Annotated in this window: 56 protein-coding genes, 1 tRNA gene and 1 pseudogene (2 of these 58 only partly in view); 32 read left to right on the top strand and 26 right to left on the bottom strand. The window is 68.1% G+C overall.

All coding sequences use genetic code 11. The annotated features are described in order from the left end of the window. The 6 genes from QFZ47_RS16635 to QFZ47_RS16610 all read right to left on the bottom strand — a co-directional run. Window positions 1-4,697 carry the 5' portion of a hybrid sensor histidine kinase/response regulator gene (locus QFZ47_RS16635; protein ID WP_307656668.1) on the bottom strand. 1,315 nt of this gene lie to the left of the window's left edge, so 4,697 of the gene's 6,012 nt are visible here — the first part of the coding sequence; the start codon lies at window positions 4,695-4,697; its stop codon lies beyond the left edge, outside the window. A 75-nt stretch (window positions 4,698-4,772) separates the two neighbouring features. Further along, a complete protein-coding gene (locus tag QFZ47_RS16630; RefSeq protein WP_307656667.1) occupies window positions 4,773-7,085 on the bottom strand; it encodes a methyl-accepting chemotaxis protein in 2,313 nt (770 codons plus the stop codon). Window positions 7,086-7,127: 42 nt separating this feature from the next. Further along, a complete protein-coding gene (locus QFZ47_RS16625; RefSeq protein ID WP_307656666.1) occupies window positions 7,128-7,661 on the bottom strand; it encodes a chemotaxis protein CheW in 534 nt (177 codons plus the stop codon). 19 nt (window positions 7,662-7,680) lie between these two features. Next, complete coding sequence (locus tag QFZ47_RS16620) at window positions 7,681-8,046, bottom strand: response regulator (RefSeq protein ID WP_307656665.1); 366 nt, start codon at window positions 8,044-8,046, stop codon at window positions 7,681-7,683. Beyond that, window positions 8,047-8,445: a response regulator gene (locus QFZ47_RS16615; RefSeq protein ID WP_021012487.1), complete on the bottom strand. Its 399-nt coding sequence runs from the start codon at window positions 8,443-8,445 to the stop codon at window positions 8,047-8,049. Window positions 8,446-8,525: 80 nt separating this feature from the next. After that, a complete protein-coding gene (locus QFZ47_RS16610; RefSeq protein WP_007838397.1) occupies window positions 8,526-8,696 on the bottom strand; it encodes a rubredoxin in 171 nt (56 codons plus the stop codon). 111 nt (window positions 8,697-8,807) lie between these two features. Between QFZ47_RS16610 and thiD the strand changes: the two genes are divergently transcribed. Continuing rightward, on the top strand, window positions 8,808-9,773 hold the full coding sequence (gene thiD / locus QFZ47_RS16605) for a bifunctional hydroxymethylpyrimidine kinase/phosphomethylpyrimidine kinase (RefSeq protein ID WP_307656664.1): 966 nt from the start codon (window positions 8,808-8,810) through the stop codon (window positions 9,771-9,773). Further along, window positions 9,773-11,068: a glutamate-1-semialdehyde 2,1-aminomutase gene (gene hemL / locus QFZ47_RS16600; protein ID WP_307656663.1), complete on the top strand. Its 1,296-nt coding sequence runs from the start codon at window positions 9,773-9,775 to the stop codon at window positions 11,066-11,068. The genes thiD and hemL overlap by 1 nt, the downstream gene beginning before the upstream one ends. A 34-nt stretch (window positions 11,069-11,102) precedes the next feature. Here the strand turns inward: hemL and QFZ47_RS16595 are convergent, their stop codons facing one another. Then, a complete protein-coding gene (locus QFZ47_RS16595) occupies window positions 11,103-11,546 on the bottom strand; it encodes a hypothetical protein (RefSeq protein ID WP_307656662.1) in 444 nt (147 codons plus the stop codon). Window positions 11,547-11,683: 137 nt separating this feature from the next. On the opposite strand from QFZ47_RS16595, the gene QFZ47_RS16590 reads away from it, so the two are divergent. Further along, the gene (locus QFZ47_RS16590; RefSeq protein ID WP_307656661.1) at window positions 11,684-12,400 is read left to right on the top strand and encodes a TetR/AcrR family transcriptional regulator; all 717 of its coding nucleotides are present in this window, start codon (window positions 11,684-11,686) and stop codon (window positions 12,398-12,400) included. Window positions 12,401-12,437: 37 nt separating this feature from the next. Here QFZ47_RS16590 and purH read toward each other — a convergent pair whose 3' ends face one another. From purH to dusB, 3 genes are read right to left on the bottom strand one after another with little or no spacing between them, the layout of a single operon-like run. Next, window positions 12,438-14,045, bottom strand: a complete 1,608-nt coding sequence (gene purH / locus QFZ47_RS16585) for a bifunctional phosphoribosylaminoimidazolecarboxamide formyltransferase/IMP cyclohydrolase (RefSeq protein ID WP_307656660.1) — start codon at window positions 14,043-14,045, stop codon at window positions 12,438-12,440. Between the two features lie 16 nt (window positions 14,046-14,061). Beyond that, complete coding sequence (locus QFZ47_RS16580) at window positions 14,062-14,298, bottom strand: Fis family transcriptional regulator (RefSeq protein WP_007838304.1); 237 nt, start codon at window positions 14,296-14,298, stop codon at window positions 14,062-14,064. A 19-nt stretch (window positions 14,299-14,317) separates the two neighbouring features. Then, window positions 14,318-15,376, bottom strand: coding sequence for a tRNA dihydrouridine synthase DusB (gene dusB / locus QFZ47_RS16575; RefSeq protein ID WP_307656659.1), 1,059 nt, complete (start codon window positions 15,374-15,376; stop codon window positions 14,318-14,320). 183 nt (window positions 15,377-15,559) lie between these two features. Between dusB and QFZ47_RS16570 the strand changes: the two genes are divergently transcribed. Then, entirely contained in the window at window positions 15,560-16,030 is a 471-nt protein-coding gene (locus tag QFZ47_RS16570) for a YqaA family protein (protein WP_307656658.1), read from the top strand. A gap of 10 nt (window positions 16,031-16,040) precedes the next feature. On the opposite strand, the gene QFZ47_RS16565 is transcribed toward QFZ47_RS16570, so the two are convergent. Together QFZ47_RS16565 and ychF are read right to left on the bottom strand one after the other, a co-directional pair. Then, window positions 16,041-16,715: a glutathione S-transferase gene (locus QFZ47_RS16565; RefSeq protein ID WP_307656657.1), complete on the bottom strand. Its 675-nt coding sequence runs from the start codon at window positions 16,713-16,715 to the stop codon at window positions 16,041-16,043. Window positions 16,716-16,724: 9 nt separating this feature from the next. Continuing rightward, a complete protein-coding gene (gene ychF, locus QFZ47_RS16560) occupies window positions 16,725-17,816 on the bottom strand; it encodes a redox-regulated ATPase YchF (RefSeq protein WP_307656656.1) in 1,092 nt (363 codons plus the stop codon). Between the two features lie 206 nt (window positions 17,817-18,022). Here ychF and QFZ47_RS16555 point away from each other — a divergent pair, with 206 nt between their 5' ends. The 6 genes from QFZ47_RS16555 to rbsD are packed head-to-tail and all read left to right on the top strand — an operon-like array spanning window position 18,023 to window position 24,099. Next, window positions 18,023-18,979, top strand: a complete 957-nt coding sequence (locus QFZ47_RS16555; RefSeq protein ID WP_307656655.1) for a sugar ABC transporter substrate-binding protein — start codon at window positions 18,023-18,025, stop codon at window positions 18,977-18,979. A gap of 36 nt (window positions 18,980-19,015) precedes the next feature. Next, complete coding sequence (locus tag QFZ47_RS16550; protein ID WP_307658953.1) at window positions 19,016-20,626, top strand: sugar ABC transporter ATP-binding protein; 1,611 nt, start codon at window positions 19,016-19,018, stop codon at window positions 20,624-20,626. Beyond that, complete coding sequence (locus QFZ47_RS16545; RefSeq protein ID WP_307656654.1) at window positions 20,623-21,606, top strand: ABC transporter permease; 984 nt, start codon at window positions 20,623-20,625, stop codon at window positions 21,604-21,606. The genes QFZ47_RS16550 and QFZ47_RS16545 overlap by 4 nt, the downstream gene beginning before the upstream one ends. A 26-nt stretch (window positions 21,607-21,632) precedes the next feature. Then, entirely contained in the window at window positions 21,633-22,742 is a 1,110-nt protein-coding gene (locus QFZ47_RS16540; RefSeq protein WP_307656653.1) for a LacI family DNA-binding transcriptional regulator, read from the top strand. Further along, a complete protein-coding gene (gene rbsK / locus QFZ47_RS16535; protein ID WP_307656652.1) occupies window positions 22,739-23,704 on the top strand; it encodes a ribokinase in 966 nt (321 codons plus the stop codon). The genes QFZ47_RS16540 and rbsK overlap by 4 nt, the downstream gene beginning before the upstream one ends. Then, the gene (gene rbsD / locus QFZ47_RS16530; protein WP_307656651.1) at window positions 23,701-24,099 is read left to right on the top strand and encodes a D-ribose pyranase; all 399 of its coding nucleotides are present in this window, start codon (window positions 23,701-23,703) and stop codon (window positions 24,097-24,099) included. Before rbsK ends, rbsD begins: the two co-directional genes overlap by 4 nt. Here the strand turns inward: rbsD and QFZ47_RS16525 are convergent, their stop codons facing one another. Continuing rightward, the gene (locus QFZ47_RS16525) at window positions 24,100-24,981 is read right to left on the bottom strand and encodes an MOSC domain-containing protein (protein WP_307656650.1); all 882 of its coding nucleotides are present in this window, start codon (window positions 24,979-24,981) and stop codon (window positions 24,100-24,102) included. It abuts the gene before it with no gap. 99 nt (window positions 24,982-25,080) lie between these two features. Between QFZ47_RS16525 and QFZ47_RS16520 the strand changes: the two genes are divergently transcribed. From QFZ47_RS16520 to QFZ47_RS16510, 3 genes are read left to right on the top strand one after another with little or no spacing between them, the layout of a single operon-like run. Further along, complete coding sequence (locus QFZ47_RS16520; RefSeq protein WP_307656649.1) at window positions 25,081-26,217, top strand: FAD-dependent monooxygenase; 1,137 nt, start codon at window positions 25,081-25,083, stop codon at window positions 26,215-26,217. A 20-nt stretch (window positions 26,218-26,237) separates the two neighbouring features. Then, the gene (locus tag QFZ47_RS16515) at window positions 26,238-26,960 is read left to right on the top strand and encodes a DsbC family protein (protein ID WP_307656648.1); all 723 of its coding nucleotides are present in this window, start codon (window positions 26,238-26,240) and stop codon (window positions 26,958-26,960) included. Beyond that, window positions 26,960-28,810, top strand: a complete 1,851-nt coding sequence (locus QFZ47_RS16510; protein WP_307656647.1) for a M61 family metallopeptidase — start codon at window positions 26,960-26,962, stop codon at window positions 28,808-28,810. The genes QFZ47_RS16515 and QFZ47_RS16510 overlap by 1 nt, the downstream gene beginning before the upstream one ends. Before the next feature lie 10 nt (window positions 28,811-28,820). Here QFZ47_RS16510 and QFZ47_RS16505 read toward each other — a convergent pair whose 3' ends face one another. Beyond that, the gene (locus QFZ47_RS16505; RefSeq protein WP_307656646.1) at window positions 28,821-29,426 is read right to left on the bottom strand and encodes a DUF2325 domain-containing protein; all 606 of its coding nucleotides are present in this window, start codon (window positions 29,424-29,426) and stop codon (window positions 28,821-28,823) included. 134 nt (window positions 29,427-29,560) lie between these two features. Between QFZ47_RS16505 and QFZ47_RS16500 the strand changes: the two genes are divergently transcribed. Next, the gene (locus QFZ47_RS16500) at window positions 29,561-30,340 is read left to right on the top strand and encodes an enoyl-CoA hydratase (RefSeq protein ID WP_307656645.1); all 780 of its coding nucleotides are present in this window, start codon (window positions 29,561-29,563) and stop codon (window positions 30,338-30,340) included. A gap of 53 nt (window positions 30,341-30,393) precedes the next feature. Here QFZ47_RS16500 and QFZ47_RS16495 read toward each other — a convergent pair whose 3' ends face one another. Beyond that, window positions 30,394-31,587, bottom strand: a complete 1,194-nt coding sequence (locus QFZ47_RS16495; RefSeq protein WP_307656644.1) for a hypothetical protein — start codon at window positions 31,585-31,587, stop codon at window positions 30,394-30,396. Continuing rightward, window positions 31,584-32,249 (bottom strand): sigma-70 family RNA polymerase sigma factor, encoded by a 666-nt coding sequence (locus QFZ47_RS16490; RefSeq protein ID WP_307656643.1) that lies wholly within the window; start codon window positions 32,247-32,249, stop codon window positions 31,584-31,586. The genes QFZ47_RS16495 and QFZ47_RS16490 overlap by 4 nt, the downstream gene beginning before the upstream one ends. 148 nt (window positions 32,250-32,397) lie before the next feature. On the opposite strand from QFZ47_RS16490, the gene QFZ47_RS16485 reads away from it, so the two are divergent. The 3 genes from QFZ47_RS16485 (at window position 32,398) to QFZ47_RS16475 (ending at window position 33,458) form a co-directional block, all read left to right on the top strand. Then, window positions 32,398-32,474, top strand: a tRNA-Met gene (locus QFZ47_RS16485). Window positions 32,475-32,817: 343 nt separating this feature from the next. Then, entirely contained in the window at window positions 32,818-33,195 is a 378-nt protein-coding gene (locus QFZ47_RS16480) for a hypothetical protein (RefSeq protein ID WP_307656642.1), read from the top strand. 56 nt (window positions 33,196-33,251) lie between these two features. Next, window positions 33,252-33,458, top strand: coding sequence for a hypothetical protein (locus QFZ47_RS16475; RefSeq protein WP_307656641.1), 207 nt, complete (start codon window positions 33,252-33,254; stop codon window positions 33,456-33,458). A 12-nt stretch (window positions 33,459-33,470) separates the two neighbouring features. On the opposite strand, the gene QFZ47_RS16470 is transcribed toward QFZ47_RS16475, so the two are convergent. Then, on the bottom strand, window positions 33,471-34,199 hold the full coding sequence (locus QFZ47_RS16470) for a TetR/AcrR family transcriptional regulator (RefSeq protein WP_307656640.1): 729 nt from the start codon (window positions 34,197-34,199) through the stop codon (window positions 33,471-33,473). Between the two features lie 154 nt (window positions 34,200-34,353). On the opposite strand from QFZ47_RS16470, the gene QFZ47_RS16465 reads away from it, so the two are divergent. Then, window positions 34,354-35,265 carry a c-type cytochrome gene (locus QFZ47_RS16465; RefSeq protein ID WP_307656639.1) on the top strand — a complete coding sequence of 304 codons (912 nt, stop codon included), beginning with the start codon at window positions 34,354-34,356 and terminating at the stop codon, window positions 35,263-35,265. Between the two features lie 25 nt (window positions 35,266-35,290). Here QFZ47_RS16465 and alkB read toward each other — a convergent pair whose 3' ends face one another. Both alkB and QFZ47_RS16455 read right to left on the bottom strand, forming a co-directional pair. Further along, window positions 35,291-35,953: a DNA oxidative demethylase AlkB gene (gene alkB, locus QFZ47_RS16460; protein ID WP_307656638.1), complete on the bottom strand. Its 663-nt coding sequence runs from the start codon at window positions 35,951-35,953 to the stop codon at window positions 35,291-35,293. Then, window positions 35,950-37,401, bottom strand: a complete 1,452-nt coding sequence (locus tag QFZ47_RS16455; protein WP_307656637.1) for an aminotransferase-like domain-containing protein — start codon at window positions 37,399-37,401, stop codon at window positions 35,950-35,952. Before QFZ47_RS16455 ends, alkB begins: the two co-directional genes overlap by 4 nt. A 100-nt stretch (window positions 37,402-37,501) precedes the next feature. Between QFZ47_RS16455 and QFZ47_RS16450 the strand changes: the two genes are divergently transcribed. From QFZ47_RS16450 to QFZ47_RS16440, 3 genes are read left to right on the top strand one after another with little or no spacing between them, the layout of a single operon-like run. Beyond that, a complete protein-coding gene (locus QFZ47_RS16450) occupies window positions 37,502-37,690 on the top strand; it encodes a DUF2970 domain-containing protein (protein ID WP_018906214.1) in 189 nt (62 codons plus the stop codon). Further along, window positions 37,687-38,418 (top strand): c-type cytochrome, encoded by a 732-nt coding sequence (locus tag QFZ47_RS16445; protein WP_307656636.1) that lies wholly within the window; start codon window positions 37,687-37,689, stop codon window positions 38,416-38,418. The genes QFZ47_RS16450 and QFZ47_RS16445 overlap by 4 nt, the downstream gene beginning before the upstream one ends. A 7-nt stretch (window positions 38,419-38,425) precedes the next feature. Beyond that, window positions 38,426-39,715 carry a c-type cytochrome gene (locus QFZ47_RS16440; protein ID WP_307656635.1) on the top strand — a complete coding sequence of 430 codons (1,290 nt, stop codon included), beginning with the start codon at window positions 38,426-38,428 and terminating at the stop codon, window positions 39,713-39,715. A 31-nt stretch (window positions 39,716-39,746) separates the two neighbouring features. Here QFZ47_RS16440 and QFZ47_RS16435 read toward each other — a convergent pair whose 3' ends face one another. From QFZ47_RS16435 to ruvB, 3 genes are all read right to left on the bottom strand, one after another. Then, complete coding sequence (locus QFZ47_RS16435) at window positions 39,747-40,616, bottom strand: UDP-2,3-diacylglucosamine diphosphatase (protein WP_307656634.1); 870 nt, start codon at window positions 40,614-40,616, stop codon at window positions 39,747-39,749. A 90-nt stretch (window positions 40,617-40,706) separates the two neighbouring features. Continuing rightward, complete coding sequence (dmeF, locus tag QFZ47_RS16430) at window positions 40,707-41,663, bottom strand: CDF family Co(II)/Ni(II) efflux transporter DmeF (RefSeq protein WP_307656633.1); 957 nt, start codon at window positions 41,661-41,663, stop codon at window positions 40,707-40,709. 6 nt (window positions 41,664-41,669) lie between these two features. Further along, complete coding sequence (ruvB, locus tag QFZ47_RS16425) at window positions 41,670-42,734, bottom strand: Holliday junction branch migration DNA helicase RuvB (protein WP_307656632.1); 1,065 nt, start codon at window positions 42,732-42,734, stop codon at window positions 41,670-41,672. A gap of 169 nt (window positions 42,735-42,903) precedes the next feature. Between ruvB and QFZ47_RS16420 the strand changes: the two genes are divergently transcribed. The 7 genes and pseudogenes from QFZ47_RS16420 (at window position 42,904) to QFZ47_RS16390 (ending at window position 49,410) form a co-directional block, all read left to right on the top strand. Further along, window positions 42,904-43,506, top strand: a complete 603-nt coding sequence (locus QFZ47_RS16420) for a CDP-alcohol phosphatidyltransferase family protein (RefSeq protein ID WP_307656631.1) — start codon at window positions 42,904-42,906, stop codon at window positions 43,504-43,506. A gap of 42 nt (window positions 43,507-43,548) precedes the next feature. Then, window positions 43,549-45,322, top strand: a pseudogene (locus QFZ47_RS16415) (bifunctional alpha/beta hydrolase/class I SAM-dependent methyltransferase). 19 nt (window positions 45,323-45,341) lie between these two features. Continuing rightward, window positions 45,342-46,691, top strand: coding sequence for a phosphatase PAP2/dual specificity phosphatase family protein (locus tag QFZ47_RS16410; protein ID WP_307656630.1), 1,350 nt, complete (start codon window positions 45,342-45,344; stop codon window positions 46,689-46,691). After that, window positions 46,684-47,124 carry a hypothetical protein gene (locus QFZ47_RS16405; RefSeq protein ID WP_307656629.1) on the top strand — a complete coding sequence of 147 codons (441 nt, stop codon included), beginning with the start codon at window positions 46,684-46,686 and terminating at the stop codon, window positions 47,122-47,124. The genes QFZ47_RS16410 and QFZ47_RS16405 overlap by 8 nt, the downstream gene beginning before the upstream one ends. Next, window positions 47,121-47,837, top strand: a complete 717-nt coding sequence (locus QFZ47_RS16400) for a lysophospholipid acyltransferase family protein (RefSeq protein ID WP_307656628.1) — start codon at window positions 47,121-47,123, stop codon at window positions 47,835-47,837. Before QFZ47_RS16405 ends, QFZ47_RS16400 begins: the two co-directional genes overlap by 4 nt. Continuing rightward, entirely contained in the window at window positions 47,834-48,787 is a 954-nt protein-coding gene (locus tag QFZ47_RS16395; protein ID WP_307656627.1) for a phosphatidate cytidylyltransferase, read from the top strand. Before QFZ47_RS16400 ends, QFZ47_RS16395 begins: the two co-directional genes overlap by 4 nt. Continuing rightward, the gene (locus QFZ47_RS16390; RefSeq protein ID WP_307656626.1) at window positions 48,784-49,410 is read left to right on the top strand and encodes a YdeI/OmpD-associated family protein; all 627 of its coding nucleotides are present in this window, start codon (window positions 48,784-48,786) and stop codon (window positions 49,408-49,410) included. Before QFZ47_RS16395 ends, QFZ47_RS16390 begins: the two co-directional genes overlap by 4 nt. Window positions 49,411-49,425: 15 nt before the next feature. Here QFZ47_RS16390 and ruvA read toward each other — a convergent pair whose 3' ends face one another. Continuing rightward, window positions 49,426-49,998 (bottom strand): Holliday junction branch migration protein RuvA, encoded by a 573-nt coding sequence (gene ruvA, locus QFZ47_RS16385; protein ID WP_307656625.1) that lies wholly within the window; start codon window positions 49,996-49,998, stop codon window positions 49,426-49,428. A 20-nt stretch (window positions 49,999-50,018) separates the two neighbouring features. Between ruvA and QFZ47_RS16380 the strand changes: the two genes are divergently transcribed. Further along, window positions 50,019-50,969: a PhoH family protein gene (locus QFZ47_RS16380; protein ID WP_307656624.1), complete on the top strand. Its 951-nt coding sequence runs from the start codon at window positions 50,019-50,021 to the stop codon at window positions 50,967-50,969. A 1-nt stretch (window position 50,970) separates the two neighbouring features. Then, complete coding sequence (gene ybeY, locus QFZ47_RS16375) at window positions 50,971-51,429, top strand: rRNA maturation RNase YbeY (RefSeq protein ID WP_307656623.1); 459 nt, start codon at window positions 50,971-50,973, stop codon at window positions 51,427-51,429. Window positions 51,430-51,444: 15 nt separating this feature from the next. Here ybeY and dtd read toward each other — a convergent pair whose 3' ends face one another. Continuing rightward, window positions 51,445-51,885, bottom strand: coding sequence for a D-aminoacyl-tRNA deacylase (gene dtd / locus QFZ47_RS16370; protein ID WP_307656622.1), 441 nt, complete (start codon window positions 51,883-51,885; stop codon window positions 51,445-51,447). Next, window positions 51,882-52,796: a cation diffusion facilitator family transporter gene (locus QFZ47_RS16365; protein WP_307656621.1), complete on the bottom strand. Its 915-nt coding sequence runs from the start codon at window positions 52,794-52,796 to the stop codon at window positions 51,882-51,884. Before QFZ47_RS16365 ends, dtd begins: the two co-directional genes overlap by 4 nt. A 266-nt stretch (window positions 52,797-53,062) precedes the next feature. On the opposite strand from QFZ47_RS16365, the gene QFZ47_RS16360 reads away from it, so the two are divergent. Both QFZ47_RS16360 and QFZ47_RS16355 read left to right on the top strand, forming a co-directional pair. Beyond that, complete coding sequence (locus QFZ47_RS16360; protein ID WP_307656620.1) at window positions 53,063-53,431, top strand: FecR family protein; 369 nt, start codon at window positions 53,063-53,065, stop codon at window positions 53,429-53,431. 5 nt (window positions 53,432-53,436) lie between these two features. After that, window positions 53,437-54,045, top strand: a complete 609-nt coding sequence (locus tag QFZ47_RS16355) for an OmpA family protein (protein ID WP_370880583.1) — start codon at window positions 53,437-53,439, stop codon at window positions 54,043-54,045. A 21-nt stretch (window positions 54,046-54,066) separates the two neighbouring features. On the opposite strand, the gene tyrS is transcribed toward QFZ47_RS16355, so the two are convergent. Beyond that, window positions 54,067-54,724: the 3' portion of a tyrosine--tRNA ligase gene (gene tyrS, locus QFZ47_RS16350; protein ID WP_307656618.1), read on the bottom strand. It continues 575 nt past the right edge of the window; 658 of the gene's 1,233 nt are visible here — the last part of the coding sequence; its start codon lies off the right edge, out of view; its stop codon occupies window positions 54,067-54,069.

Genomic DNA, 54,724 nt, shown 5'->3' with positions numbered 1-54,724 from the left:
TGCTCGAAGGCGGGCGTCATGCGGTCGAGCACGCCGCGGTCCATTTCGATGGAGCCGCCGATGATGTCCAGGCGCACCTGCTTGCCGGTGTCTTTCGATGCCTGGCGCACCACGCGGTAGAGGCGGTCGGAAATGCCCTCGAACTCCACCATGCGCGTGCGCAGCAGGCCGCGCTGCAGTTCGCGCGTCTGGCGCGCCTGCACGCTGAGATCGTCTTCCGTGGCCTGCACCGTCTTTTGCAGCGTGCGTTGCACGGTGGCCACGTCGTTCACCGACTCGGCCATCATGCGCGTGAGTTCCTGCACGCGGGTGAAGCGGTCGAATTCGAGCGGGTCGAAGCTCTGCTGCGAATCCTTGGCTTGCGCCAGGCGCGATTGCATCTGGCTTTCGGCCTGCACCTCGATGTCGCGCAACTGCTGGCGCAGGCGGTCGAGATTGCCCGTGAGGTCGGAGAGCGAGCCGCGCAGCTGGCCTAGCTCGGCCTCGAGGCGCGAGCGCGTGATGATGACCTCGCCGGTCTGCGCCACCAGGCGGTCGAGCAGTTGGGTGCGGATGCGCACGGCCTGGCTCGACACCGCACGCAGCGGCACCAGCAGCGCGGGGGCGGGCCGCGGCAGCAGCGATGGCGCGGCGGCGGCTTCCGCTGCCGGGCTGGCGTCCTCCTCGCCGGCGGCCAGTGTCTCGTCGTTGGCGGACACGCCCGACTCGGCAGGAACCTGCACCAGCTGGACGCCAGGCGAGGTCACCGATGCCGTCGCCACCAGCTGGGCCACTTCGGCCTGCGTGGCATCGTCGGCGGCGCGCAGGGCGTCGAAGGTGGCCTGCAACGCATCGAGGCGCGTGAGCAGCTTTTCGATTTCGACCCGGTCGGCGCCGCCCTGGGTGCCCAGCACTTCGATCTCGGACTCCATGCGGTGCGCGCGCTCGCCAAGGCGCATGGCGCCGGCCAGCCGGGCGCTGCCCTTGAGCGTGTGCAGCGTGCGCAGCACCGAGGCGCGGGGCGCGCTGTCGTCGGGGTGGTGCGCCCACTGGCGCAGCGCCTCGCCCAGCTGGGGCAGCAGCTCCGCCGCCTCTTCCTCGAAGATCGGGAACAGGTCGACGTCGACCGCATCGACCATGTCGATTGCGTCTTCGGAATCGTCCAGCGCCACGTCGGCCACGCTGCCCTGCGCCACCAGGTGCTGGAGCGGCCGGGTTTCAATGCGCGCGGCGGCTTCGGCCGGCATGGGCGCGGCGGCGATGTCGCGCAGCGCCTGCAGCGTGCCTTCGGACGGCTCGCGCAGGAAACCGACCGCAAACTGGTGCAGCAGGCGGCGCAACTCGTCGGCTGCGGCCACCAGCACCACGCCCTGCTCGCGCGAGCCGCTGCCCTGCATCTGCAGATGCTGCAGCGCGGCTTCGAGCAGGCGGGCCATGCCCGACAGGCTGTGGAAGCCCACGGTGGCGGAACTGCCGGCCAGCGAATGCGCCAGGGCAATGGCCGAGTCGGACAGCCGCTCGTGCGATTCGAGCGCCCACTCGCCCACTTCGGTGGCGAGCTGCCTGGACCACTCGTCGGCCTCGTTCAGGTAGACGTTGTAGAGCGCAATGCCGATGCGCAGCGGCCCGATGACCTTGACCTGGTCTTCGGCACCGGAGGCAGCGGCTGCTTCGGTGGTTTCTTCGGCGGCGAGGGGCGCGGGCGCGGGCTCCACAGCCGCGGGCGGTGCTTCGTCAGCCGCGGATTCTTCAGCCTCCAGCAGCAAGGCCGGGGCGGCCACGGGTTCTTCTGCCGGCACCGCAGCGGGCTCTTCCGCGGGCACTGGTGCCGGTTCCTCGGCAAGCGTCACGGGCTCGTCCGCGCTCGCCGGCACGACTTCGGTCGTCCAGTCGAGGTCGGGCAGCCCGTCCAGGGTCGGCGATTCGGGCGTGGCGATTTCGGGCGTGGACTCGCCGGCGGGTTCTGCCGTGAATCGAGCGATGGATTGGACCGGCGGCTGGGCCTTTGCGGGCGCCAGGAAATCGAAATCAGCGCTGTCGGCCAGGGTCTCCAGCGGTTCGGCGGCCGGCGTCGGCCTGGATTCGAAGTCGAGGAAATCGGTCGATGCGAAGTCGTCGTCGGCTTCGGGCTTTGCAGCTTCCGCCGGCAGCTGGGACGGCAGTTCCAGCTCTGCGGCGGGAGCTGCCGCCACCGGCGCCGCGGGCGCGAACGACAGGTCTGGCAACTCCGGCAGTGCGGGGAGTTCCGGCATCGGCGCGGGAGCGGCCGGCGGCGGCTCCGCGGCAATGTGGCGCGCGGCCACGGCCAGGGCGTCGGCATCGGCCACCCACGCCACAGCGGTGGGCACGGGTTCGCCCGCCAGCAGGGCATTGGCCACGCGGCTGAAATGCGCCGACTGCCAGCCGTGCCGGGCGCCGGAGGCAATGGCCTCGACCCACTGGCTGAACTCCTCGAGCGCCTTGCCGGTGCCGGTGAGCAGGTCGGGCGTGGCGGCGCGCTGGTCGGCCAGCCAGGTGTTGAGCACCTGCTCGAAGGACCAGGCGGCGTCGCCGAAGTCGGTCAGGCCGACCATGCGCGAGCTGCCCTTGAGGGTGTGGAACGCGCGCCGCAGGATGGTGAGTTCCTCGGTGTCGCCGGGGTGGCTGCCGAGTTCGTCGATGGCGGCCAGGCCGTTCTGCACCACTTCGCGGGCTTCGTCCAGGAAGATGTTCTGCAGGTCGTCTTCTTCGAGCTCGGTCACCTCGGTATCGGGCAGGGCCGCGGGACCGGCGATCTTGTGGGTCCAGCTGTCGGCCTTGCGGCTGAATTCCTCGATGGGCGAGACCTTCGCCTTGCGGTTGGGCGTGGCGAGCGCGGCGAGCTTGGAGGCGATCTGGGCGTCGACCTCCTCGATGCTGAGCACTGCTTCGGCGGCTGCGGGCGCGGCGCCCGGGGCCGCGGCATCCGCAGCGGCGCCATCGGCGGCCTGGCGGCCCATCAGCGGCTTGAGTTCGCCGGCATCGGCATCGAACACGAACAGGCGCTTGGCCAGCGCCGGCTGGTAGCCCAGCATGTCGATCAGGAAGCCGAGCGCGCCCAGGTTGTTGCCGAGCGCGTCGAAGCTGTGCATCTCCTCGACCGGCGATGCGTTGCCCACCAGCATCTGTTCGACGTCGTCGCGCATGCGCTGCACGGTGCTGGCGGCCTGGTCGAGCCCCAGCACGGAGAACACGCCGCGCATCTGCAGCAGCTGGCTCGGCACGGTGCGCAGCAGGCCCTTCTCGGCGGGCCGGCGGAAATACTGGTCGAGCGATTTCTCGAGCTCGCTCAGGTGGCTGCGCAGCTCGTCGACCACGGTGCCCATGGTCTGGCGATCGCTCACGCGGCGGTACAGGTCCTCCATCCAGGGCTCGAGCGGCTCCGAATGCCCGCCCGCGCGCACGCGCTCGATGCGGCCGGCCAGCTGCAGGGTGCGGGAGGTGAGCTGCGGATCGCTCGGGTCCAGGTCTTCGAGCGCGGCTTCCAGGTAGAGCACCGAGGTGGCGACTTCCATCGCCAGCTCGGTATCGGGCGCCTGGCCGGAGCGCACGGAAGCATCGACCGCATGCGTGAGCGCCTCCACCATCGGCAGGATGGGCGGATGCAGCTTCTGCAGCGACTCGCCCAGCTGCGCGAAGGTGTCGGCCACCTGGCGCGTGCGGGTGATGTCGCCGCCCGAAAGGGCCGACCACATTTCCTTGGCGGTTTCGATGCGCTTGCGCGCCTGCGCCAGCACCAGCGGGTCGTAGCGGCCGAACTGCTCGACCGTGTAGTCGACCTGCCGCTCGCCGGCCACGGCCCAGGCGGCGCGCACGGTGCGCAGGGTGGCGGCTTCGTCCTGCGCGCCGGGCGCGGCCTGGGCGCAGAAGAACAGCAGGTCCTGGCCCAGGCGGTCGGACACCGCGCTGTCGCCGCGCGCCAAGGTGGCGTACTGCAGCAGCACGCGCGAAGCGGCGCGCTTCACGTAGGAATCGGCGGGAATCAGCGACAGCGCCAGGGCCTCGAAGAAGCCCGCGGCCAGGGTCCAGAAGCTGGCGACGCGGGGCAGCAGCGCACCGCGCCCGAGCCCCAGGCACAGCGCCTGCAGCCGCTGGGCGGCCTGCGGATCGCCGGTCTTGACCAGTTGCAGCACCTCGCGGTCGAGCCGCGAACGCACGGCCGGGTCATAGGACACGGCGGCCTGCGTCAGCGCGGGGCGCACTTCGACCCAGCGCCAGGCAATGCTCCACAGATCCGCCGGATGAACGCGCTCGTTGCCGACCAGTTCGAGCACGTCGCGGTATTGCGGGAACAGCGCGACCGACGACACGGCCTTGCCGGCCAGGAGCGCGTTGAGGAAATCGGTGACGGCAAAGCCGGCGCGCTCGATCTTCGAGACGGCGCTGTCGGTGCAGCGCTGCGGCTCGGCAATGAAGCCCTGCACCGCGAATTCGATGGCGCCGAGCACCAGCGCGGGCGCGTTGTTGCCCACCATCTGCAGCGCACCGACCGATTGGTGCAACTGCTGGCGGGCCACTTGCAGCGGCCCGGTTTCGAGTTCCGATGCATTGCCCACGTCGCGCACGAAGCGCCGCAGCGACTTGCCGACGCTGTCGAGGGATTTCTGGATTTCTCCCAGAACCCAGGCCAGCGGCCCAAGGTCTTCGGTGGCCGGCACGTTGCCAGCGAGGGGGGCCGTGGCAGGGGTTTGAGTCGACACGTTGAATGCTCGCCGTTCTTATCTGTCAGTTTTCCGAAGCGACACGAAGTGCGCGAAGACTAGGGGAGAGCTTCATCAGGCGATCTTGAAACGGGCCACCGAGCGGCGCAGTTCTTCGGCCATCTGCGAGAGTTCGCGCACCTGCTGGGCGGTGTTGCGGGTACCTTCTCCGGTCTGCTCGGTCACCGCAAAAATGTGCTGGATGTTGGCCGCCACCACGTTGGCCGAATCGGCCTCGCGGGAGGCGGACTGCGAAATCTGCTCGATGAGGTCTGCAAGCCGGCGCGACACGCGGTCGATCTCGGACAGCGCGGTACCGGCATTGTCGGACAGCTTGGCCCCTTCGACCACACCCTGCGTGGAACGCTCCATGGCGCCCACCGCGTCCTGCGTGTCGGTCTGAATGGCCTTCACCAGCGCCGAGATCTGGCGCGTGGCGTCCGCGGAACGTTCAGCCAGGCGCTGCACTTCTTCCGCCACCACCGAGAAGCCGCGGCCGGCTTCACCGGCCGATGCGGCCTGGATGGCGGCGTTCAGTGCCAGCACGTTCGTCTGTTCGGTAATGTCCGAGATCAGTTCGGTGATTTCACCGATCTCCTGCGACGATTCGCCCAGGCGCTTGATGCGCTTGGAGGTTTCCTGGATCTGGTCGCGGATGGAGTTCATGCCGCCGATGGCGTTCTGCACGGCCTGCAGGCCCGAAGACGCAGCCTGCAGCGACTGGCGCGCCACCGTGGCGGACTCTTGCGCCTGGGAAGACACGCCGTTGATCCGCTCGGCCATGGTCACCACCGACTGGCCGGTTTCGCGAATCTCGCGCAGCTGTTCGGTCGAGGCGGCGAGCAGCTCGGTCGAGGTGCTTTCCACCTGCGACGTGGTCTGCGCCACGCGGGTGGCCGTGTTCTGCACGTTGCCCACCAGCAGGCGCAGTTCTTCCACCGTGTAGTTCACCGAGTCGGCGATGGCGCCGGTGATGTCCTCGGTCACGGTGGCTTCCTGCGTCAGGTCGCCTTCGGCCACCGTCTGCAGTTCGTTCATCAGCCGAAGAATGGCGGCCTGGTTGGCGTTGTTGATGCGGCCGGCCTCGTCGCTGGCCTGTTCGGCCGCGAGACGCTCCCGTTCGGCAACGGCAGCACGTTCGCGGCCTTCGCGCACCTGCACGAAACCGATGGCGCCGGCCAGGGCCAGGGCGGCCAGCGAGAGCACGAACAGCATCACGATGGTTCCGGCACCCAGGCCGGTGCGCGCGGACAGCTTGTCCTGCAGTTCGCCGAGCGATTTGCGCAGCGGTTCGCTGTCGGTCAGGATGGAGGCCTGTGCTTCACGCGCTGCCACCAGGCCCTGCAGGTTGCCCAGGATGGCCGAGGCCTGCGTGCGCATCTGCTCGTAGGTCTTCAGAATGGCTTCGAGCTGCTGGCGGGTCTGCGGGTCTTTCGAGCCGGGGAAGCGCTGCTGCGCATTGCCGTCGAGCAGGCCGCGCGTGGTTTCCTGGAAGGTGTTCAAGTCCTTGCCGAGCAGGAACACGGCGTCGGGGTTCACGCCCTCGACCGTGAAGAATTCGTTGGTCGACTTGCCGATGCGCTGGGTCAGCATCACGAGCTGGCCGGCGGCGGAAATTTCCGGCAGCGTGGCGTTCTGCTGCATCTTCAGCGAAGCGACGGTTTCCGTCATTTCGAGCAGCGCGGAGGACTGCTGGTTGATGTCGCGCAGCGCGGTGCCCACCTGGGTCAGGATCTGGCGCTGGGCCAGCACGGCCTTGGCGCTGGCATCGGCACGGGCGACCAGCGGATTGATCTTGCCCATGTCCTCGTCGTACTGGTTGCCCACGCGCTCCAGGCGCAGGGCGTCGTCGCCGTTGGTCAGGCCCTGCACGCGGCGCGTGAGGTCGTCGGCGCTGTCCTTCACTTCGACGAAGGCAGGGGCGCTGCCCACGAGGGCCTGGGAGATCGACTTTGCAAGCCGCTGCGACTGCATCAGCGACTGGCCGGTGGCGGCCACTTGCTGCGCAAGGCGCTCGGCGCGAAGAATGGCGGAGCCAGCCACCAGCAGCAGCAGCAGCACCACGACCGCCAGCATGATGGCCAGGATGCGCTGCTGGCGCGCCGGGTTCGAACCCGAGCTGCCGGCCGCGGCCTGCGCCGGGGCGCCTTCGGGCGATGCGGCCTCGTTGGCTGCCTCGCTGCCGGCCAGCAGTTCGTCGGCAAATCCGGTGGGCAGCGGATCGGCCGGGGCGCCGCCCTTGCGGGCCAGCCGGACGGTCTTTTGCTCCAGGGCCTGAACCGTGTCGACGTTGTCGAGCGACAGGGAACCGGAGCCGTCGACGCGGGCTTTGTCGTTGCCGCTGTTCGCGGGCAGTAATTTCTTGAACTTGTCGGCGATCGAGCTCACGGTCGGTCCTTCAGGTGGTTGTCTTTGGGCTGTGCGGAAGCACTAGGCGCCAATGCTTAAAAATTCGGGCTGCTGCGAAAGCGCCTGCAGGTTGACTTCCTGCCAGCGCTCGCCCGCCGCATCGGTGTAGAGGTGCCCCAGCCAGGCAGGCGCCTGTGCGCCTGGCGGCTCCGACGCCGTGAAGGCCTCGGCACCCCGCAACCCCGCCAGCCGGTCGACCAGCAATGCGCAGTTCACTTCGAGCAACTCGTTGAAGGCAACGAGCCGCGATTGCATGCGCGCCGCCTCGGTGGCGGCCGCGACGCCGGGCGCACCCGAGGCGAACGTCGACAGGTGCACCACGCCGTAGAGGCCGCCGCGCAGGTTGGCAACGCCCAGGAACCAGGGTCGGGTGTAGGGCACGGGCTGGGGCGGCGTCCACGGGAATATCTCGCCCGCATGGCCAAGTGGAAAGAGGTACCTGCCCTCGCCCGCCTCGACCGCGAGCCACGCGGCGGCAACGCCGGTCGTGCGCGCGGCCTGCAGGCGGCTCGCAAGCCGGGACTGGAAGGCTCGGAGAGCGTCGCGATTCGCCATGGACTCGGCAGGCTCCGGCTCAGGCCAGCGCGCTGATCTTGGACATCAGCTCGGCCGCGTTGACCGGCTTCACGATGTAGTCGCGGGCGCCCTGGCGCATGCCCCAGACGCGATCGGTTTCCTGGTTCTTGCTCGTGCACAGGATGATCGGGATGGCGGCGTACTGCGGATCGCGGGCAATGGCGCGCGTCAGCTGGAAACCGTTCTGGCCGGGCATGACGACGTCCATGAGGATCAGGTCGGGCTGGTCCTCTTCGAGGCGGCGCATGGCGTCTTCGGCATTTTCGGCGGTCTTGACGGCAAAGCCGTTCTTCTGGAGCAGGTCCGTGAGGAACACCAGTTCCGTCTTGGAGTCGTCGACGACGAGGATTTTTCGAATGGGCATTTACTGCACTTCCTGTTGAACGATGCCAAACTGCTGCACGGCCTGCAGCAGCTGGTCTTTGGTGAAAGGTTTGGTCAGGTAGTCTTGCGATCCGACCATGCGGCCGCGGGCCTTGTCGAAGACACCGTCCTTCGACGAAAGCATCACGACCGGAACATTGGAGAAATGAGCGTTGCGCTTGATGATGGCGCAGGTCTGGTAACCATCCAGGCGCGGCATCAGGATGTCGCAGAAAATCAGATGCGGCTTGTGGTCGTTAACCTTGGAGAGCGCGTCGAAGCCGTCTTCCGCAAGAAGAACCTCGTGCCCGCCCTGCTTCAGAAATATTTCGGCGCTGCGCCGGATCGTATTGCTGTCGTCGATGACAAGCACCTTGTAACCTGATCCATTCGGCCCCATTGCACACACTCCTGCTGACGAGACTTGGATGCCCGCCGCGCCGTACATCGGCGCAGATCGCGTAGCCCTATGCCATGCTTTTAGATTTCAACCATTTCGAAGTCTTCCTTGCGCGCACCGCACTCAGGACAGGTCCAGTTCATCGGGACATCGGCCCAGGCCGTGCCTGCCGCGATGCCGTCTTCCGGCACACCAACCGCTTCGTCATAGATCCACCCACAAATCAGGCACATCCAAGTTTTCGTATTCATCGGAGCTTAAAGTCCTTGTTCATTAAATGCAACGAGTGTATCTATGCGTATCTCACTGGCAGGCGGTAAACGTCGCGCCCATGCCACCATCCAAGGGATTTCGCCCGGCGTATGACCATTTACTTACATCCAGCAGACAGCGCCCGCAAACCGGGCAATCTTAACGACCCCCCGCCGGACGCCGAAGAGCTGGCCGAGCGCGACCTGAATCCGCCCTGCGTGCTGGTCTTCAATGCCAGCGATCCGAGCGGTGCGGGCGGCCTGGGCGCCGACGCCCTGGCCATGGCCTCGGTCGGCGCGCACATGCTGCCGGTGGTCACAGGCGCCTACGCCCGCGACACGGCCGAGATATTCGACCACTTCGCCTTCGAGGAAGAGGCCATCGCCGAACAGGCGCGCGCCATCCTCGAGGACGTGGAGGTCCAGCTCATCAAGGTGGGCTTCGTCGGAACGCCCGAGGCCCTGAGCACCATCGCCGAGACCGCCTCCGACTACCCCGAGGTGCCGCTGGTGGCCTACATGCCCAACCTTTCCTGGTGGGACGAGAACCTGATCGAGGGCTATCTCGACGCGTTCCGCGAACTGCTCCTGCCGCAGGCCACAGTGTTGGTAGGAAACCACAGTACGCTGTGGCGCTGGCTGCTTCCCGACTGGAGCGGCGAGCGTCCGCCCGGCGCGCGCGACATCGCCAAGGCCGCTGGCGAGTTCGGCGTGCCCTACACGCTGGTCACCGGCATGGTGCTGCCCGACCAGTTCATCGACAACGTGCTGGCCTCCCCGCAGTCGGTGCTCGCCAGCGAGAAATACGAGCGGCTCGAAGCCGTCTTCGCCGGCGCGGGCGACACCCTGTCGGCCGCGCTGGCCGCCCTGCTCGCGAGCGGCACCGACCTGGTGGCCGCCACCACCGAGGCCCTGGCCTACATGGACCGCTGCCTCGACGCCGGTTTCCGCCCCGGCATGGGCCACGTGCTGCCGGACCGCCTGTTCTGGGCCGAGCCGGAGGACGACGAAGACGACGATGAAGACCCCGACGCGACCCCCGATTTCGCACTGCCCCCTCACGACACCCGACACTGATGCCCACCGCTGATCAAAACGACATTCTTTTCGAGCGCGCCCGCGCCGTCATTCCCGGCGGCGTCAATTCGCCGGTGCGCGCCTTCAAGGCCGTGGGCGGCACGCCGCGCTTCATCCGCCGGGCCGAGGGCGCCTATTTCTGGGACGCCAACGACAAGCGCTACATCGACTACATCGGCTCCTGGGGCCCGATGATCCTGGGCCACGGCCATCCGGCCGTCGTCGAGGCGGTGCAGAAGGCCGTGCTCGAGGGCTTCTCCTACGGCGCGCCCACCGAGCGCGAGATCGAGCTGGCCGAAGCCATCCTCGCGCTGGTCCCGTCGATGGAGATGGTGCGGCTCGTGAGCTCGGGCACCGAGGCCGCCATGAGCGCGCTGCGCCTGGCGCGCGGCGCCACCGGCCGCAAGCACATCATCAAGTTCGAGGGCTGCTACCACGGCCATGCCGACGCGCTGCTGGTGAAGGCCGGCTCCGGCCTCGCCACCTTCGGCCATCCCACCTCGGCCGGCGTGCCGCCCGAGGTCACGCAGCACACGCTGGTGCTCGAGTACAACAACATCGCGCAGCTCGAAGAAGCCTTCGCGCTGCACGGCAACGACATCGCCTGCCTGATGATCGAGGCGATTGCCGGCAACATGAACTTCGTGCGCGCCACGCCCGCCTTCGCCGCCCGCTGCCGCGCGCTGTGCACGCAGCACGGCGCGCTCCTGGTGTTCGACGAAGTGATGACCGGCTTTCGCGTCGGCCTGCACGGCGCGCAGGGCGTGCTGGGCATCACGCCCGACCTCACGGTGCTTGGCAAGGTCATTGGCGGCGGCATGCCGCTGGCGGCCTTCGGCGGTCCGCGCGCCATCATGGAGCAGCTGGCGCCGCTCGGCCCGGTCTACCAGGCTGGCACGCTGTCGGGCAACCCGGTGGCTACGGCCTGCGGCCTGGCCACGCTGAAGGAAATTGCGCGCCCCGGCTTCTACGAGGCGCTGGGCAGGAAGACGCGCTCGCTGGCCGACGGCCTCAAGGCCGCCGCCGCGGCCGAAGGGCTGCCCTTCAACGCCGACAGCGAAGGCGGCATGTTCGGCTTCTTCCTGATGAACGAGCTGCCGCAGAACTACGCCACCGTGATGACCACCGACAACGCGAAGTTCAACGCGCTGTTCCACGGCCTGCTGGACCGCGGCGTGTACATCGCGCCGGCGCTCTACGAGGCCGGTTTCGTGAGCGCTGCCCACAGCGACGACGACATTGCCGCGACCATCGAAGCGGCGCGGCAGGTTTTCAGGACTGTCCGATCCCTCTGATCGCCTGTGGGGGGCGGGAACGGCCCCCTTCCGCTCAGCGGGTGCTGACCTTCACCAGCGCCGTCACGGGCTTGCCGTTCACCAGGATCGGCTTGTGATGGTCATCCGCCAGCAGCACGCCGACCACATGGCTTCCCACCGGCGACGGACACGGACCGAAGCGCGCCTTGATCAGGTCGCCGCCGAAGTCGCTGTTCATGCTGTTGTAGGGCCGGCCCGGCAAGTTGCAGCTGTCGCCCTCGGGGTCGATCTTCATGTGGATGTGGCCGCAGCGCGTGTCGCTGCCGCACTGCCCGGCCGGCAGCAGCTTGAAGTTGCTCTGCACCACGACGCCGACGGAGCGCTCCGCATCGCCGCCGAGCGGGATCACCGCCCCTTCGGGTGGCCAGGCGATCTGCAGGGTTGCCGCGGGCTCCTGGGCCGAGGCTGCACAAACCCACAGAGCAGCGGCAAACAGGAAAGCAGGACGAATGCGCATGAAAGACTCCAATGGGAACGATGGGTGGGAGAAAGCAGGACGATCGCCTCGATGTAATCAATGCATACATCAAGGCAGGCGCAGTCTAGCGCAAAATAAGCATTGATTACATTGAGGGTTCAACTCTTTCTCGCCGCATGACCACTCGCTCATCTCCGCCCGTGCCCGAAATGCGCGGCGCCTATCACCACGGCAATCTGCGCGAAGCCCTGATCCAGGCCGCGGTCGAGTTGATCGAACGCGACGGCCTCGACAAGCTCAGCGTGCGCGAAGCGGCCAAGCGCGCGGGCGTTTCCCCGGGTGCGCCGTTTCGCCACTTCGCCACCAAGACCGCGCTGCTGACGGCGGTGGCCGAGCAGGCCACCCAGCGGCTGCGCGCGCATGTGGAGCAGGCCGTGGCAGCAGTAGCCGACGCGCCCGCGCTGGTGCGCTTCGGCGCCATCGGCCACGCCTATATCGAATGGGCACGCACGAACCCGACGCACTTCCGCGTGATCAGCGAACGCGCGCTGATCGACTACGACAGTTCGCCGAGCCTGCGCAGCGACAACGAGACGATCCGCACCCGGATGCGCGAGCTGTTCGACGAAGCCTTCGCGACTGGAGGCAATGCAGGCGGCGCCGATGCCGCCCATGCGCAGATCGCCGCACGCGCATTGGTCTACGGCCTCGCGCGCATGGCGGTCGACGGGCACTTTCCGGAATGGAGCCTGTCGCGCCAATCGACCGCGAAGACAATGGCCGGCACGCTCGACTTCTTCATGTCGCTGCTCGCGGGCGCGGCACAGGCGAACGAAACGACGGCTCCACCAGCAAAGAAAAAAGCCGGACTGCGCACGCCAGCGAAACGCTAGCGGACAGCCCGGCCCTGGCCGAGGAGCGGCGCGAGGCTCAGTGCCGGAAGTGGCGCACGCCCGAGAGCACCATGACCACGCCGCGCTCGTCGGCGGCATCGATCACTTCCTGGTCGCGCATCGAGCCGCCCGGCTGGATGACGCTGCTCGCGCCGGCATCGACCACCACGTCGAGCCCGTCGCGGAACGGGAAGAAGGCATCGCTTGCCACCGCCGTGCCCTTGAGCGACAGGCCCGCGTGCTCGGCCTTGATGCTTGCGATGCGCGCCGAGTCGAGGCGGCTCATCTGGCCCGCGCCCACGCCCATGGTCATGCCGCCGGCGCAGAACACGATGGCGTTGCTCTTCACATACTTGGCGACCTTCCACGCGAACAGCAGGTCCTGCAGCTGCTCGGGCGTGGGCTGCTTCTTGGTGACCACCTTGAGGTCGCTGGCCGCGAGCTCGTGGTTGTCGGCGGTCTGCATCAACAGGCCCGAACCGACGCGCTTGACGTCCATGAAGTTGCGGCCGTTGTCCCAGTCGGTCTGGCCGCCCGGCGGCAAAGCAATTTCGAGCACGCGCACGTTCTGCTTGACCTTGGTGGCCTGGAACACGGCAAGCGCCTCGGGCGTGTAGCCCGGCGCCATCAGCACTTCGACGAACTGCTTGGCAATGGCCTGCGCGGTCTCGCCATCGACCGGGCGGTTGAAGGCGATGATGCCGCCGAAGGCCGAGGTCGGGTCGGTCTTGAAGGCCTTGGCGTAGGCTTCGGCCGCGTCCTTGCCCACGGCCACGCCGCAGGGGTTGGCGTGCTTGACGATCACGCAGGCGGGCACGTCGAAGCTCTTCACGCATTCCCATGCGGCGTCGGCATCGGCGATGTTGTTGTAGCTCAGTTCCTTGCCCTGCAATTGCTTCGCCGACACGAGCGAGCCGGGCGCCGGATACAGGTCGCGGTAGAACGCGGCCTGCTGGTGCGGGTTCTCGCCGTAGCGCAGGTCCTGCACCTTCACGAAGCGGCCATTGCTCTGCGCCGGGAACATCGAGCGCGTGGGCGAAGGCTGGCCGATGCTGGCGTCGAAGTCGATGGCCGAGAGGTAGTCACTGATGGCGCCGTCGTAGTCGGCGATGCGGTTGAACGCGGCCACCGAGAACGCGAACCTGGTCTTGTCGCTGAGCTTGCCGCCGGCCTGGAGCTCGGCCAGCGCCACGGCGTACTGCGAGGCGTCGGTCAGCACGCCCACGTCCTTCCAGTTCTTGGCCGCGCTGCGCACCATGGCCGGGCCGCCGATGTCGATGTTCTCGATCGCGTCTTCCAGCGTGCAGCCGGCCTTGGCCACGGTGGCTTCGAAGGGATAGAGATTGACCACCAGCAGGTCGATGGTGTCGATGCCGTGTTCCTTGATGGCTGCCACATGCGCCGGCAGGTCGCGCCGCGCGAGCAGGCCGCCGTGGATCTTGGGATGCAGCGTCTTCACGCGGCCGTCGAGCATTTCAGGAAAGCCGGTGTGGTCGGCCACTTCGGTCACGGGCAGCCCGGCATCGGCCAACAGCTTGGCGGTGCCGCCGGTGGACAGCAGCTTGATGCCCAGCGCATGCAAGGCTTGCGCGAATTCGAGGATGCCGGTTTTGTCGGAGACGGAGATGAGTGCGGTCTGGGCCATGGAATATGCCGGGTAGTTATTTCAGAAGTTTGTGTTCGACCAGCTTCTTGCGAAGCGTGTTGCGATTCAGGCCCAGCCATTGCGCAGCCTTCGACTGGTTGCCCTCGGCGCGCGTCATCACGACGTCGAGCAGGGGCTTCTCGACCACGCGCACGAGCATCTCGTACATGCCGTCGGGTTCGGTGCCGCGCAGATCGCGAAAGTAGCTGTCCAGACTGGTGCGCACGCAGTCCTCGATGTGTTTCTTGCTCATGCTTTTTCTTCTCTTCCTCTCAATCGGCGGCGCAGGCCGCCTCCTCTTCACCGGACAGCTCTTCGGCCGCCTGGTATACGGGCATACGGTCCATGCGGTCCGCCAGCCCGTCGAAATAATCGCCGACCGCACTCAGCTGCGCGGCGGAGTCCTCGATGGTGTTCATCCGCGCGCGGAAAGCTTCACCGTCCGGCAACGTGCGCACATACCAGCCGATGTGCTTGCGCGCGGTGCGCACGCCGCTGAACTCGCCGTAGAGCGCGTAGTGCTCCACCAGGTGGTCGAGCAGCAGACGGCGCACTTCGGCGACCAGCGGTGGTGCAAGGTGCGTGCCCGTTGCGAGGAAATGGGAGATCTCGCGGAAGATCCACGGCCGCCCCTGCGCCGCGCGGCCGATCATCACCGCGTCGGCGCCGGTGGCCGCGAGCACGTCGCGCGCCTTCTCGGGCGAGCGGATGTCGCCGTTGGCCACCACCGGCACGCGCACCGCGGCCTTCACGGCGGCAATGGTGTCGTACTCGGCGTTGCCCTTGTAGCCTTGCTCGCGGGTGCGGCCGTGCACGGTGAGCATCTGCACGCCGGCCGATTCGAAATCGCGCGCGAGCTTCACCGCATTGCGGTGCTCCTGGCTCCAGCCGGTGCGCATCTTGAGCGTGACCGGCACGTTGAACGGCTCTGCCGCATCGACCACGGCCTGCACGATTTCAAGCGCCAGCGGCTCGTCGCGCATCAGCGCCGAGCCGGCCCACTTGTTGCAGACCTTCTTGGCCGGGCAGCCCATGTTGATGTCGATGATCTGCGCGCCGCGCTCGATGTTGTAGACCGCGGCCTCGGCCATCATGGCCGCATCGGTGCCGGCAATCTGCACCGCAATGGGACCCGGCTCGCCATCGTGGTTGGCGCGGCGCGAGGTCTTGAGCGTGTTCCAGAGTTCCTTCTGCGACGTGACCATCTCGCTGACTGCATAGCCCGCGCCGAGTTCGCGGCACAGCATGCGGAACGGCCGGTCCGTCACGCCGGCCATGGGCGCAACGAACAAGCGGTTTTCCAGCGTGTGGGTGCCGATCTGCAAGGTCATGAAGGAGGAAGCGTCGCGAGTTCGGCTGCTGAAAAATGAGGCACGATTGTAGCCACGCGCGATGCCGGCGGCTGAAACGATTTGCGCGCGCGGTACCGCGGCGACACCCCCGCCATGCACGGCGCTTTCTCCGACCTGCCGCAGAAGGCCCGCTGCCTATACTGCGTCGACTCATTTCACCCTATGCAAGCCTGGCTCGACGCACTTCTGGCGCTACTCGCGCTTCCGCAATACGGACTCTCCACGCTGTTCATCGCGGCCTTCGTCTCGGCCACGCTGCTGCCGGTGGGCTCGGAGCCCATTCTTTTCGGGCTGCTCAAGCTCAACCCCGACATGTTCTGGCCGGCCATCCTGGTGGCCACGGTGGGCAACACGCTGGGCGGCGCGGTCGACTGGTGGATGGGCTACGGCGCGCACAAGGTGGCCGACAAATACTCGCACTCGAAACATCATGTGCGCGTATTGGGCTGGCTGGAGCGGCTCGGGCCCAAGGCCTGCCTGTTGAGCTGGCTGCCGATCGTGGGCGATCCGCTCTGCGCAGTGGCGGGCTGGCTCAAGCTGCCCTTCTGGCCATGCCTTGGGTACATGGCGATTGGAAAATTCCTGCGCTATGTCAGCATGACGGTCGCGCTGCTCTACGTGTTCCCGTCCTGAGACGAACGCTTCAGCTCAACAGGCCGTAGGGGCCGCCGCGTTCGAGCGCGCGCTGGTAGGCCGGGCGCGCGTGGATGCGCTCCAGGTACGCCATGAGCCTGGGCCGCTTCGCGTCGAGCCCGCCGCGTGCCTGCGCGGCCTCCACCGGAAAACTCATCTGGATGTCGGCACCCGTGAATTCACTGCCGGCGAACCACTCGCTCTTGCCAAGCTCGGCTTCCATGAAGTTCAGGTGGTTCTCGATGTTGGGCATGACGATGGCCGCCTTGGCCTTGCCGGAGATCATCTTCGCGATCGGCTTCACGAAGAACGGCATCTTGCTGCTCTCGATCCTGTCGAACACCAGCTTGAGCAGCAGCGGCGACATGGCCGAGCCTTCCGCGAAATGCAGCCAGTAGCGATAGCGCACCGCCTCCGGCGTGCCCGCCGCGGGCGCCAGCCGGCCGCTGCCATGGCGCTCGATCAGCGTTTCGATCACGGCACCCGATTCCGCCAGCGCCAGGCCGTCGTCCGTGGTCACCACCGGCGACTTGCCGAGCGGATGCACGGCCCGCAGCGAAGCGGGCGCCAGCATCGTCCGGGGATCGCGCTGGTAGTGGACGATCTCGTAGGGCAGACCGAGTTCTTCAAGCAGCCAAAGCACGCGCTGCGAGCGCGAGTTGTTGAGGTGGTGGACGGTGAGCATGCGGCGGCTTTACGAACTGAACAGGAAGTTCATCACGTCGCCGTCCTTGACCACGTATTCCTTGCCTTCCGAACGCATCTTGCCCGCGTCCTTCGCGCCCTGCTCGCCCTTGTAGGCGATGTAGTCCTCGAACGAGATGGTCTGGGCGCGGATGTAGCCCTTCTCGAAGTCGCCGTGGATCACGCCGGCGGCCTGGGGGCCGGTGTCGCCGATGTGGATGGTCCAGGCGCGCACTTCCTTCACGCCGGCGGTGAAGTAGGTTTGCAAACCCAGCAGCGTGTAGGCCGCGCGGATCAGGCGGTTCAGGCCCGGCTCGTCCTGGCCGATTTCGGCGAGGAACATCTTCTTGTCCTCGTCGTCCATCTCGGCGAGTTCGGCTTCGATCTTGGCGCAGATGGCGACCACGGGGGCGCCCTGCTTGGCCGCATATTCGCGCAGGCGGTCGAGGTAGGGGTTGTTCTCGAAACCGTCTTCGGCCACGTTGCCGACGAACATCGCGGGCTTGGCGGTGATCAGCGTGAACGACTTGACCAGCGGCTGCTCTTCCTTGGTGAACTCCAACGCGCGCACCGGCGTGTTCTCGTTCAGCGCGGCCTGGCAGCGCTCGAGCAGGCCGACCAGCTTCTGCGCTTCCTTGTCGCCCGAGCGCGCCACCTTGGTGTGGCGGTGCAGCGCCTTCTCGACCGTGGCGAGGTCGGCCAGGCAGAGTTCGGTCTGGATCACCTCGATGTCGGAGATCGGATCGACCTTGCCGGCCACGTGGATCACGTTGTCGTCGTCGAAGCAGCGCACCACGTTCACGGTGGCGTCGGTTTCGCGGATATGCGCGAGAAACTTGTTGCCCAGGCCCTCGCCCGTACTGGCGCCAGCCACCAGGCCGGCAATGTCGACGAACTCGACGATGGCGGGCACCACGCGCTCGGGCTTGACGATCCCGCTCAATGCGCCAAGCCGCGGATCGGGCACTTCCACCACGCCCACGTTGGGCTCGATGGTGCAGAACGGATAGTTTTCCGCCGCGATGCCGGCCTTGGTCAACGCATTGAAAAGTGTGGATTTACCGACGTTGGGCAGGCCGACGATGCCGCATTGCAAACTCATGGGGGGTCCTCTTGGGTAACCGGCGATTTTAAAGGACGCGCTTGCGGGACGTGGTTCGTCCCGAAATGCAGTACGCACTTCGTGGCGGCTCGGGATCAGGGTTAAACCGGATTAGCAAACGTTTGCGCAAACGTTTTCGTTCGGTAATATCGGTGCCCCCGGCCAGAGACCGGCGCACCGCTCAACCACCTCAGGAGACAACAGCCATGAAGTTCACCCGCCGTACGCTGCAAAGCGCAGCCGCCCTGGCGCTGCTGGGCACCCTCGCCGCCTCGCCCGCCCTCGCGCAGGACAAGCCCAAGGTCGCGCTGGTCATGAAGTCGCTCGCCAACGAATTCTTCCGCACCATGGAAGACGGCGCCAAGGCGCACCAGAAGGCGCATGCCGCGCAGTACACGCTGGTGGCCAACGGCATCAAGGACGAGACCGACACGGCCGCCCAGATCAAGATGGTCGAACAGATGATGGCGCAGAAGATCAATGCGCTGGTCATCGCGCCGGCCGATTCGAAGGCGCTGGTGCCGGTGGTCAAGGCGGCCATCGACCGCGGCATCCTGGTGGTCAACATCGACAACCAGTTCGACGCCGCCGCGCTCAAGGAAAAGGGCATCCCCGTGCCCTTCGTCGGCCCAGACAACCGCGCCGGCGCCAAGCTGGTCGGCGACGAGCTCGCCAAGAGCCTGAAGCCCGGCGACAAGGTCGGCATCATCGAAGGCGTCTCGACCACCTTCAATGCGCAGCAGCGCACCCTCGGCTACCAGGACGCCATGAAGGCCGCCGGCGTGACGGTGGTGGGCGTGCAGTCGGGCCAGTGGGAAATCGACAAGGGCAACACGGTGGCCGCCGGCATGATGCGCGAGCACCCCGACCTGAAGGCGCTGCTCGCGGGCAACGACAGCATGGCGCTGGGCGCCGTGGCGGCCGTCAAGGCCGCGGGCAAGACCGGCAAGGTGCTGGTGGTGGGCTACGACAACATCGGCGCCATCAAGCCGATGCTGGCCGACGGCCGCGTGCTCGCCACGGCCGACCAGTTCGCCGCGAAGCAGGCGGTGTTCGGCATCGAGACCGCGCTCAAGGCGCTGGCCGAGAAGAAGCCGCAGTCATCGATGCCCGCCGAAGTGAAGACCGACGTGGTGCTGGTCACCAAGTCATCGGCAAAGTAAGAGAAAAGGCCGACGTTGAACGCACCTGCCGCCGCCATGAATGCCGGCCTTGCCGTTCCCGTGCTCTCGCTGAGCGCGCTCGGCAAGGACTACGCGGCGCCGGTGCTCGACGACGTCTCGCTGGTGCTGAACGCCGGCGAAGTGCTCGCGCTCACGGGCGAGAACGGCGCCGGCAAGAGCACGCTGTCGAAGATCGTCTGCGGCCTGGTGCAGCCGACACGCGGCCGGATGCTGCTCGACGGCGCCGCGTTCCAGCCCGCCTCGCGCCGCGACGCCGAACGGCTGGGCGTGCGCATGGTCATGCAGGAGCTGGGCCTGGTCACCACGCTGTCGGTGGCCGAGAACCTGCTGCTCGACCGGCTGCCCAGCCGGACCGGCTGGATCCGCCGCGGCAAGCTGCACGAGCTGGCCGCGCGCCAGCTCGCGAAGATCGGCATGGAACACATCGACCCGGCCACGCCCGTGGCGCGCCTGGGCATCGGCCAGCAGCAGATGGTCGAGATTGCGCGCAACCTGCAGGACGACACGCGCGTGCTGGTGCTCGACGAGCCCACCGCCATGCTGACGCCGCGCGAGACTTCGCATCTGTTCGAGCAGATCGACCTGCTGAAGGCGCGCGGGGTGGCCATCGTCTACGTGTCGCACCGGCTCGAAGAGCTGCAGCGCATTGCCGACCGCGTGGCGGTGCTGCGCGACGGGCGGCTGGTGGACATGCGCGCCATGGCCGGCGTGCGCGAATCCGAACTGGTGCAGCGCATGGTGGGCCGCGCGGTGCACGAGCATGAAGGGCGCGAGCGCCGCATGGCGGGGCCGGTGCTGCTGAGCGCGCGCGGTATCGGCCGGGCAGAGGCCGTGAAGGACGTCGACATCGACCTGCACGCGGGCGAAGTCATGGGCCTGGCGGGCCTGGTCGGCTCGGGCCGGACCGAACTCGTGCGCCTGCTGTTCGGTGCCGACCGCGCCGACCGCGGCGAAATTCTTCTGTATGACGGCGTTGCCGCCACGCAGCCGGTGCTGCGCGCCCGCAAGGGCTGGCGCTCGCCGATGCAGGCCATCCGCGCGGGCATCGGCCTGGTGACCGAGGACCGCAAGTCGCAAGGGCTGCTGCTCACGCAGCCGATCCGCGTCAATGCGACGCTGAGCGATCTGGGCGCCATTTCGCAGGCCGGCTGGCTGCAGCGCGCCAAGGAGCGCGGCATTGCCAGGCGGCTGGTGGAGCTGCTGCGCATCCGCTCGCGCAGCATCGAGCAGCCCGTTGCCACCCTGAGCGGCGGCAACCAGCAGAAGGTGGTGTTCGCGCGCTGGCTGCACCGCGAATGCAAGGTGCTGCTGCTCGACGAGCCCACGCGCGGCGTGGACGTTGGCGCGCGCGCCGACCTGTACACCGAGCTCGACCGCATGACCGATGCCGGCAAGGCCCTGCTGATGGTGTCGAGCGACCTGCGCGAACTCATGGCCATGTGCGACCGCATCGGCGTGATGAGCGCCGGCCGGCTGGTCGCGGTGTTCGAGCGCGGCCAGTGGAGCGAACAATCGCTGCTGGCCGCCGCGTTCAGCGATGCGGCAGGCCGCGCCGCTACCCCCACGGCGGGATCCGCCATTTCCGATTCGAATCCGGGCCAACAGGCCACCGCCGACACACCATGACCGCAGCCGCTGCCACCTCCGCCCCGCCCCCCGCCCTGAAGGGCCAGCTGGGCACCTACCTGGGCCTGACGGTCGTGCTCGTGGGCATGGTCGCGCTCTTCGGCACGCTGAGCGAATATTTCCTGACGCGCGAAACCTTCATCTCCATTGCCAACGAAATTCCCGCGCTGGCGGTGATGGCGGTCGGCATGACCTTCGTGCTGATCATCGCGGGCATCGATCTTTCGGTGGGCTCGGTGCTCGCGTTGAGCGCGGCGGTGACGGCCGCCGCCATCCTCCAGTGGAAGCTCTCGGTGCCGGTGGCCGCCGCACTCGGCCTTGCCACCGGGCTGGTGTGCGGCAGCGTGACGGGCGCGGTGTCGGTCGCATGGCGCCTGCCGAGCTTCATCGTCTCGCTGGGCATGCTGGAAGCGGTGCGCGGCGGCGCCTACCTGGTGACCGATTCGCGCACGCAGTATGTGGGCGACGCCATCTCGGGCCTGGCCGCGCCGTGGATCGGCGGCATCTCCGCGGCCTTCGTGCTCGCGGTGCTGCTGGTGGCCGCCGGCCAGCTGGTGCTCACGCGCACCGTGTTCGGCCGGCACGTGGTGGGCATCGGCACCAACGAAGAAGCGATGCGGCTCGCGGGCATCGATCCGCGGCCGATCCGCATCATCGTGTTTGCCGCCACCGGCCTCTTGGCCGGGCTCGCGGGACTGATGCAGTCGGCCCGGCTCGAAGCGGCCGACCCCAACGCCGGCGTCGGCATCGAACTGCAGGTGATTGCGGCCGTGGTGATCGGCGGCACCAGCCTCATGGGCGGGCGCGGCTCGGTGGTCAACACTTTCTTCGGCGTGCTGATCATCGCGGTGCTCGAGGCCGGGCTCGCGCAGGTGGGCGCCAGCGAGCCGAGCAAACGCATCATCACCGGCGCGGTCATCGTGGTTGCGGTGATCATCGACACCTTGCGCCAGCGCCGGGCCGACCGCCGCCTGGCCTGACGCTGCAAAAAAAGGGGGAAGCAACCATGGCCACCATCAAGGACGTCGCGCTGCGCGCGGGGGTTTCGGTCACCACCGTGTCGCACGTGGTCAACGACACGCGCCATGTGAGCGCCAAGGGGCGCGAGCGCGTGGAAGAGGCCATCCGCGAACTGGGCTACGTGCCCAACGCCATGGCGCGCAGCCTCAAGAGCAACACCACGTCGACGCTCGGCATGCTGATTCCGAACAGCTCGAACCCGTACTTTGCCGAGATCGTGCGCATCGTGGAAGACCGCTGCTTCGGCGCCGGCTACACGCTGGTGCTGTGCAACACCGACGACGAGCCGCGCCGCCAGAGCGTCTACCTGCAGGTGCTGGCCGAGCGCCGCATCGACGGCCTGATCGTGGTGTCGACCGGCGCGGGCGACGACGATTCGCTCGTCACGCAGCTGCACGGCCTGCGCATTCCCACGGTGCTGGTCGACCGCGAGATTGCCGACCCGGCCTGCGACCTGGTGGAAACCGCCCACATGCAGGGCGGCCTGCTCGCGGTGCGGCACCTGCTGTCGCTCGGCCACAAGCGCATTGCCTGCATCGGCGGGCCGGTGGGCGTGATGCCGAGCGAGCAGCGCATCGAGGGCTGGCGCATGGCGCTGGCCGAGAGCGGCGCCACACCCGATATCGCGAATGCGGACGCGCTGCTGTGGCGCGGCGGCTTCACGAGCCAGGGCGGCTACGAGGCGATGCACGCGATCCTGCGGACCGAAGAGGTGCCCTCGGCCGTCTTCGTCTGCAACGACCTGATGGCCATCGGCGCCCTGCGCGCCGCGCATGAAAGCGGCGTGCACGTGCCCGACGAGCTCTCGATCGTCGGCTTCGACGACATCGAACTCTCGGCCTACACCAGCCCGCCGCTCACCACCGTGGCGCAGCCCAAGGAGCGCATCGGTGCGCTGGCGGTCGACATGCTGCTGGAGCGCGTGGGCGGCAAGCGGCGCGATGCGCGCAAGGTGGTGCTGCAGCCGGAGCTGCGCGTGCGCGCCTCGACCGCGCGGCATGCGAGCTTCCGCGAGGCGGCCGCTCCGTCTTCTTCCTCTTCCGCGCCTTCGTCCGAAGCGCCATCGATGCAAAACCGAAAGTCCCGCGCCCCGTGAGTTCGAAGCCTTCTTCTTCCAGCGCCGCCCCGCCGCCGCGCATCGTGGTGCTCGGCAGCCTCAACATGGACATCGTGCTGCGCGTGCCGCATGCGCCGGCCGCGGGCGAAACACTGCTGGGCCATTCGATCGCCCACATCCCGGGCGGCAAGGGCGCCAACCAGGCCGTGAGCTGCGCGCGCGAAGGCGGCCGCGTGGCCATGATCGGCTGCGTCGGCGACGACGCGCACGGCCAGGCGCTGCGCGACGCGCTCATGCGCGACGGCATCGACACCGCCGCGCTGCGCACCAGCCGCAGCGAGCCCACGGGCACCGCGCTGATCCTGGTGGAAGACGGCGGCCAGAACCGCATCGTGATGATCCCCGGCGCCAACGCAAAGGCCGAGATCGACGCGGCGGCGCTGCGGCAGCAGCTGCAGGGCGCCGCCTTCCTGGTGACGCAGTTCGAGATACCTATGGACCAGGTCGTGCGCGCCATTTCGGTGGCGCACGAGGCTGGCTGCAAGGTGCTGCTCAACCCATCGCCGGTGCAGCCGATTGCCGTGCCGCTGTGGCCGCGCATCGACACGCTGGTGGTCAACGAGATCGAAGCGCAGGCGCTGTGCGGCCAGGCCGCCGACAGCCCGCAGGAAGCCGCGCTGGCTGGCCAGGCCCTGCGCGCCAAGGGCGTCGCGCGCGTGGTCGTCACGCTCGGCGCACGCGGGGCCGTGGCCATCGATGCCGACGGCGCGCGCCACCATCCCGCGCCCACCGTGCAGGCGGTCGACACCACGGCCGCAGGCGACACCTTCCTGGGTGCGCTGGCCGTGGCGCTGGGCGAAGGCCAGTCCTTCGACGAAGCCGTGCGCCTGGGCATCCGCGCCGCCGCGCTGTGCATTCAGCAGCCCGGCGCCCAGCCTTCCATTCCGCAGCGCGATGCCGTGCTGCAAAGCCCCTTGACTCCCGACTGGATCGCGCTGTGAAACGTACCGCCCTGCTGCATGCCGAACTCTCGCAAGTGATTGCCGCGCTCGGCCACGGCGACATGCTGGTGATCGGCGATGCCGGCCTGCCGATTCCGGACGGCCCCCGGCGCATCGACTTGGCGCTCACGCCGGGGATTCCGCGGGTCGCGGACGTGCTCAAGGTCGTGCTTTCGGAGATGCAGGTGGAGCGCGCGCTGATCGCGCGCGAAGCCATCGGGCAGCTGCCGGCGGGACAGCTGCCGGCATGGTGCGAAGGCCAGCTGGCCGCCCTGCCGGAGACGGTGTCGCACGAGGAACTCAAGCGCCTGAGCGCGCGCGCCAAGGCGGTGATCCGCACGGGCGAATGCACGCCCTACGCCAACATCGTCCTGTACGCCGGCGTGACCTTCTAGCTATTCGAAGCGGTAGTTCGCACCCACGGCCTGCCCCACTTTGAGCATGTGCTCCACGCCCTGCAGCACGATGCAGTTCATGCCGAAGGTGATGCGCCCGTCGACGCGCGGATCGGCGCGGTAGGTGCGCAGCATGTCGCCGACCTCGGGGCTGCTCGTGGCGGTGGCCGGGTCGATGTCGGGAATCGGGCAGCGGGTGCAGGGCTTGACGGGCTTGAGCTCGGCCTCGCCTTCGCCGGTGGCGACGTGCAGCGCGTCGACCCGATCTTCGTCGTGCGACTCGATGCCAGCCAGCACGATGTTCGGCCGGAAGCGCTCGATGCCGACCGCATCATGGCCGGCAGCGGCCAGCCGCTCGTTGAGTTCGGCTAGCGAGCCCTCGCTGGCCACCAGCAGCGGATAGCCGTCGGCGAACTGGTTCGTCGCCTCGACGCCGTCGGTCCACTGCAGGCTCGACAGGCGCTTGTGCTCGGGGTCGAAGCGCACCAGCCGCAGCGCCTGCGGCTTGCCCGGCTCGGAGAGAAAGTCGCTGAACCACTGGGCGGCGATGTCGCCCATGTCGTAGGCGGCCACCTCGTCCTTCCAGACGCGCACGCGCACCGGCTTCTCGACCCGGTCGAACGCCAGGTGCAGGGCCAGCATGCCCGGCGCGCGCAGCACCACTTCCATGTGCTTCATCTGCGGCCGGATCAGCGCCATGCGCGGCAATTGCCGCTGGGTCACGAACTCGCCCTGCGCGTCGACCACCATCCAGGCGCGGTCGAACTCCAGGCCGGTCTCGGTCAGCAGCATCTCGGGGAGCTCGACCCCCGCGCACGATTTGACGGGGTAGACGAACAGGCGCGCAATGGTGGCTTCAAGGTCGAAAGCGGGCTGTGGCACGTGGGGTTCCTTGGATTCCTTCGAATTGGGCAGCGATTGTCCCGCATCGGCCCGCCAGCGGCGCAGCCCCGGGGATGAGCTTGTTCTTACAATGGCCGAATGGCCCTCCCTCCTGAAGTTTGCATACGCGGCGCCGGCATCGTGGGCCGCACGCTGGCCCTGCTGCTCGCGCGCGAGCGCGTGCGCGTCGCGCTGGTGGTTCCGCCCACCGATGCGGGCAAGCAAGACATCCGGGCCTATGCGCTCAACACCGCCTCGCGCAACTTGCTCGAATCGCTGCGCGCCTGGCCCGACGCGGCGCATGCCACGCCGGTGCGCGAGATGCTCGTGAACGGCGACGAAGGCGGACGCGTGCAGTTCAGCGCCGTGCGGCAGAAGGTCGATGCGCTGGCCTGGATCGTCGACGTGCCCGCGCTCGAGCAGCAGCTGGCCGATGCGGTCCGCTTCCAGCCGCAGGTCGAGATCGTCTCCGAGCCCGTGCCCGCGCCGCTCACCGTGGTGTGCGAAGGCAAGGCCAGCGCCACGCGCGATGCGCTCGGTGTGAGCTACGCGGTCACACGCTATCCGCAGCATGCGATTGCGGCGCGGCTCGAAGCAGCGCAGCCGCACGACGGCGTGGCGCGCCAGTGGTTCAGCGACACGGGCGAGGTGCTGGCGCTGCTGCCGATGGACGGCGTGCAGGGCCATTCGCTGGCGCTGGTGTGGTCGGTCGACCAGCTGCGCGCGCCCGCCCTGCTGGCGCAAGGCGCGGAGGAATTCAATGTTGCGGTGAGCGAAGCCAGCCATGGCGCGCTCGGCGCTCTCAAGCTCACGAGCGAACGCGCCGCCTGGCCGCTCGCGCGCGCCATTGCCGACCGCTGGACCGGCACGATGCCGCAGGCACCGGGCGCTGCTTCGCAGTCTTGGGCACTGGCCGGCGACGCGGCCCACACGGTGCATCCGCTCGCGGGCCAAGGCCTCAATCTCGGCCTGGCCGATGCGGCCATGCTGGCCGACGTGATCAGGCAGCGCGAGTACTGGCGCAGCGTGGGCGATCCGCGCCTGCTGCGCCGCTACGAGCGCGCGCGCCGCGCCGACGTGCTGCAGATGAGCCTGGCCACCGACGGCCTGCAGCAGCTGTTCTCGCACAGCGCGGGGCCCCTGCCCGCGCTGCGCAACTGGGGCATGCGCGGCTTCGACCGCACGCGCCTCCTCAAGCACTGGATCGCCAACCGGGCGATGGGCTTGAAGGCATGAATCCATCGACCGGACTTCCAATGAAACTTGTACGCAACCTTCTTCTCGCCGCCTGCACGCTCGGTGCGGCCGCCACGGCCCTGGCCGGCGAAGCCGAAATCCGCAAGAACCTTCCGGCGCGCATTCCGCAGTTCCCGGCCATCGAGGAAGTCACGAAGTCGCCGCTGCCGGGCCTCTACGAAGTGCGCGTGAACGGCTTCCAGATCTACTACACCGACGAGCAGGGCAACTACCTGCTGCAGGGCAACCTCATCGACGTGAATGCGCGCAAGAACCTGACCGAGGAGCGCATCGAGAAGCTCAGCCAGGTCTCGTTCGACAAGCTGCCCGTGAAGGACGCCATCAAGATCGTGCGCGGCACCGGCAAGCGCAAGCTCGCGGTGTTCGAAGACCCGAACTGCGGCTACTGCAAGCGCTTCGAAAAGGACATGAAGACGGTCGACAACGTCACCGTCTACCTGTTCCTCTACCCGGTGCTCGGCCCCGATTCGGCCGTGAAGTCGCGCGACATCTGGTGCAGCAAGGACAAGGGCAAGGCCTGGGGCGACTGGATGGAAGCCAGCGTCAAGCCCACCGCCGCGGCCAGCAGCTGCGACGTAACGGCGCTGCAGCGCAATGTCGAGTTCGGCCGCAAGTACAACATCACCGGCACGCCCACGCTGATCTTCAGCGACGGCACCCGCGCGCCGGGCGCCATTCCCGCGGACCAGGTCGAGAAGCAACTCGCCGCCTCCATCAACTGATGGCCACGTCGACCGTTTCCCGGCGCGCGCGAGCGGCTGCGCCGGCCGCCGCGGTGCACTACCGCATCGAGTGCGCCGACCTGCATGCGCACCTGTTCGCCGTCACCCTGACCATCGAAGCACCCGCCGCGCAGCAGCGCGTGACGCTGCCGGTGTGGATTCCGGGCAGCTACCTGGTGCGCGAGTTCGCCAAGAACCTGCAGGGCCTGCGCGCCACCCAAGGACGCCGCAAGCCCGCGCTGACGCAGCTCGACAAGTGCAGCTGGCAGGCCGATTGCGTGCCGGGCCAACCGCTGGTGCTGCATTACCAGGTCTGCGCCTATGACAACTCGGTGCGCACCGCCTGGCTCGACGCCGATCGCGGCTTCTTCAACGGCACCAGCCTGTGCCTGCGGGTCGAGGGCCAGACCGACGCGCCGCATGCGCTGGAGATCGCCGCGCCCGCTTTGTCCGGCGATGCGCGCTGGTCGTGCGCCACGGCGCTCGTGCCCGCGAAGATCGACAAGCACGGCTTCGGCCGCTACCTGGCCGCCGGCTACGGCGAACTGGCCGACAGCCCGGTCGAGATGGGCGCTTTCTGGAGCGCCGAGTTCGAGGCCTGCGGGGTGCCGCACCGCTTTGTGATCGCGGGTGCCGCCGCCTCGTTCGATGGCGAGCGCCTGATCGCCGACACCCAGGCCATCTGCGAAGCCGAGATCCGCTTCTGGCACGGCGACAAGGCCGGCAAGCGAGGCGGGCCCAAGCTGCCGATCGACCGCTACGTGTTCATGCTCAACGCGGTGGACGACGGCTACGGCGGGCTCGAGCACCGGCACTCCACCGCGCTGATCTGCAACCGGCGCGACCTGCCGCAGCGCGGCGTGAAGAAGCAGCCCGAGGGCTACACCACGCTGATGGGCCTCATCAGCCACGAGTACTTCCACACCTGGAACGTGAAGCGCATGCGCCCGGCGGAATTCGCGCACTACGACTACAGCCGCGAAAACTACACGCACATGCTGTGGTTCTTCGAGGGCTTCACCAGCTACTTCGACGACCTGCTGCTGCGCCGCGCCGGACGCATCGACGATGCGGGCTACCTGCGCCTGCTCAACAAGACCGTGAACCAGGTGCTGCAGACGCCGGGCCGGCTCGTGCAGTCGGTGGCCGAGGCGAGCTTCGACGCCTGGGTCAAGTACTACCGGCAGGACGAGCAAACGCCCAACGGCACCGTCAGCTACTACACCAAGGGCGCGCTGGTGGCGCTGTGCTTCGACCTCACGCTGCGCCGCGAAGGCCAGGGCACGCTCGACGACGTGATGCGCCACCTGTGGACGCAGGGCGGCGGCGGCCCGATCAGCGAAGCCGACGTGGCCGCGGCGCTCGAGGCCGTGGGCGGCCGCTCCTATGCGGCCGAGATCGCGCAGTGGGTGCATTCGACCGACGAGCTGCCGCTGGCGGAGCTGCTGCGTGCGCATGGCGTGGCCGCGCTCGAAGACCCCTCGCAGCAGGCGCAGGCATTGGGCCTGCGCGTGGCCGAGGCCAACGGAAGCGTTCAGGTCAAGGTGGTGCTGCGCGGCGGCGCGGCCGAAAAGGCGGGCTTCTCGGCCCACGACGAATGGATCGGCGTCGAGCTGCCCGCGGTCGGCCGCAAGGGCCAGCAACGCCCCGCGCAGGCCTGGCGCATCGCCAAGCTCGACGACCTGGCGCTGTACCTCGGCGACGCCACGCGCTGCACCGCGCTGGTGGCGCGCGATCGCAAGCTGCGGAGGCTCCCGCTGGTGCTGCCGGTGGGTTCGACCACCTGGCGCCTGTTCCTGCACGACGCGACCAAGGTCGCAGACTGGCTCGCGCCGGGCGCCCGGCGCTGAGGACGGCCCGCTACCGTTCGGACCCGGTGGCAGTGGCAGCCGGCTGCTGCCGCACGAACTGGATCGGCTGCGGCTCGCCCACCAGCACGCAGGGCTTGCCGGTTCGCCGGCAATGGTCCTGCACGCGCCAGTAGGCGCCGTGGCTCACGCAGCCGGTCTGGCAGATGACCAGATCGGCGGCGCGCAGCCCGGCTTCGAGTGCCAGCTCGTCGGCATCGTCGCCGCCGTCGTGGTGCAAATAGCGGCCGCCGGCAATTTCCACCAGCTGGCGCGCGAGCGATGGCGCCTCTTGCTGCTCGCGGCCGACGCACAGCACGGCCTTTTCGCGCAGGTCGGCCGGCGCGTCGTGAGGCTGCGGCATCGGCATGGCGCGCTGCTGGCTCGCCGGTGCCAGCAGCGCATCGAGGCGCTTGGGCAGCGCACTGCCCGCGGCCGCGCGCGCCGCGAGTTCTTCGCGCACGATGGCCACGGCGGAATCGCGCGCCACCAGCGCGCCGCGCAGCCGCGCGACCTGCGCCTCGAGCCGCTCGATCCGGGCAGCCTGCTCGGCCATCATTTGCGAGCAGCGTTCCTGGACCCGGGCATAGGCCCGCAGCAACACGGCATGTTCTTGCATCGGGAACTCCATGGCGGGCATTCTAGATGAGAATAATTCTCAAATGCAGAACCTCGCGATCGCCCCGGCGCCGGTGGATGGCAAACCTTGCTCGGTATAGTGGGACGCGTTTTTTTCCTTCCCCTGGAGACACCATGAGCTACGAAAACATCGAAGTGCGGACCGAAGCAGGCAAGGTCGGCATCGTTACCCTCAACCGGCCCAAAGCGCTCAACGCGCTCAACGACGCGCTCATGACCGAACTGGGCACCGCGCTCAAGGCCTTCGATGCCGACGATGCCATCGGCTGCATCATCCTGACGGGCAGCGAACGCGCTTTTGCGGCCGGCGCCGACATTGCCGCGATGGCCAAGTACAGCTTCATCGACACCTACAAGGGCGACTACATCACGCGCAACTGGGAAACCATCCGCTCGATCCGCAAGCCCGTGATCGCGGCCGTGAGCGGCTTTGCGCTCGGCGGCGGCTGCGAACTGGCGATGATGTGCGACTTCATCATCGCGGCCGACAACGCCAAGTTCGGCCAGCCCGAAATCAAGATCGGCGTGATCCCCGGCGCCGGCGGCACGCAGCGCCTGCCGCGCGCGGTGGGCAAGAGCAAGGCGATGGACATGGCGCTCACCGCCCGCATGATGGACGCCGCCGAAGCCGAGCGCGCGGGCCTCGTGAGCCGCGTGGTGCCCTTCGAGAAACTGGCCGACGAAGCGCTCGGCGCTGCGCTCATCATCGCGGGCTACTCGCAGATCGCGGTGATGGCGGCCAAGGAGTCGGTCAACCGCGCCTTCGAGAGCGGCCTTTCCGACGGTGTGATGTTCGAGCGCCGGCTGTTCCATGCGCTGTTCGCCACGGCCGACCAGAAGGAAGGCATGGACGCCTTTCTTGCCAAGCGCCAGCCGGACTTCAAGAACGCCTGAGCGACAGCGCGCGCCTGGTTGAGCGCCGCGCCGGCGGCTGTTTGCTTGCTGCGCTACTGGCGCACGAGCAGCGCTCTCAGATCAGCCAGCGCCTGGGCTGGCGGCGTGCCGACCGAGGCACCGGCCGCCCTGCCCTGCGGCATCCAGCGCACCTGGTCGCCTGCGATTTCGAGCACCGCGAGCAAGGCGGCACCGCGGTAGAGCTCCAGCCGCGCCTCGACCGGCGCGGCCAGCTCGGCGCCGGGCGCCGTGGCCGAACGGGCCAGCGTGTTGACCAGCGCGGCCAGCCCCTCGGTATCGCCGCGCGCATGGCGCACGCCTTGTCCGGCGCGCATTGCATTCAACGACGTCCATTGGTCGAGCGCCGAGAACGTCGGCGCACCTTCAGCCGGACTTGCCGCAGCCTTGTCACCCATCACGGCCGCGCGCGGCGCGGGGGCCGAGCGCAACATGCCGGCGGCGGCCTCGGCATTGGGGCTGCGCTGCTGCGGCGCCGACAGGGCTAGAGAGGACGCAGAAACGCCGCCGCTGACGGCCTCGCGGGTAGCGGGCGGCGCTGCAGGAGCCATGGCCGGGGGAGGCGGCGCCGGTGCAATCGCCGCTGCTGGTGGCGCTGTTGCGGGGAGCGGTGGTGGCAAGGGCGATGGCTCCGGCGCGGCCTGGCTGATCTGGGACTGGGGCGCTGGCGCAGCAGCCTGCTTGCCGGAGGGCGGCGGCGCGGATCGGCGGGCTGCGCTCTCCCTCTTTCGCATTGATTCTTCGCTCGCCGAGTCTCTCGCCGCCTCGGCCTGCGGCTGCGCCGGTGCCGGCGCCGGTGCCGGTGCCGGAACCGCGGCCGCGGACGGCGCCGCCTCTGGAGCGGTTGCAGGTGCCGAGGCAACTCCCGCCTCTCCATCCAGCCGCGCATCGGGCACCGGTTCGCGGTGCCAGAGCACAGTCACGAAGGTGGCCAGCAGCACGGTCGCAAAGGCCGCGTTCCACGGCATGCGGGCATGCGATCCCCCACCGCCGCCGAACAGCCGGCGCCACCACGGCGCGGCCCCCTTGTCTTCGGCCGCCGCCGCGGGAACCGGTGCAAGGTTGTGCGCCATCTTCCTGATGGCGTCGCGTGTGCGCGGATCGGGCAGCGCGTCGCTGTCCGGCGCATGGTCCAGCGCGCGGCGCAGTGCGGGGTCGCGCAGCGTGGCGTCTTCGCTGCCACCTTCGAAGCCGGGGGTGCCGTTGCCGCTGCCGCTGCCGCTGTTCATGCGCGCTGCTCCAGCACCGACAGGTAGCGTTCCATGCAGCCGCGCAGTTTCTGCAGCCCATAGCGCAGGCGGCTGCGCACCGTCTCGAAACCGATCTCCAGGCTGGCCGCAAGAGCCTCGACGGTCAACCCGTCTTCGTGGTGCAGCAGGAACGCGGCGCGCTGCTCGGGCGGCAGTTCGTCGAGGCAGGCCAGCAGGCGCCGGCCGGCGGCGCGCCAGAACGCGAGCTCCTCGGCCGAAGGATGCGCCGCGGCGTCCATCGCGCCGCGCACGCCGCGGTCGAGCGCGGGAACGGCGTCGTCGCCATCGTCCGGATGCGTATCGAGCGCCACTTCGCGCCCGCTCACGCGCAGCCGGTCCATCGCCAGGTTGTGCGCGATCGTGAAGGCCCAGGTGCGCCAGGCGGCGCCCTGCGGCGAGAAGCTGTCGCGCGCGGAGATGATGCGCACCCAAGTGTCCTGGAACACCTCGTCCGCCTGCGCGGCCAGCCGGGCGCCCAGCAGCCGCTTGACGAAGCGGAACAGCCCGCCCTCGTGGCGCGCATAGAGCACGTCGAACGCTGCACCGTCGCCGTGCGCATAGGCCAGCATCAACTGGTCGTCGGGCATGGCGTCGCGCTCGGTGGCGGCTTTGGAGGAAGGGGCGCGGGGCAGCGCAGACATCGACGGATTTTCACCCGGGGTTGTACGGGCGGCGGCCGGCTTCGGGGTTGGCCATCGCAAAAAAGACGCCGCATGCGGCTCGGCGGGCTCGATTCCGGGCCCGCAGCTTGCGCTATAATTTCGGGCTCGGCACAAAACTGTGCCGAACGGCTCTTTAGCTCAGTCGGTTAGAGCGATGGAATCATAATCCACAGGTCCGCGGTTCGAGTCCGTGAAGAGCCACCAACACCACTTTTGCGGTTCTCCGCAAAAGTCAGAAAGCCCCAAGTAAATCAACTACTTGGGGCTTTTTTCATGCCGCTCGAGTCCTTGTACCTTTGGTGCACGCACGCGATTCCGCAGCAACTTTCGCAGGAACCGACGGCGATCGCGGCGGCCGCAACCAAGCAGTGCATCGCGTCTTCTGAAACTGCTCCTGCCCGGCTCCGGCGGCGGCAATTTTGCACACAACCTCGCGAATTTCGTCGACTCATCTCAAAACGTCGCAGCGAAATCCGCGCATCGGTGAAGTAGCATCAATTTCGGCGCTGTCACGCCGATATAAAACGATTTTCAGGGAGAGAACAATATGCACCCAGTGCTGGTCAAAACTTTTGGCGGGCTGTCACGCGCCTACTACATCAGGCAGTTTCTTTTCGGCCTGATCTTCCCCGCATTCACCTTGTTCATGATGACAAGAGGCCGGTCGGGGCCCACAGATGTGGGCCTGCCTCTGGCACTGCTGTTCGCGCTCAACACCCTGCTCTACCCTTACGCGCGCTTCGTCTATGAGAGCGCAGTTGGATTCGTCATGGGCAACAATGTCTTCTTCGTCAATGCCTTTTTGATGCTTTTCGTGAAGGCGATCACGATGCTGCTTTGCTGGGCCTTTGCGATCTTCATTGCGCCCATCGGCTTGATCTATCTTTACTTCCATCACTCGAAGGCGGAGCAGCAGAGGAACTGATATTTCCCGAGCGAAAAACTCGGAACGAAACAACGACACCAAGTTCACTAAAAGCCTTGCAAGTCAACAACTTGCAAGGCTTTTTTGTTTTTTCCAGGCGACTGTTTCGGCTCACCGTCATCTCCGTTTTTGGCGTCGCCCGCCCCGGTGCCCATTCCGCAGGCAATGTGGTGCAAACCCCCGTCAATGCTGGCTTCGGCGACCCCGGTCCTCAGACAACCCACAGAGTTGTGCACAGAAAGAAGGAACAAGTCATCAGTTGACTTGGCCGGATTTCAGGCCTTGCGCCGGCCGCGCGCCGCCTTGATCGGTCCGGCCGCCAAGGCGGGAAACGGCGGCAGGGGGCGGCGGGCCACTTCTGTGGCGTCGGCGGGCTCCATGCCGAATGCCCGCAGCAGGCAGGCTGCCACGTGCCGCCCGTGGCTGGCCGGCGGCCCGCCCATGGCGACGCTGCGCATGGCCTGCGCCACGCTGCCGTTCAGCACATCCATGGCGGCCGCTTCGCTGGGCACGCGAAAGCTCTTCTGCCTGATGGCAAGGCGCATGTCGGCCAGCGCGTAGTGCCGGATCTCGTGCAGCAGCACCGGCGCGGCAGCCGACACATCGAGCATCAGCAGCGCCCACGCGGGGCTTTCCCGCGCCAGCCAGATGTAGCGCTGGATTCCGATGGCCATGCGCTGGGCGCCCTCGGCCACGCCGGCCTGGCTGTCGGCAATGCGCTGGCACAGCGTGTCGGCGAGCCACAGCGCCACGGCGCTTGCCACGTCTTCCTTGGTCTTGAAGTGGTTGTAGACGGTGCCCGTCGTCATGCCGGCCACGGCCGCTATTTCCTGCATGGTGGCGCCAGCGTAGCTGCGCGCGCTGAATACCCTGATGGCCGCCTGCACCAGCTGCAGCCGCGTGCGCTCGCGCTTCAACAGGCCGGGCCGGGGCACACCAAGACTTTCGGCCAGGGCGGCCGGAAGTGGTATGGACGGTGCCATGAAGCCGAACGTACTATCCATTTTTAAACGCTGTATGCATTTTTGATCAACACATTCAATAGCAAGAGTCTGCCATGCGATCCGATCTCCGCCCCTTCCGTCCGGTCTTTGAAATGCGCAGCAATGCGCGCGCATCGCAAAGGCTTTGCATGAGCGCAGCGCCAAGGGTGCGCCAATGAACGCCGCCAGAAGATGGGCGAAGCGCGCCGCCGTGCTGATCGCGGTGCTGGTGGCCATGGCGGCCGCCGCCCTGTGGCTGGGCAACGAACTCGCGACCCGCAAGATGCAGCGCACGGTCGACATCGCGGTGCAAGGCGTGCCGTTCCGCAGCGCGAGCGACAGCGCAGCGCTCGAACGGGGGCGCTACCTGTTCGCATCGCGCGGCTGCGTCGATTGCCATGGCGCGCAGGCCAACGGCCGCGTGTTCCTGGACGACGGCAAGGGCATGCGCATTGCGGGGCCGAACATCAGCCCCGGGCCGGGCAGCGTGGTGGCCGGCTACACGCCGGTGGACTGGGTTCGCGCCATCCGCCATGGCGTCTCGCGCGGCGGCCGGCCGCTCATGGTGATGCCGAGCGAAGACTACAACCGGCTGACCGACGACGATCTTGCATCGCTGGTGGCCTACCTGCGCTTCAAGGAGCCGGCAAGCGGCGCGGGCGCGGTGGTCGAGCTGCCGCTGCCGGTGCGCGCCTTCTATGGCTTCGGCCTCATGCACGATGCCGCGGCGAAGATCGACCACGCGAAGCCGCCCGAGCAGCCGGTGCCCGAGAGCGTGACGGTGAAGCACGGCGCCTACGTCGCGAACATGTGCCTCGGGTGCCACGGCGCCAGGCTCGCCGGCGGCAAGATCCCGGGCGGCCCGCCCGAATGGCCGGCGGCTTCCAACCTGACGCCGGGCGATGGAAGCGCGATGGTCCGCTATCCGGATGCGGAGGCGCTGCTCGCGCTGTTCAAGACGGGCAAGCGGCCGGATGGAACGGCGGTGAAGGTCATGCCCTTCGAGTCGCTGCGCGAGATGAACGACACCGACGTGCGCGCATTGCACCTGTTCCTGAAGAGCCTTCCGTCGGGCTCGCAGAGTTAGCGCGCGGCCATCGCGGCACGCTTCATCAGCCTGCCTTGCGAAAGGTCAGGTTGATGCGGCGGCTGCCCAGCAGCGCATGCGGCCGGTCTTGGAGCGGCAGCACGCCGTGGTAGCGCAGCCGGTCGGGCCCACCCCACACCACCACGTCGCCGTGCACCAGCGCAATGCGCGTGGCCTTGTCGCTGCGCGCGAGTCCGCCGAAGAGAAATGTGGCCGGCATGCCGAGCGACACCGAGACGATGGGCGCGCCATAGTCGCGCTCGTCCTTGTCCTGGTGCAGTGACAGCCGCGTGCCGGGTTCGTAGCGGTTCACCAGGCAGGCGTCGGGCTGGAAGCCCGCAAACCCCGCCTCGGCGGCCGACGCCTCGGCCAAGCGCGCGAAAGCCGCCGGCATCGCGGGCCAGGGCAGGCCCGTTTCGGGATCGTGTTCGCCATAGCGATAGCCGCGCCGGTCGGAGATCCAGCCGAGCCGCCCGCAGTTGGTCATCGCGACCGACATCGTGAAACCGCCGGGGGTCACCAGATGGCGGAAGGCGGCACGCTGCTCGACCTCATGCAGCGCAAGCAGCAGCTCGTCCGCGAAGGGCAGCGCGAATCCGCGCAGGACGAATGCGCCGGGCCCGATCGCTTCCTTGCCGCGCGGCGATGCGGCATCTTCGAGGGCATCGGAGAAAAGGTCGAAGGTCACGAAACGATTTTCTCGCGCGGCGGGCTGTCTGCGGCAGCTGCTGCCACCAATTGCCCCAGGGTCTGCATCGCCTTTTCGCTCTGCGCGTTCCAGGCATGCCCATAGTTCAGGCGCAGGCAGTGCGCGAAGCCGCGCGTGGCCGAAAAGATCGGCCCCGGTGCCACGCTGATGCCCAGTTCCAGCGCCTTGCGATGAATCTCGAGCGCATTCACCTGCGCCGGCAGCTCGACCCACAGGAAGTAGCCGCCCAGCGGCCGCGTGGCGCGCGTGCCCGCGGGAAAGTAGTGGCCCACCGCCTGCGCGAAACTTGCCTGTTGCACGGCCAGTACCTGGCGCAGCTTGCGCAGGTGCTTGTCGAGGCCGCCTTTTTCCAGGTAGCTTGCCAGCGCGAGCTGCGCGGGCACCGAGGTGCTGAGCGTGGTCGTCAGCTTCAAGCGCGCCACGTTGCGCGCAAAGCGACCGGCCGATGCCCATCCGATGCGGTAGCCCGGTGCGAGGCATTTCGAGAACGACGAGCAATGCAGCACCAGGCCCTGCGTGTCGAAGGCCTTGGCCGGCGGCGGGCGCCGGTCGCCGAAGTAGAGCTCGGCATACACGTCGTCCTCGATCAGCGGCAGCGCGTGGCGCGCGAGCAGTTCCACCAGGGCTTTTTTCTTCGCGTCGGGCATCAGGCTGCCCAGCGGGTTCTGGAAGGTGGTCATCAGCCAGCAGACCTTGGGCCGGTGCGCAGCAATGGCGAGCTCCAGCGCGCCCAGGTCGATGCCTTCGCCGGGATGCGTCGGCACCTCGATCGCGCGCAGGCCCATGCGCTCGAGCGCCTGCAGGGCCGCATAGAAGGTGGGCGATTCGACGATCACCGAATCGCCGGGGCGCGTGACCGCCGCGAGGCACAGGTTGAGCGCCTCCAGAGCGCCGTTGGTAATGACGATTTCATCGGCCGGCACCTGCATGCCGTCGCCCAGGTAGCGCAGCGCGATCTGCCGGCGCAGTGCCGCGCTGCCGGGCGTGAGATCGTCCACGGTGCTCCACGGATCGAGCGACTTGGCGCTCGCGGCCATGAACTGGCCCAGCCGTGCGAGCGGAAACAGCAACGGGCTCGGAAACGCCGAGCCGAAGGGAACCACCTTGCGCGACATGCTGGCCTCGAGGATGTCGAACACCTGGTCGCTCACGTCGAGCGACCTGGGGCCCTCGGCCGGGCGGGAGGTGAGGTTGGCCTCGGGCGGCGCATCGCGCAGCCCGCCGCCGGTGACGTAGTAGCCCGAGCGGTCCCGCGCGCGCACCAGGCCGCGCGCCTCCAGCAGGTAGTACGCCTGGAACACGGTGGACGCGCTCACGCCGCGGCTCTCGCCGGTGTGCCGCACCGAGGGCAGCCGGTCGCCGGTCTTGAGCGTGCCGTGGCGGATCGACGCCTCGATGTCGGCGGCAAGGGCTTCGTAGCGCTTCATGGCAGGGCGGTCTTCATTCGAGGGGAGACTTTATCTGCACCGGTGATTTGGCTCGGATCTGCGTCTGTTTTTTTGGCCGCGCTTGCGGCACAGTCGGTGCATGTCCAATCTCATGCGCGCGGTACGCGCGGTTCTCTGGAGTTTCATCGGGCTGGGCGGCCGCCGCGCGGATGCCGACCGGCGCACCGCCCAGGTGGGGCTGCTGCCGCTCGTCGGCGTTGCGCTGGTCACGGTGCTGCTGCTCATTGCGGGGCTGCTGGCGCTGGCGCACTTCGCGGCCGGCACATGAAGAAGAACAAGGCCGCCCGCCGGTTCGCCGCAATTGCATTGCTGCTGCTCGGCCACGGCATTCTCGCCATGGCGGCGACGCCTGCCACTCCGGCAGCTTCTTCCGCGGGCGGCATCGAGCAGCGCGTCGCCGCCTGCATCGCCTGCCACGGGCGCGAAGGCGCGACCACCAACGCCGGCTACTTTCCGCGCCTCTCGGGCAAGCCCGCGGGCTACCTGTTCAACCAGCTGCGGAGCTTTCGCGACGGCCGGCGCTTCAACGCCGACATGAGCTACATGGTGCAGCACCTCTCCGACGCCTACCTGATGGAAATGGCCGAGTACTTCGCGGGCCTAGACCTGCCCTATCCGCCCGTCTCGCCCGCCAGCGACGCGCCGCCCGCGCAGCTGGCGCGCGGCCGCCAGCTGGCGCTCGAAGGCGATGCCGCGCGACGCATTCCGGCCTGCGTGCAATGCCACGGCGCCGCGCTCACCGGCGTGCAGCCGGCCATTCCAGGGCTGCTGGGGCTGCCCCGCCTCTATGTGTCGTCGCAGCTCGGCGCCTGGCTCACCAGCGAGCGGCATGCGCTGGCGCCCGACTGCATGGCCGACATCGGCCGCCGCATGACCACCGCCGACATCAACGCCGTGGCCAGCTGGCTCGCGGTGCAGCCGATGCCGGCCGATCCCAAGCCCGCCGCCTCGCTGCCCGCCGCACTGCCGATGCCCTGCGGCGGTATGCCGAAGTGAGGCGCCGATGAAGATGCGACACCTCGGCTGGACGCTGCTGGTTCTGGTGCTGCTGCTGGGCGCCGCGGCCGGCGGCATCGCCGCGCTGAATCTGCGCGGCGAAGACCCGCTGCCGGAACAGGCCGAAGACTTCAACGCCACGCCGCAGCTGATCGAGCGCGGGCGCTACCTCGCGCTGGCCGGCAATTGCGCCGGCTGCCACACCACGCGCGGCGGCCAGCCCTATGCCGGCGGGCTGCCGATCGAGACGCCCTTCGGCACCGTGTATTCGAGCAATCTCACGCCCGACGCGCAGAACGGCATCGGCAGCTGGAGCAGCGCGCACTTCTGGCGCGCGATGCACAACGGCCGCAGCAAGGACGGCCGCCTGCTGTATCCCGCGTTCCCGTATCCGAACTTCACGCAGGTGACGCGCGAAGACTCGGATGCGATCTACGCCTACCTGCGCAGCGTGCCGCCCGCGCCGGCGCCCAACCTGGCGCACCGGCTGCGCTTTCCCTACGACACGCAGGCCGCGCTGGCGGTTTGGCGGGCCCTCTCTTTCAAGCCCGAGGCTTTCGTGGCCAACGCAGGAAAGCCGGCCGAATGGAACCGCGGCGCCTACCTAGTCGGCGGACTGGGCCATTGCATCGCCTGCCATGGCAGCCGCGATTCGCTCGGCGCAACGCAGGCGAAGCTGGGGCTTTCGGGTGGGCTGATCGCGGTGGAGAACTGGTATGCGCCATCGCTGGCCGATCCGCACGAGGCCGGCGTGGCCGATTGGCCGACGGCCGATGTGGTGGCGCTGCTCAAGAACGGCGTTGCGCCGCGCGGCTCGGTCATGGGGCCGATGGCGGACGTGGTCTTTCGCAGCACGCAGTACCTGAGCGAGGCCGACCTGGCCGCGATGGCCAGCTACCTGAAAGACCTGCCCGGCGTGCCGGCGCAACCTGCGGCGCCCGTTCGCACGGCAGCCGCATCCGCGCGCCGCGATGCCGGCACCATGGCCCGCGGCGCCAAAATCTACGACCAGCAATGCGCCTACTGCCACGGCGACCAGGGCCAGGGCGCGCCCGGCGCCTTTCCGCCGCTGGCAGGCAACCGCGCCGTGAACATGGCGCAGACGACGAACCTGATCCAGGTGATTGCACACGGCGGCTACCTGCCCTCCACGGCAGGCAACCCGCGGCCCTATGGCATGCCGCCGTTCGGGCAAGTGCTCGATGCGGGCGACGTGGCCGCAGTGCTCACCTTCATTCGCGGGTCGTGGGGCAATGACAGCCCGCCCGTGACGCAGCTCGACACGATGCGGCGCTGAAGAATCGGCTGGCAGGCCCGCCCGCTCAGGCTCAGGCCGCCACGGGCTCGCGCGGCGCGCCCGCTTTCGCCGGCACCGGCATGTGCTGCGCCCAGTCGATGATCTCCAGCGTGCCGTCGGCATGCTCGGCCAGCGCCGTGAGGCTCTCGACCCAGTCGCCATCGTTGCAGTAGAGGATGCCGTCGATGTCGCGCATCTCGGCATGGTGGATGTGGCCGCAGACCACACCCTGCACGCCGCGCTTGCGGGCCTCGCGCGCCACGGCGTTCTCGAAGTCGCCCACGTAGCTCACGGCGCGCTTGACCTTGCCCTTGAGGTACTTGGAGAGCGACCAGTACGGCAGCCCCATGCGCGCGCGCAGCGAGTTGAGGTGGCGGTTGAGCTTGAGCGTGAATTCGTAGAGCGAATCGCCCACGTGCGCGAGCCACTTGGCGCACTGGATCACGCCATCGAACAGGTCGCCGTGGATGATCCAGAGCTTGCGGCCGTCGGCGGTCTCGTGGATCCATTCCTCGGCCACGTCGATGCCGCCGAAGTTGTGGTGGAGGTACTTGCGCGCGAACTCGTCGTGGTTGCCCGGGATGAAGATCACGCGCGTGCCCTTGCGCGCCTTGCGCAGCAGCTTCTGGATCACGTCGTTGTGCGCCTGCGGCCAGTACCAGTGGCGCTTGAGCTGCCAGCCGTCGATGATGTCGCCGACCAGGAACAGGGTCTCGCACTCGGTGTGCTTGAGAAAGTCGAGCAGCGCGCGCGCCTGGCAGCCGGGCGTGCCCAGGTGCAGGTCGGAGATCCAGAGGGTGCGGCAGCGCAGCGGCGGGCGCGCAAGATCGTCGTCCTCCGGCTCGGGAGCCCGGGTCGCGGTGTCGCGCCATGCGCGCAGGAAAGCATCGTCGCGTTGCATGGACGGGTAGGCTCCCACCACCGCGTGACCGGGCGATGGCACTCCCGTGACGTTTCGGTGACGCCGAAGTCCGCGCTTCGGCGAGCGTCCTCAGCAGCGCTGGATTTCCACTGTGGAGTGGCGGATTTCCTCGTGCATCGAGAAGCAGGCCCGCACCTCGTCGGCCGTGAGCGTGGGCGAGTGCGTCACCACCGTGAGCGCGCAGGCATAGGCCTCGCGGCCGACGCGCCACACGTGCAGGTCGGCCACGCGGGTTTCCGAATCGGCCAGCATCGTTTCCACGCCTTCGCGGATCTCGGCCGTCACGGGATGGTCCATCTCGCGGTCGAGCAGCACCTTGCCGGTTTCCTTGAGCAGGCCCTTGGCCCACACGGCCACCAGCACCGCGCCGACGATGCCCATCACCGGGTCGAGCCAGGACCAGCCGAAGAACCAGCCGCCGAGCAGCGCGCCGATGGCCAGCACCGAGGTGGCGGCATCGGCCACCACGTGCAGGTAGGCGGAGCGCAGGTTCAGGTCGTGGCCGTGCGCATGGCCATGGTCGTCGTGATGATGGTGCGCATGGCCATGGTCGTGCCCATGCCCGTGATGGTGCGCCGACCCCAGCAGCCGTGCGCAGACCAGGTTGACCACCAGCCCGAGCACGGCCACCGCCACGGCTTCGCGGTAGTGGATGACCGAGGGCGAGAGGAGCCGCTCGACCGAGCCCACCACCATCAGCGCCGCGACCCCCAGCAGCATCAGCGCGCTCGCAAAGCCGCCCAGCACCTCGATCTTCCAGGTGCCGAAGGCAAAGCGCGGATCGCGCGCATAGCGCCGCGCCGCCGCGTAGGCGAAGGCGCTCAGGCCGATGGCCAGCGCATGCGAGCTCATGTGCCAGCCGTCGGCCAGAAGCGCCATGGAGTTGAACCACCAGCCGGCGCCGATCTCGACCACCATCATTGCGGCGGTGATCCACATCACGAGGCGGGTGCTGCGCTCGGCCGATTCGTTGCCTGCGCCGAAATGATGGTCGTGCTGCCAGGCACTCAGGTCATGGGTATGCATGGTGGGTCAGATTCCGAAAAGGTCTTGTCCGTCGGAGCGGCTCGAGGGCGGCGTCACGCCCAGGTGGCGGTAGGCCGCCAGCGTGGCGATGCGCCCGCGCGGCGTGCGCTGCAGGTAGCCCTGCTGGATCAGGTAGGGCTCGATCACGTCCTCGATGGTGCCCGGCTCCTCGCCGATGCTGGCCGCCACGTTGTCCAGCCCGACCGGGCCGCCGTCGAAGCGATGGATCACGGCTTCGAGCAGCTTGCGGTCCATCAGGTCGAAGCCCTGCGGATCGACGTCGAGCATGGCGAGCGCCTTGTGCGCGATGTCTTCGGTGATGCGGCCGTCGCCCTTCACTTCGGCATAGTCGCGCACGCGCCGCAGCAGGCGGTTGGCAATGCGGGGCGTGCCGCGCGAACGGCGCGCGATCTCGAAACCGCCGGCCGCGTCGGTGTCCACCTTGAGCAGGCCGGCGCTGCGCCGCACGATGCGCGCCAGTTCCTCGGGCGTGTAGAACTCCAGCCGCGCCACGATGCCGAAGCGGTCGCGCAGCGGGTTGGTGAGCATGCCGGCGCGGGTGGTGGCGCCCACCAGCGTGAAAGGCTGCAGGTCGAGCTTGATGCTGCGCGCCGCGGGGCCTTCGCCGATCATGATGTCGATCTGGTAGTCCTCCAGCGCGGGGTAGAGGATTTCCTCGACCACCGGGCTGAGCCGGTGGATCTCGTCGATGAAGAGCACATCGTTGGGCTCCAGGTTGGTCAGAAGCGCCGCCAGGTCCTTGGGCTTCTCGAGCACCGGCCCGGAGGTCTGGCGCAGGTTCACGCCCAGTTCGGCCGCGATGATGTGCGACAGCGTGGTCTTGCCCAGGCCTGGCGGGCCGAACAGCAGCACGTGGTCGAGCGCTTCCTTGCGCTTGCGCGCCGCGCCGATGAAGATCTCGAGCTGCTCGCGCACCTTGGCCTGGCCGACGTATTCGTCGAGCAGCTTGGGGCGCAGCGCCCGCTCGATGGCCTCTTCCTGGGGCGAAGAGGGGGCGGCGGACACCACGCGGGGCGCTGCAGGGGCGAAATCGTCGGTCTGGATGGTCATGAAATGAGGGGGTGCGACAGCAAGTTTAGTCCGAGCGCGCGCCGGGCCGCCCCAAGCAAGCGAGCGGCCCCCTCGGGGGGCAGCGAGGACACGAAGTGCCGAGCGTGGGGGCCACTCCCCACACTGGCAGAATGCTTCGGCCATATAACAAACGAGGGGAAGCCAGCACGTGTCGATCTACGAACTGAAACCCCGGTTCCAGGGGCTGCTGCGGCCGCTCGTCGGCCGCCTGCATGCCATGGGCATCACCGCGAACCAGGTCACCTTGGCCGCGTGCGTGGTTTCGGTCGCCCTCGGGCTCTGGCTTTTCTTCGCCGCACCCTCTCTGGCCGCCTTCGGGCTCATCCCGGCGTGGATGGCCGTGCGCATGGCGTTCAACGCCATCGACGGCATGCTGGCGCGCGAGCATGGCCAGCAAAGCCGACTCGGCGCCTTCCTCAACGAACTGACCGACGTGGTGTCCGATGCCGCGCTGTACCTGCCGTTTGCGCTGGTGCAGCCGTTCAGCCCGTTCTGGGTCGGCACGGTGATCGTGCTGGCGGGGCTGAGCGAATTCGCGGGCGCGCTGGGCCCCACGGTGGGTGCCTCGCGCCGCTACGACGGCCCGCTCGGCAAGAGCGACCGTGCCTTCGTGTTCGGCGCGCTCGGCCTCTATGTGGCACTGGGCTGGCCGCTGCCGGGCTGGACGGCGTGGCTGATGCCGCTTGCCGCAGTGCTCGTGGCCTGGACGGTGGTCAACCGCGTGCGCCACGCGCTGGCCGAAGCGGCGTAAACCCGCACACAACGAACAAACATAAATAGCGACAGGGATCCGATGACCGACCACAACACCAATCAACAACGCATTCCGCAGGAGCGCCAGTTCCGCACGCACGACGGCGAATCGCTCTTCTACCGGCACTGGCCGGCCACGGGTGCCACGCGCCGCGGCGCGATCGTGCTGTTTCACCGCGGCCACGAGCACGGCGCACGCATGGCGCACCTGGTCGACGAGCTGAATCTGCCCGACTTCGACTTCTTCGCATGGGACGCGCGCGGCCACGGCCGCTCGCCGGGCCAGCGCGGCTACAGCCCGAGCTTTGCAAGCTCGGTGCGCGACGTGCAGACCTTCGTCCAGCACATCGGCAGCGCGCACGGCGTGGCGGAACACGACATCCACGTGATTGCGCAGAGCGTGGGCGCCGTGCTGGTTGCAACCTGGGCGCACGACTACGCGCCCAAGGTGCGCGGGCTCACGCTGGCCCTCGCCGGCCTTCAAGGTCAAGCTCTACGTGCCGTTCGCGCGCGCCGGGCTGGGGCTGATGCACAAGCTGCGCGGCCTGTTCTTCGTCAACAGCTATGTGAAGGCGAAGTTCCTCACGCACGACCCCGAGCGCATCGCAAGCTACGAAAGCGATCCGCTGATCTCGCGGCCCATCGCGGTGAACATCCTGCTCGGCCTCTACGAAGCGGCCGACCGGGTGGTGGCCGACGCCAACGCGATCACGCTGCCGGTGCAATTGCTGATCTCAGGCGCGGACTGGGTGGTGCACCACAAGCCGCAGCACCAGTTCTTCGAACGTCTGGGCAGCGCGGTGAAAACCAAGCTGGAACTGCCGGGCTTCTTCCACGACACGCTGGGCGAGAAGGACCGGGCGCCCGCGGTGCAGGCCATCCGCGAGTTCATCCTGCAGCTGTTCGACCAGCCTCCCGCGCCGGTCGACCTGCGCGCCGCGCACCTGGGCGGCAACACCGCCGACGAGTCGCGCGCGCTGGCCGAGCCGCTGGCGCCGCTCTCGCTGCGCGGCGCCTACTGGGGGATGACGCGGGCCAGCCTGCGCCTGGGCGGCATGCTCTCGCGCGGCGTGAAGCTCGGGCACGACACCGGCTTCGATTCGGGCAGCACGCTCGACTACGTCTACCGCAACGAGCCGCAGGGCAAGGGCGCGCTGGGCCGCTCCGTTGACAAAACCTACCTGAACTCGATCGGCTGGCGCGGCATCCGGCAACGCAAGATCCATGTCGAGGAGCTGATCCGCATCGCCATGGAGCGCCTGGCCGAGATGCACCGCGAGGTGCGCGTGATGGACATCGCGGCCGGCCATGGCCGCTACGTGCTCGACGCGGTGCTTGCGAGCCCGGTCAAGGCCAGCTCGATCCTGCTGCGCGACTACAGCGACATCAACGTGCGCGACGGCCGCGCGCTCATTGCCGAGAAGGGCCTGGAAGACGTGGCGCAGTTCGTGCAGGCCGATGCCTTCGACCGCATCAGCCTGGCCACCGTGACGCCGCGCCCCACGCTCGCGGTGGTGTCGGGCCTCTATGAGCTGTTCCCCGACAACGAGATGGTGCGGCGCTCGCTCGCGGGCGTGGGCGATGCGGTGGAAGACCGCGGCTATCTGGTCTACACCGGCCAACCCTGGCATCCGCAGCTCGAAATGATTGCGCGCGCGCTCACCAGCCATCGCCAGGGCGAAGCCTGGGTGATGCGCCGCCGCACGCAGGCCGAGATGGACCAGCTGGTGGAGGAAGCGGGCTTCCGCAAGATCGACCAGCGCATCGACGAGTGGGGCATCTTCACCGTCTCGCTCGCGGTGAGGGTCGCGTGAGCTGCGGGCTTCGCGCCAGATGAAACACTGGCTGGCACAACGGCCCTGGAAGCGCGCCGCCGCATGGCTGGTGTTCCTGGGGCCGCTGTTCTATGCCACCTACGGCCTGGCCAACTGGTGGGCCACCACGCGCACGCAGGTGCCCTCGATGGCCTTCGAGTGGGAGCGGCAGCTGCCCTTCTGGGCCTGGACGATCTTTCCGTACTGGACCATCAACGTCTTCTATGCGCTCTCGCTCTTCTTGGCGCGCAGCAGGCACACGCTCGACCGGCACGCGCTGCGGCTCGTGAGCGCGACGCTCATCGCCTGCATCTGCTTCGTGATCTGGCCGCTGCATTTCAGCTTCGGGCAGCCGGCAGTCGAGGGTGCGCCGGCCTTCCTGTTCAACGCCCTGCGCGGCTTCGACCAGCCCTACAACCAGGCGCCTTCGCTGCACATCGCGCTGGCGGTGATCCTGTGGGACTGGTATCGCCAGTTCCTGCGCGCCGCATGGGCCAGGCTGGTGCTGCATGTGTGGGCGTTCGCGATCTGCGCCTCGGTGCTCACGACCTGGCAGCACCACTTCATCGACATTCCTACAGGCGCGCTGCTCGGGCTCTTCTGCGTCTGGCTCTGGCCGCTGGAGCGCACGGTTTCGATGCCGCGCGCCTGGCAATGCACGCGCGACGCGCAGCGCTGGAAGCTCGCGAGCTTCTACGCCGTGGGTGCGGTGCTGTTCCTTGCGGCGGCCATGCAGTTGGGCGGTGTTGCGCTGTGGCTCGCCTGGCCTTCGGCCTCGCTGGCGCTGGTGGCGCTCAACTACATCGGCTTTGGCGCCCGCGGCTTCCAGATGAACGGCCGGGGCCGCATGGGCTGGGCTGCGCGCTGGCTGCTCGCGCCCTATCGGCTCGGCGCGGCCGTCAACGCATGGCTCTGGACGCGCAGGCTGCCAGCTTCGGTCGAGGTGGTGCCGGGCCTGCTGCTCGGCCGTTTGCCGACGAAGGCCGAATGGATCGCTGCCGGCCGGCCCCGGCTCGTGAGCCTGTGCGCCGAACTGCAGATGCCGGGCGGCGTGCCGCATGCGCGCTGCGTGCCGATCCTCGACCTGACCGTGCCGCCGACCGTGCGGCTGCAGCGCGCGGCCGCGGTCATCGAGGGGCAGCGCCGCAATGCGGAAGGCGCGGCCGTGTGGGTGTGCTGCGCGCTGGGCTTTTCGCGCAGCGCCGCCGCCGTGATCGCCTGGCTGGGCCGCTACGGTGCGGTGGGCGGACTGGCGCAGGCCGAGGATGCCGTGCGCCTTGCGCGTCCGCAGATCGTGCTGCGACCCGCGTGGCGGATCTCGCTCGAGCCATTGGGCACCGCCGCGCCGGGAGCACCGCCTCATGACTGACAACGAGCGCGCCACCTGCGCCTCGCTGGCCGCGCTGCTGCGCGCCGCAGCGGTGCTGGCGGCGTGGGGCTTTGCACTCACATGCATTGCGGCGCTGGTGCTCGCGCTCACGCTGCGCTCGCTGTCGAGCACGGCCGCCATGGGGTTCGGCGCGGTGCTGGTGCTGGGCGCGCTCGAGCGCTATTTCGCGTTCAGGCTGCGCTTCGACCAGGCGCTGTTCGCCGATCTGGCGCGCGGCGCCATCGCATCGCTGGACGCGCTCGACACCGCGCTCGACCGGCTCGGCCTGCGCAACGCAGAGGCGTCGAAGGCCGTTCGCCCGCTCGATGACCGCGTGCAGGGCACCCGCCAACTCATGCAGCGTCATGCCATCGTGGTCGCCTGCCAGAGCGCGATGTTTCTGCTTGCCTTGATGACACAGGACCTCTCTTGACCGAAGAAGACGACAACAAAAATTACCGGCCCCAGAGCACGGTGCTGCGTCGCGCGCTGGCCGTGGTCGCGGGCCAGCTGATCATCGGCGCGGCCGGCCTCCTGACCGGCGTGCGCGCCATCTGGAGCGGCACCACGCCCAGGGCCGAGCAGACGCTCTACTTCGCCAACCACACGAGCCACGGCGACTTCGTGCTGCTGTGGGCCACGCTGCCGCCCGACCTGCGCGCGCTCACGCGGCCGGTGGCGGGGCAGGACTACTGGAATGCCTCGAAGCTGCGCCACTTCATCGGCGCCGACGTGTTCAACGCACTCATGATCCGGCGCGACGGCTCGGGCCAGGGCGAGAACCCGGTCGAGCAGATGAAGGCGGCGCTGGAGGGCGGCGACTCGCTCATCATGTTTCCCGAGGGCACGCGCAACACCGGCGACGAGATCCTGCTGCCGCTCAAGAGCGGCCTGTTCCACCTGGCGCGCGCCTGCCCCAATGTGCGGCTGGTGCCGGTGTGGATCGAAAACCTCAAGCGCGTGCTGCCCAAGGGCACGCTGGTGCCGATTCCGCTGGCGTGCACGGTGCGCTATGGCACGCCGATCCGGCTGGCCGAAGGTGAAGAAAAGGCGGTGTTCCTCGCGCGCGCACGCGCCGCCATGCTCGACCTGCGCCCCGAGTACGACCGCCTGCCAGAACAAGAAAAACCAGCAACGACGCCATGAACATCTCCCCTTCCACCCAGACCACGCTGCAGTTGTTCGGCGGCGTGGCCGGCGTGCTGATGCTCGCCTCGGCCATCGGCGCGCTGCTCAAGTGGCGCGTGGCATCGGGGCAGCCGAACTCGGTGATCGACAACCTCAATGCGCGCGTCAATGCGTGGTGGGTGATGGTGGCGGTGATCGGCCTGGCCTTTGCATTCGGCAAAGGCGGCGTGATCGTGCTGTTCTACCTGATCTCGTTCTATGCGCTGCGCGAGTTCATCAGCCTGGCCTACACGCGGCGCGGCGACCATCATGCGATTGCGGCGGCCTTCTACATCGGCCTGCCGGTGCAGTATTTCCTGGTGTGGATCGACTGGTACGGGCTCTATTCGATCTTCATCCCGGTTTACGCCTTTCTCGTGCTGCCGATTCTCGCGGCCGTGGGCGGCGACACGCAGCGCTTCCTGGAGCGCACTTCCAAGATCCAGTGGGGCCTGATGGTCTGCGTGTTCTGCATCAGCCACGTGCCAGCGCTGCTCACGCTGCAGATCCCCGGCTTCGAAGGGCGCAACCTGCTGCTGATCGCCTTCCTCGTGATCGTGGTGCAGGGCAGCGACGTGCTGCAGTACGTGTGGGGCAAGCTCTTCGGCAAGCGCAAGGTGGCGCCCGAGCTCTCGCCCTCCAAGACCTGGGAAGGCCTGGTTGGCGGCGTGGCGAGCGCCACCGCGCTCGGTGCGGCGCTCTCCTGGGCCACGCCGTTCAACCCCTGGCAGGCCGCGCTGATGGCGCTCACCATCTGCCTCATGGGCTTCTTCGGCGGGCTCGTGATGTCGGCCATCAAGCGCGACCGCGGCGTGAAGGACTGGGGCTCGATGATCGAGGGCCACGGCGGCATGCTCGACCGGCTCGATTCGGTGATCTTCGCGGCGCCGATCTATTTTCATGCGCTGCGCTACTGGTGGGTGCCATGAGCACAAGCAGCGCCAGCACGCGCGCAAGAAAGCCCGCGGCCGCCGAGCGCGTTGTGCACGACACGCCGGTCGAATGCACCAGCGCCGCCGCATGGGAGCGTTGGCTGAAACGCCACCATGCCACCGCGGCCGGCGTGTGGATCCGCATGGCCAAGAAGGCCAGCGGCATCGCCTCCATCGACCACCCCGAGGCGCTCGAGCTTGCGCTGTGCTACGGCTGGATCGACGGCCAGCGCAAGGGCGACGGCGAGCAGTATTTCCTGCAGCGCTTCACCCCGCGCACGCCGCGCAGCACCTGGTCGAAGATCAACCGCGACAAGGCCCTGAAGCTGATCGACGACGGCCGCATGCAGTCCGCCGGCCTGGCCGAAGTGGAGCGCGCCCGCGCCGACGGCCGCTGGGATGCAGCCTACGACGCCCAGAGCATCGCCACCGTGCCGCCCGACCTGCAGGCCGCGCTCGATGCCAACCGCAAGGCCGCCGCCTTCTTCGCCACCTTGGATTCACGCAACCGCTATTCGGTGCTGTTCCGCACCCAGGGCGCGAAGAAGCCCGAGACGCGGGCGAAGCGCATCGCGCAGTTCGTGGAAATGCTCGCGAAGGGCGAGAAGATCCATCCCTGAAGCAGGCCCGGCACCCTACTTCGCCAATGCTTTCAACGCCAGCTTGATCCCTTCGCTCACCGTCGCATCCTTCGGCAGCGCCTTGAGCGCGAGCGCGGCTTCCTTGTCGCTGTAGCCCAGCGCGACCAGCGCCTGCAGGATGTCGGCCTGCGCGTCCGAGGCCGCGTGCGCGGGCGTGCCGATGTCGGCGCCCAGCTTGCCCTTGAGCTCCAGCAGCAGCCGTTCGGCGGTCTTCTTCCCGATGCCCGGGATCTTCACGAGCCGGCCCAGCTCCTGCGTCGTGATCGCCTGCGACAGCTCGCCCACGCTCATGCCCGACAGCAGGCCGAGCGCGGTGCGCGGGCCTACGCCCGTGATCTTGATGAGTTGCCGAAAGGCCGCACGCTCCTCGGCGGTGCCGAAACCGTAGAGAATCTGCGCGTCCTCGCGCACCACGAAGTGCGTGAGCAGCGAAACGCGCTCTCCGGTGCCGGGCAGGTTGTAGAACGTGCTCATCGGCACATCGACCTCGTAACCGACGCCGTTGCAGTCCACCACCACCTGCGGGGGGTTGCGTTCGGCCAGGATGCCGGTGAGTTTGCCTATCATGGGTGCCCTTTTTCCTTGAAATGTCCGGCGTGATTCTGCGACACACCTTTGCTCCTCCCAACAACTCGCGCCTGGGCCACCTGTGCGGCCCGCTGGACGCGCACCTGCGCCGCATCGAGGAAGCCCTGGGGGTGAAGATCGCGCACCGCCACGAGCAGTTCAAGGTCGACGGCCCCAAGGCTCCCGCCCAGCGCGCAATGGACGTGCTGCAGGCGCTCTACGAGATCGCGCAGCGCCCGATCGACCCGGCCGTGGTGCAGCTCACGCTCGCGGGCGACGGCTCGATGAGCGACGAGGACTCGGCCATGCTGGTCACGCGCCGCGCGGACCTGCGCGCGCGCACGCCCACGCAGGCGCTGTACCTCGACAACATCGCCAAGCACGACATCACCTTCGGCATCGGCCCGGCCGGCACCGGCAAGACCTACCTCGCGGTGGCCTGCGCGGTCGATGCGCTGGAGCGCGCCGCGGTGCAGCGCATCGTGCTCACGCGCCCGGCGGTGGAAGCCGGCGAGCGGCTCGGCTTTCTGCCGGGCGACCTGACGCAGAAGGTCGACCCCTACCTGCGGCCGCTGTACGACGCGCTCTATGACCTGATGGGCTACGAGAAGGTGCAGAAGGCCTTCGAACGCAATGCGCTCGAAATTGCACCGCTGGCCTTCATGCGCGGACGAACGCTGAACAACGCCTTCGTCATCCTCGACGAGGCGCAGAACACCTCGGTCGAGCAGATGAAGATGTTCCTCACGCGCATCGGCTTCGGTGCCAAGGCGGTGGTGACGGGCGATGTGAGCCAGATCGACCTGCCCAAGCAGCAGCTGAGCGGCCTCATCGACGCCGAGCGCGTGCTCAGGCGCGTGAACGGCATTTCGATCACGCACTTCACCAGCGCCGACGTGGTGCGGCATCCGCTGGTGGCCAAGATCGTCGATGCCTACGACGGGCAACGCAAGCGCGCCGGAGCGCATTGAGATGGCGCTGCCCGCACTGTCCCTTTCGCTGCAGTTCGCGCGCTTCAAGGGCGTCGAACGGCACCGCGCCGCGCTGCCGCGCCACAGCGTGACGCGCTGGATCCGCCATGCACTCGAGATCGACGCGGAGATCACGGTGCGCATCGTCGACGCCGAGGAAGGCCAGCGCCTGAACCGCGAGTTCCGCGGCAAGGACTACGCGACCAACGTGCTGACCTTCGACTATGCCCAGAGCCCGATGGTGATGGCCGATCTGGTGTTGTGCGCGCCGGTGGTCGCGAGCGAGGCGAGGGAACACCGCAAGACCTTGGCCGCCCACTACGCGCACCTGCTGGTTCACGGCACGCTGCATGCGCAAGGGTGGGACCACGAGACCGGCGAGGCCGACGCCGAGGCCATGGAAGCGCGCGAGATCGAGATCCTCGCGGGCCTTGGCATCCGCAATCCGTACGGACGGTGAGGCCCGCGCGCGGCGCTACGCCATCTGCAGCGGGATGGTGACCGGCCCGTCGTTGACCAGGTGCACCTGCATGTCGGCGCCGAACTCGCCCGTTGCCACCACCGGGTGTGCGGCGCGGGCCAGCGCCACAAAATAGTCGTAGAGCCGCCGCCCCTCGTCGGGCGCCGCCGCCTGCGTGAAGCTGGGCCGGTTGCCGCCGCTCACGTCGGCGGCCAGCGTGAACTGGCTCACCACCAGCAGGCCGCCGCCGATGTCCTGCACGCTGCGGTTCATCTTGCCCGCCTCGTCGGAAAAGATGCGCAGCTTCAACAGCTTGGCCAGCATGCGGTCGGCCATCGCATCGGCATCGCCGCGCTCGGCGCACAGCAGGACGAGCAGGCCGGCGCCGATCGCGCCGACGGTCTGCCCGGCGATGTCGACACGCGCGCTGGCCACGCGCTGGACGACGGCTTTCATGCTGCTTCTTCCTCGGCTCGTGGACCGCGGGCTTCCATGCCCAGCGGCAGCAGCTGGATGGTCACGCGCAGGCCCGGCACGGCGTCCATCAGCGCCTGTTCCAGCTCATCGCGCATCGCGGCGGCATGCTGCAGCGTCCACTCGCCGGGCACATGCATGTGCAGGTCGGCGAAGCGGCGCTGGCCCGCGCGCCGCGTCACCATGTCGTCGAAGCGCATGCGCGTGCCTTCCGGCATCCGTGCGGCGAACTGGTCGAGCGTGGTGCGCAGCGTGGCAATGGTTTCGGGGTCGAGGGCCTCGTCCATCAGCCCCTGCGACGAGCGCCACACCAGCCTGACGCCTTCGCGCACGATGTTGAGCGCCACGCCAATGGCCAGCACCGGGTCGAGCCAGAGCCAGCCGCTGAAGTGCACCGCCACGATGCCGACCACCACCCCGGCCGAGGTCCACACGTCGGTCATCAGATGCCGCGCATCGGCTTCGAGCGCAATCGAGCGGTGCGTTCGCGCGGCGCGGAACAGCGCAAAAGCCAGGGCCGCATTGAAGCCCGAACTCACCACCGAGAGCCCGAGCCCCCAGCCCAGCTGCTCCAGCGGCTGCGGCGAAAGCAGCCGCTGCACCGAAACCCAGAGGATGGCGGCTGCGGCGCCGACGATCAGGATGCCCTCGAAGCCCGAGGAGAAATACTCGGCCTTGTGATGGCCGTAGGGATGGTCCTCGTCGGCCGGCCGCGAGGCGATGGTCACCATTGCGAGGGCGAACATCGCGCTGGCAAGGTTGACGAACGACTCCATTGCATCGGAGATCAAGCCCATCGAGTTCGTCACATAGCCCGCCAGGCCCTTGAGCAGGATGGTGACGAGCGCAACCGCAATGGAAACACGAAGCAGCGTCTTGGGCGTGAAAGTCATGCGGGGAAGGCGTAGGCGATAAAAGTCGGCAAGAATGCGGCAAAGGTCCGCATCCGCGATCGAATTATCGAGCGCGGACTCCATCTGCCGACTCGATGTATTTAGTATTTGTGGCACCGCGAAACATTCGCAGAAGAACGATGATGAAAAAAATCCTGATCGCCGTGGGGGGCTTCGCCTTCTGGGGCGCAGCGGCGTTGGCTCAAGCACAGGCGCCTTCGCGTCCTGCAGGCTCCGTCCCCACTGCAGAACCTCAGGCGGGATTCGTGAAATCGGTGCGGGGCAGCGTGCAGCTGCTCAGCACCGCCGGCACGCCCCGCGCGGCCAACGCCGGCGACGCGCTGGCGGCCGTGGACCGCATCGTGACCGGTCCCGATTCTTCCGCTTCCGTGGTCTTGCGCGACGACACGACGCTGGTGGTCGGGCCTTCGTCGCGGCTGGACCTGAAGGAATTCCATTTCAACGCCACCACGCACGAAGGTGGCGTGCTCGTTTCGCTGCTGCGGGGCTCCATGCGCATGATCACCGGCCTGATCGGCAAGACCAATCCCGACGCGATACGGGTGGAGACGCAAACCGCCACCATCGGCATTCGCGGAACCGACTTCATCGTGCAGACCGACGGCCAGCCATGAGGAAGATGACGACGGACCGGGCTTTCCTTGTCGTTGCCGTGCTGGTCACTGCGCTGCTTGCCGCATGTTCGACGCCGGGCACCCGCGTGGTGCTGCTGCCCCAGGCGGATGACAAACCTTCCGCCGTGATCGTGCGCGCGAACGATGGCGAAGAAGTTCTTTCCCGGCCTTACCAGCGTGCAACGGCCGCGGTCGGTGCTTCCGGCGCGCCGGTGGTCGACCAGGCCGACCCCGCCAGGGTGCAGGCGGACCACAAGATCCTGTTCGACATGCGGCCGCCCGCGCCGCAGCGCTACACGGTGTATTTCGAAGTTGGCGGCACCACGCTCACGCCGGCGTCGCAACAGGTCATGAACGAGGCGCTGACTGCCGCGCAAACGCGCAGCGGCAGCGACATCGTGGTGACCGGGCACACCGACACCAAGGGCGCACTCGAGCAGAACGACATGCTCTCGCAGCGGCGCGCGCAGGAAGTGGCGCAGCTTTTCGTGGAGCGGCAGTTTCCGTCGGCGCGGATCGAGGCCGTGGGCCGCGGCGAGCGCGAACCCGCGGTACCCACCGCCGACGAGGTGGACGAGCCGCGCAACCGGCGCGTCACCATCGAAGTCCGGTGACAGGGCCGCGGACCAGCGCCGTCAGCTGACGGTCACGCGCGCAAACTTGCGCTTGCCGACCTGCACCACATAGCTGCCCGCGGGCAGCTTGAGCGCCTTGTCGCCGATCACCACGGAGTCGACGCGCACGCCGCCACCGTCGATCAGCCGGTTGCCTTCGGAGGTCGAGGGCGCGAGGCCGGCCTGCTTGAGCAGCTGGGCAATGCCCAGCGGCGCACCTGCCAATGACAGCTCGGGAATGTCGTCGGGCACGCCGCCTTTGCTGCGGTTGATGAAGTCCTGTTCCGCCGCCTCGGCCGCCGCCGCGCTGTGGAAGCGCGCGGTGATTTCCTTGGCCAGTGCCACCTTCGCATCCTTGGGATTGCGGCCGGCCGCGATCTCTGCCTTGAGCGCCTCGATCTGCCCCAGCGACTGGAAGCTCAGCAGCGTGTACCAGCGCCACATCAGCTCGTCGGAGATCGACAGCACCTTGGCAAACATGGTGTTGGCGTCTTCGCTGATGCCGATGTAGTTGTTCTTGCTCTTGGACATCTTCTCGATGCCATCGAGCCCTTCCAGCAGCGGCATAGTGAGTATGCACTGCGGCTCTTGACCGTATTCCTGCTGGAGATGGCGGCCGACGAGCAGGTTGAACTTCTGGTCGGTGCCGCCGAGTTCGAGGTCGCTCTTCAACGCCACC

It is taken from the genome of Variovorax paradoxus (assembly GCF_030815975.1).
Taxonomy (GTDB): Bacteria; Pseudomonadota; Gammaproteobacteria; order Burkholderiales; family Burkholderiaceae_C; genus Variovorax; species Variovorax paradoxus_N.
This window is presented reverse-complemented; position numbering and strand designations above follow the sequence as displayed.

Coding starts and splice junctions, on each gene's coding strand:
- QFZ47_RS16625 (WP_307656666.1), bottom strand. CDS start 7,661: ATGGCGAATCGCGACGCTCTCCGAGCCTTCCAGTCCCGGCTTGCGAGC.
- QFZ47_RS16620 (WP_307656665.1), bottom strand. CDS start 8,046: ATGCCCATTCGAAAAATCCTCGTCGTCGACGACTCCAAGACGGAACTG.
- QFZ47_RS16615 (WP_021012487.1), bottom strand. CDS start 8,445: ATGGGGCCGAATGGATCAGGTTACAAGGTGCTTGTCATCGACGACAGC.
- QFZ47_RS16610 (WP_007838397.1), bottom strand. CDS start 8,696: ATGAATACGAAAACTTGGATGTGCCTGATTTGTGGGTGGATCTATGAC.
- thiD (WP_307656664.1), top strand. CDS start 8,808: ATGACCATTTACTTACATCCAGCAGACAGCGCCCGCAAACCGGGCAAT.
- hemL (WP_307656663.1), top strand. CDS start 9,773: ATGCCCACCGCTGATCAAAACGACATTCTTTTCGAGCGCGCCCGCGCC.
- QFZ47_RS16595 (WP_307656662.1), bottom strand. CDS start 11,546: ATGCGCATTCGTCCTGCTTTCCTGTTTGCCGCTGCTCTGTGGGTTTGT.
- QFZ47_RS16590 (WP_307656661.1), top strand. CDS start 11,684: ATGACCACTCGCTCATCTCCGCCCGTGCCCGAAATGCGCGGCGCCTAT.
- purH (WP_307656660.1), bottom strand. CDS start 14,045: ATGGCCCAGACCGCACTCATCTCCGTCTCCGACAAAACCGGCATCCTC.
- QFZ47_RS16580 (WP_007838304.1), bottom strand. CDS start 14,298: ATGAGCAAGAAACACATCGAGGACTGCGTGCGCACCAGTCTGGACAGC.
- dusB (WP_307656659.1), bottom strand. CDS start 15,376: ATGACCTTGCAGATCGGCACCCACACGCTGGAAAACCGCTTGTTCGTT.
- QFZ47_RS16570 (WP_307656658.1), top strand. CDS start 15,560: ATGCAAGCCTGGCTCGACGCACTTCTGGCGCTACTCGCGCTTCCGCAA.
- QFZ47_RS16565 (WP_307656657.1), bottom strand. CDS start 16,715: ATGCTCACCGTCCACCACCTCAACAACTCGCGCTCGCAGCGCGTGCTT.
- ychF (WP_307656656.1), bottom strand. CDS start 17,816: ATGAGTTTGCAATGCGGCATCGTCGGCCTGCCCAACGTCGGTAAATCC.
- QFZ47_RS16555 (WP_307656655.1), top strand. CDS start 18,023: ATGAAGTTCACCCGCCGTACGCTGCAAAGCGCAGCCGCCCTGGCGCTG.
- QFZ47_RS16550 (WP_307658953.1), top strand. CDS start 19,016: ATGAATGCCGGCCTTGCCGTTCCCGTGCTCTCGCTGAGCGCGCTCGGC.
- QFZ47_RS16545 (WP_307656654.1), top strand. CDS start 20,623: ATGACCGCAGCCGCTGCCACCTCCGCCCCGCCCCCCGCCCTGAAGGGC.
- QFZ47_RS16540 (WP_307656653.1), top strand. CDS start 21,633: ATGGCCACCATCAAGGACGTCGCGCTGCGCGCGGGGGTTTCGGTCACC.
- QFZ47_RS16520 (WP_307656649.1), top strand. CDS start 25,081: ATGGCCCTCCCTCCTGAAGTTTGCATACGCGGCGCCGGCATCGTGGGC.
- QFZ47_RS16515 (WP_307656648.1), top strand. CDS start 26,238: ATGAAACTTGTACGCAACCTTCTTCTCGCCGCCTGCACGCTCGGTGCG.
- QFZ47_RS16510 (WP_307656647.1), top strand. CDS start 26,960: ATGGCCACGTCGACCGTTTCCCGGCGCGCGCGAGCGGCTGCGCCGGCC.
- QFZ47_RS16505 (WP_307656646.1), bottom strand. CDS start 29,426: ATGCAAGAACATGCCGTGTTGCTGCGGGCCTATGCCCGGGTCCAGGAA.
- QFZ47_RS16500 (WP_307656645.1), top strand. CDS start 29,561: ATGAGCTACGAAAACATCGAAGTGCGGACCGAAGCAGGCAAGGTCGGC.
- QFZ47_RS16495 (WP_307656644.1), bottom strand. CDS start 31,587: ATGAACAGCGGCAGCGGCAGCGGCAACGGCACCCCCGGCTTCGAAGGT.
- QFZ47_RS16490 (WP_307656643.1), bottom strand. CDS start 32,249: ATGTCTGCGCTGCCCCGCGCCCCTTCCTCCAAAGCCGCCACCGAGCGC.
- QFZ47_RS16480 (WP_307656642.1), top strand. CDS start 32,818: ATGCACCCAGTGCTGGTCAAAACTTTTGGCGGGCTGTCACGCGCCTAC.
- QFZ47_RS16470 (WP_307656640.1), bottom strand. CDS start 34,199: ATGGATAGTACGTTCGGCTTCATGGCACCGTCCATACCACTTCCGGCC.
- QFZ47_RS16465 (WP_307656639.1), top strand. CDS start 34,354: ATGAACGCCGCCAGAAGATGGGCGAAGCGCGCCGCCGTGCTGATCGCG.
- QFZ47_RS16455 (WP_307656637.1), bottom strand. CDS start 37,401: ATGAAGCGCTACGAAGCCCTTGCCGCCGACATCGAGGCGTCGATCCGC.
- QFZ47_RS16450 (WP_018906214.1), top strand. CDS start 37,502: ATGTCCAATCTCATGCGCGCGGTACGCGCGGTTCTCTGGAGTTTCATC.
- QFZ47_RS16445 (WP_307656636.1), top strand. CDS start 37,687: ATGAAGAAGAACAAGGCCGCCCGCCGGTTCGCCGCAATTGCATTGCTG.
- QFZ47_RS16440 (WP_307656635.1), top strand. CDS start 38,426: ATGAAGATGCGACACCTCGGCTGGACGCTGCTGGTTCTGGTGCTGCTG.
- QFZ47_RS16435 (WP_307656634.1), bottom strand. CDS start 40,616: ATGCAACGCGACGATGCTTTCCTGCGCGCATGGCGCGACACCGCGACC.
- dmeF (WP_307656633.1), bottom strand. CDS start 41,663: ATGCATACCCATGACCTGAGTGCCTGGCAGCACGACCATCATTTCGGC.
- ruvB (WP_307656632.1), bottom strand. CDS start 42,734: ATGACCATCCAGACCGACGATTTCGCCCCTGCAGCGCCCCGCGTGGTG.
- QFZ47_RS16410 (WP_307656630.1), top strand. CDS start 45,342: ATGAAACACTGGCTGGCACAACGGCCCTGGAAGCGCGCCGCCGCATGG.
- QFZ47_RS16405 (WP_307656629.1), top strand. CDS start 46,684: ATGACTGACAACGAGCGCGCCACCTGCGCCTCGCTGGCCGCGCTGCTG.
- QFZ47_RS16395 (WP_307656627.1), top strand. CDS start 47,834: ATGAACATCTCCCCTTCCACCCAGACCACGCTGCAGTTGTTCGGCGGC.
- QFZ47_RS16390 (WP_307656626.1), top strand. CDS start 48,784: ATGAGCACAAGCAGCGCCAGCACGCGCGCAAGAAAGCCCGCGGCCGCC.
- ruvA (WP_307656625.1), bottom strand. CDS start 49,998: ATGATAGGCAAACTCACCGGCATCCTGGCCGAACGCAACCCCCCGCAG.
- QFZ47_RS16380 (WP_307656624.1), top strand. CDS start 50,019: ATGTCCGGCGTGATTCTGCGACACACCTTTGCTCCTCCCAACAACTCG.
- ybeY (WP_307656623.1), top strand. CDS start 50,971: ATGGCGCTGCCCGCACTGTCCCTTTCGCTGCAGTTCGCGCGCTTCAAG.
- dtd (WP_307656622.1), bottom strand. CDS start 51,885: ATGAAAGCCGTCGTCCAGCGCGTGGCCAGCGCGCGTGTCGACATCGCC.
- QFZ47_RS16365 (WP_307656621.1), bottom strand. CDS start 52,796: ATGACTTTCACGCCCAAGACGCTGCTTCGTGTTTCCATTGCGGTTGCG.
- QFZ47_RS16355 (WP_370880583.1), top strand. CDS start 53,437: ATGACGACGGACCGGGCTTTCCTTGTCGTTGCCGTGCTGGTCACTGCG.